This window comes from Aquimonas sp., assembly GCF_044377145.1.
Classification (GTDB): Bacteria; Pseudomonadota; Gammaproteobacteria; order Xanthomonadales; family Xanthomonadaceae; genus Aquimonas.
The window spans coordinates 1-56,280 of record NZ_JBILJQ010000008.1 but is presented as its reverse complement, the minus strand read 5'-3'; the positions used below and the strand labels follow the sequence as shown (position 1 = coordinate 56,280).

Below are 56,280 nucleotides of genomic sequence, written 5' to 3'. Positions count from 1 at the left end.
CAGTTCCGCCACCGAGTTTCACGCCTCGCGTCTGTTCGTCAGCTGGCTGGCCGAGCAGGGGGCGAGTCTGGCATTCACCACCTATCAGGCCGGCAAGCTGTTCTTTGTCGGGCTCAATTCCAGGGGCGAGCTGGCGATCTTCAATCGTTCGCTGGCCCGAGTGATGGGGCTTGCGGTGCATGAGCAACGCCTTTGGGTGGCGTCGCTGTGGCAGCTGTGGCGATTCGAGAACGCGCTCCAGCCGGGTCAGAGCCACGGCGAGAACGATCGCTGGTACGTGCCGCAGCTGGCCTATACGACCGGCGATATCGATGTGCATGACGTGGCGGTGGACGGCCGCGGCGAGCCGGTGTTCGTCAGTACGCTGTTCTCCTGCCTGGCCCGACCCGATCCGCAGTACAGCCTGCGGCCGATCTGGAAGCCGCCTTTCGTGTCGCGCATCGCGGCCGAGGACCGCTGTCACCTGAACGGTCTGGCGATGCGTGATGGCGAGCCGGCCTTTGTCACCTGTGTCGGCCGCAGCGATGCCAACGAGGGCTGGCGTGAGCATCGACGCGAAGGCGGGCTGGTGATCGATGTGGCCAGCAACGAGATCGTCGCGACGGCTTTGTCGATGCCGCATTCGCCGCGCTGGTATCGGGGGCGCCTGTGGTTGCTCAATGCCGGCAGCGGCGAGTTCGGTCATCTGGATCTGGCCAGCGGCCGCTTCGAGCCGGTCGCGTTCTGTCCGGGCTTTCTGCGCGGATTGAGCTTCAGCGGCGACTACGCGGTGGTCGGCATTTCGCAGCAGCGCGAGAACCGCAGCTTCACCGACCTGCTGCTTGACCAGCGGCTGGCCGAACGCGGCGTGAAGGCGCGCTGCGCGATCCAGATCATCGATTTGCGCCGTGGCGACGTTGTGCATGAGTTGCGCATCGAAGGCGCCATCGTCGAGCTGTTCGACACCGCGGTGCTGCCCGGCTGCCGCAATCCCGGCGCGGTCGGCTTCCTCTCGGACGAGATCCGCAAGACGCTGGTGTTGCCGCCGGATGTCGCATAGCGCTCACGCGGCCCACGCGCTGCTGCAGCGCGGCGATCTGGGCGGTGCAGCGGCCGCTCCAGGCACGGCCGATGGAGGCAGCAGACGATATCTCCGCAGTGGCTGGTTTTGAGTCCGCCGTCCGTCGAGCCGGCCGCTCTAAAGAGTTGCGGGCGCAATGCGGTGGACTGCGCGCGGGAGAAACCGGGTCTGTGTTTGAACCACGCCAATGCGCTGCGGACCATCGTGCAGTTGGATCAGGGCCGATCCGGCGCTGCCTGCAGGTCGAGCGTGCGATGCGATTTCAGCGGATGTCCTGCCGGCGCTTCTCGTCCATCCACTTGTCGGCCTTGGCCGGCGCGTAGTCGCGCATCCATGCGAACAGGGCGTCGATGTCGTCGCCGTGCCAGAGGTCGCGGCGCTGGTCGGGATGCAGGAAGCGGGTTTCGACCATGCGGTCGATCATCTGCATCAGCGGCGCGTAGAAATCGGCCACATCCAGGAAAGCGCAGGGGCGGTCGCCGAGGCCGAGCTGGCGCCAGGTCAGCATTTCGAACATCTCATCGAGCGTGCCAAAGCCGCCGGGCAGGGCGATGAAGCCCTGGGCGAGATCGAACATCCGCGCTTTGCGCTCGTGCATCGAGCTGACCACTTCCAAGCGGGTGAGGCCCTTGTGCGCGACTTCAAACTTGACGAGGTGCTCGGGGATCACGCCGATGACTTCGCCGCCGGCTTCGAGCACGGCATCGGCGACGATTCCCATCAGGCCGACATTACCGCCGCCGTAAACCAGGCCCATGCCCTCGGCCGCGATGCGCTTGCCGAGCGCGACGGCGGTTTCTCCGTAGCGGGGATCGTTGCCGGCGTTGGAGCCGCAGTAGACGCAGAGGTACTTCATTGGGACTCGCGAGTGGGGATTCGAAGCGGGGCTGGGCCAAGGTTTCCGGGCATCGCTTGGATGCGGGATTGGTGAGCGCTTGGGCGAGGATGGATGGCTGCGCTTCGGCCGGACCCTCTCCCCAACCCCTCTCCCACGGGGAGAGGGGCTCTACAGACTTGGGGCTTGCGGCTGCGACTTGGGTTCGCGCAGCATTGATCCCGAATCCCGAATCCCGAATCCCGAATCCCGAATCCCGAATCCCGAATCCCGAATCCCGAATCCCGAATCCCAAGCGAACCCTAGTTCGCTTTATGAATCGCCCGCTTGTCGACCGCCAGCGCGGCTTCGTGCACGGCTTCGGACAGTGTGGGGTGGGCGTGGCAGATGCGGGCGAGGTCTTCGGCCGAGCCCTTGAATTCCATCGCCACCACGCCTTCGTGCACCAGCTCGCTGACGTTGGCGCCGCACAGGTGCATGCCGAGGATGCGGTCGGTTTCGGCATGGGCGATCACCTTGACCATGCCGGCGGTTTCGTTCATCGCCACGGCGCGGCCGATGGCGGCAAAGGGGAAGGTGCCGACCTTGTAGGGAATACCTGCGTCCTTCAGCTCTTTCTCGTTCTGGCCGACCCAGGCGATTTCCGGCTCGGTGTAGATCACCCAGGGCACGGTGTTGAAATCGACGTGGCCGGGCAGGCCGGCGATCATCTCGGCGACGGCGATGCCTTCCTCGCTGGCCTTGTGCGCCAGCATCGGACCGCGCACGCAGTCACCGATCGCCCAGACGCCGTCGACGCCGGTGTGGCAGTGCCCATCGACTTCCACCATCCCGCGTTCGGTCAACTTGACCCCACAGCCTTCGGCCAGCAAGCCGGCCGTGGCGGCGCGGCGGCCGACCGCCACCAGCAGCTTGTCGACCACCAGCTGCTGGTCGGCCTTGCCGTCGTTGTAGGTCAGGTGAACTTCGTCGCCCTTGATCTCGGCCTTGGAGACCTTGCAGCCGGTCTTGATGTCGAGGCCCTGCTTCTTGAACTCGCGCAGGGCGATCTTGCTGATGTCGGCATCGACCGCGGCCAGGAAGTCGGGCAGGGCTTCGAGGATGGTGACCTCGGCGCCCAGACGCTTCCAGACGCTGCCCATTTCCAGGCCGATCACGCCTGCACCGATCACACCGAGGCGCTTGGGCGTGGCGTCGAAATCCAGGGCGCCGATGTTGTCGACGATGTGCTTGCCGTCGAACTTGGCGAAGGGCAGCTCGATCGAGATCGACCCGGCGGCCAGAATGATGTTTGTCGCCTTGAGTTCGATCTCGGTGCCGTCGTGCGCCTTGACCTTCACCACGTTGCCGGCATGCAGGGTGCCGAAGCCGTGGAAGGCGGTGACCTTGTTGGCCTTGAACAGGCTGGCGACGCCGCCGTTGAACTGTTTGACGATCTTGTCCTTGCGGGCAACCATCGTGCCGACATTGATCGCCGCGTTGTCCGCGGTGATGCCGTGGTCGGCGAACATGTGGGTCAGGTTGTGGAACTGGCGCGAGGAATCCAGCATCGCCTTCGACGGGATGCAGCCCACGTTCAAGCAGGTGCCGCCCAGGGCGAGCTTGCCGTCGGCCTTGCCCTTGAAGGCATCGATGCAGGCGACCTTCATGCCCAGCTGCGCGGCGCGGATCGCGGCCACATAGCCACCGGGGCCACCGCCGATGACGACGACGTCGAACGTTTCGCTCATGATTCTGTTGCTCCCTTTGGAAATTACGGACCCGTCGACTCAGTCCTGCGCCGGCATGCTGCCAGCAAGCCGATCCAACCACTCCGCGTTTGCAGCGATCAACTGTTCGGCTTTGCTCAGCGCTTGATTGCAGGCGTCCTCGCTGGGAGAGGAATCCCTGCCGTCTGGCGGGGACTCCGAGATCCCGTGCGATTCCGCGAGGCGGTGCATCGCAGCCACGCCAGGCGCGGCCTGCATCTGTTCGATCCTCGCCTCAAAGGCTGGGTACTCGTGCATGCAGTAGCCGATGTCGACGGTGTTCAATGCGTTGGACTTCTTCACCAACTCGCGCACGCGTTCCAAGTCGGCGTCGGTAATGCCGGACGCGGTGACGCTCGTGGTCAACGCCATTAGCAGCGCAGTCGACAGAACTCGCATGCTCAAAGCCCCAGCAGCATGCGATGCGGATTCTCCAGCTGGTTCTTGATGTCGACCAGGAACAGCACCGCGTCCTTGCCGTCGATGATGCGGTGGTCATACGAAAGCGCGATGTACATCATCGGTGCGATGACGACCTGGCCGTTCTCGGCGATCGGGCGCTCCTTGATGGCGTGCATGCCGAGGATGGCCGACTGCGGCGGGTTGACGATCGGCGTCGACATCAGCGAGCCGAAGGTGCCGCCATTGGTGATGGTGAAGGTACCGCCCTGCAGGTCTTCGAGGCCGAGTTTGCCGTCGCGCGCTTTCTTCGCGTAGTTGGCGATGCCGGATTCGATGTCGGCGAAGCTCATCGACTCGACGTTGCGCAGCACCGGCGTCACCAGTCCCTTGTCGGTCGAGACCGCCACCGAGATGTCGGCGAAGCCGTGATAGATGATGTCGCTGCCGTCGACCGAGGCATTGATGATCGGGTAGCGCTGCAGCGCGTTGGCGGCCGCCTTGGCGAAGAAGCTCATGAAGCCGAGCTTGATGCCGTGGGTCTTTTCGAAGCTCTCGCCCATGGCCTTGCGCATCTGCATCACGGCGCCGAGATTGACTTCGTTGAACGAGGTCAGCATCGCGATCGAGTTCTTCGACTGCATCAGCCTTTCGGCGATGCGGGTGCGGATGCGGGTCATCGCTACGCGCTGCTCGGGGCGGGCGCCGCTGGCGGCCTGTACGCCGGCCTTGTTCAGATGGTTGACCAGGTCTTCTTTGGTGACCCGTCCGCCGCGACCGGTGGCCTCGACCGTCTTCGGATCGATGCCTTCCTGGGTGGCAACGCGACGGCCGGCCGGCGACAGATCCGAGGTGTCGGCCTTGGCTGCGGCAGGCGCTGCAGCGGCAGCGGCAGCGGCCTTGGGCGCCTCGGCCTTGGCTTCAGCCTTCGGCGCTTCAGCGGCCGACTCGGCCACCGCGCCGGCTTCGATGATTGCGATCACCTGCTGGCTGGTGACGGTGTCACCGGCCTGGAACTTGATTTCCTTCAGCACGCCGTCAACCGTGGAAGGCACTTCCAGCACCACCTTGTCGGTTTCCAGATCGACCAGATTCTCGTCACGCTTGACCGCATCACCGGCCTTCTTGTGCCAGGTGGCGATGACGGCGTCGGACACGGATTCCGGCAGAACCGGGACTTTGACTTCGATGCTCATGGCGAATCCTTGAGTCTGTGCTGTATGGGGCGTCAGGCGGAAAAGTGTGCAGCAGCTGCAGCTTATTCGGGCAGGTGGTCGTCGCTGCTGAGCTTCGACACCAGCGCGTCCTCGACCAGCTTCGCCTGTTCCTTGGCGTGGGTGGCGTAGTGGCCGCAGGCCGGTGCCGCCGAGCGCGAACGGCCGGCGTAGCTCAGGCTCTGGTCGGCCTGCAGGCAGAAGCGCAGGTGGTGCTGGATCTGATACCAGGCGCCCTGGTTCTGCGGCTCCTCCTGACACCAGATCACTTCCTTGGCGTGCGCGAAGCGCTTGAGTTCGCTGATCAGCAGCTCGCGCGGGAACGGATACAGCTGCTCGATGCGGACGATGGCGACATCTTTCAGCCCGCGCTTTTCGTGTTCTTCCAGCAGGTCGTAATAGACCTTGCCCGAGCTCAGCACCACGCGGGTCGCCTTCTTGGCGTCTTTCACCAGCGCATCGGGGATCAGATTCTGGAAGCCGCCGGAGGCGAGCTCTTCCAGGGTCGATACCGACAGCTTGTGGCGCAGCATCGACTTCGGCGTCATCACCACCAGCGGCTTGCGCGCGCGGCGCTTCATCTGCCGGCGGATCATGTGGAACATCTGCGCCGGCGTGGTCGGCGTGCAAACCTGGATATTGTTCAGCGCGCACATTTGCAGGAAGCGTTCCAGCCGGGCCGAGCTGTGCTCCGGGCCCTGGCCTTCGTAGCCGTGCGGCAGGAACAGCGCCAGCCCGCACAGGCGGCCCCACTTAGCTTCGCCCGAGCTGATGAACTGGTCGATGACGACCTGGGCACCGTTGGCGAAATCGCCGAACTGGCCTTCCCAGATGGTCAGGGTGGTCGGGTCCGCGGTGGCGAAGCCGTATTCGAAGGCCATCACCGCCTCTTCGCTCAGCAGCGAGTCGATGATGGTGACGTGGGCCGGGTTCTTCACCAGCTGGCGCAGCGGTAGCACGGTCTCACCGGTGACCTGGTCGTGCAGGGCCGCATGGCGATGGAAGAAGGTGCCGCGGTTGGCATCCTGGCCGACCAGACGCAGCTTGTAGCCTTCGTCGAGCAGGGTGGCGTAGGCGAGGTTCTCGGCAAAGCCCCAGTCCATCGCCAGTTCGCCGGCGACCATCTTGATCCGGTCTTCGTAGATCTTGCCGACGCGCGGGTGCAGCTTCAGGCCGGGCTGCAGGGTGTTGATCTGCTTGGCGAGGGTGTCGAGCGTCTTGCGCAGCACGCCGGTTTCGGCCGGGTCGGACAGCTCGCCATTGATGTACGGGGTCCAGTCGGTGGCGTACTTGTCCTCCACGCCCGCCGCCAGCTCAACCGCATTGCCGTTCTTGTCGAGCAGGTCGCGGTAGGCGTCGATCAGGCCCTTGGCCTCGTCGGCGCTGACCACGCTGTCGCTGAGCAGGGCATCGGCGTACAGCTCGCGGGTCGACTTGCGGCTGCGGATGTTCTGGTACATCAGCGGCTGGGTTGCGGCCGGCTCGTCGGCTTCGTTATGGCCGTGGCGGCGGTAGCAGATGATGTCGATCACGACATCCTTGTTGAAGCGCTGGCGGAAATCGAAGGCCAGCTGGGCGCAGAACACCACGGCGTCGGGATCGTCGCCATTCACGTGCAGGATCGGCGCGCCCACCATCTTGGCGACGTCGGTGCAGTACAGGGTGGAACGGGCGTCATCGACGCGGCTGGTGGTGAAGCCGACCTGGTTATTGATCACCACATGCACGGTGCCGCCGACCGCGAAACCGCGCGCCTGCGACATCTGCAGCAGCTCCATCACCACGCCCTGGCCGGCAAAGGCGGCATCGCCGTGGATCAGCACCGGGATCACCTGCTTGCGCTCGGTGTCCTCGCGGCGGGTCTGGCGAGCGCGCACGCTGCCGGCGATCACCGGGTCGATGATCTCCAGATGCGAGGGGTTGAAGCCCAGGGTCAGATGGATCGAGCCCTTCAACGTGCGCACGTCTGAGCTGAAGCCCATGTGGTACTTGACGTCGCCGGAGCGGGTCGCATCGACCGGGCCATCGTGCTTGCCTTCGAACTCGGCGAACAGCTGGTGTGGCGGCTTGCCCATCGTGTTGATCAGCACGTTCAGACGGCCGCGGTGGGCCATGCCGATCACCATTTCCTTGACGTCACCATCGCCGCCGCGGTGGATCAGCTCGTCCATCAGCGGGATCAGGCTCTCACCGCCTTCCAGCGAGAAGCGCTTCTGGCCGACGTACTTGGTATGCAGGTAGCGCTCCAGGCCCTCGGCCTGGGTCAGCTTGGCCAGCACGCGCTTGCGGCGCTCGGGCGACAGCGGGTAGTTGTCGCCGGCGGCTTCGAGACGCTCGTACATCCAGCGCCGCTGGTCGGCCTCGGCGATGTGCATGAACTCGGCGCCGATCGAACTGCAGTAGGTCGCCTGCATGTGCTGCATCAGATCGGCCAGCTTCATCCGCTGCGGGCCGCTGGGCATGCTGGTGTTGAACTCGGTCTTGAGGTCGTCCGGGCTCAGGCCGTGGAAGGGCAGGTCGAGATCTGGGGCGGCCTGCTTGGCGGCCATGCCAAGTGGGTCGAGCTGCGCCTGGAGATGCCCGCGTGAGCGATAGGCGGTGACCATCTTCAGCACCGCGGCCTGCTTCTGCGAATCGCCGGCGTCGGCGGCGATGATCACGCCGCGGCCGGCTTCTCTGCCGGCGCGCACGATGTCGGCCATCACCAGCGAGTGCGGCACATCGCGGACGTCGCCGCCACTCAGGCCATCGAAGTATTTGCGCCACTCCGGCGAGACTGCAGCGGGATCCGCCAGCCAGGTCTCGTAGAGATCTTCGACAAAGGCGGCATTGCCGCCGGCGATGTGGGAGGACTGGCTGAACTGCTTGATCAGACTGCTCACGATGACCTTGCCGAATGTGCGCGATGGGGAGGCTGTGCGGTGCAGCGGCGCTACAGGCCTGCAGAACAGCCGGCGCGAGCGCTTTGGAGGGGGCGAAAGTATAAACCGGGTTAAACCGCGCTTAGATGGATACCTTCGTCGGATTTGGCCGCAAAAGGCGTGCCACGTTCAGTTTTTGCGCGCTGGTTGTCGGCTCTCAGTCGGTCATCCAGGCCGCGGGGCGCCGCTCGAAGAAGGCTCTCAGGCCTTCCTGACCCTCCTCGGAAACGCGCAGGGCGGCGATCAGGTCCGCATTGGCTTCATCCAGTGCGCGCCGCTCTTTGCTGTCCGGGTGCTGGATGCGCTGGACCAGACGCTTGGCCTCCAGCACCGCCACGGGACCGGCAGCACGCAGGCGCTCGACCTCGGCATCGATCGCGGTGTCCAGCTCGGCGGCCGGCACTGCTGCATGCACCAGGTTGATCCGCGCAGCCTCGGCGGCGCTGAAGGTTCGCGCAGTCAGAAACAGGCGTCGCGCGTGGCGTGCGCCGATGGCGTCGATCACATAGGGCGAAATGACCGCGGGCACCAGACCCAGCCGGGTTTCGGTCAGCCCGAAGAGCGCGTCTTCACTGGCGATCGCGATGTCGCAGCAGGCGACGAGGCCAACGCCACCGCCCAGTGCAGCGCCGTTGACGCGGGCGATGGTCGGCTTGTCCAGATGGTTCAGCACCCGCATCAGCTTGGCCAGCTGGCGTGCGTCTTTGCGGTTTTCCTTTTCGGAGGCTTTGGCCATCCGCTTCATCCAGTGCAGATCGGCGCCGGCCGAAAACGAACTGCCGGCGCCGGTCAGCACCACCACGCGCACGGCATGGTCTTCCTCCACCGCGCGCAGGGCATCGATCAGCTGTTCGATCAGCAGATCATCGAAGGCGTTGTGGATCTTCGGGCGATCAAGCGTGAGTGTGGCGACGCCCGCCACGGTGCGGACATTGAGCGGAGCTTCGTTACTGGACATTGCGACTCCTGGAAACGTGTGCGACAGCGACGCTGCCGCAGCGCCATTACATGCGGAAGACACCGTAGCGCGGCGGCTCGATCGGTGCGTTGAGGCTGGCGGCCAGGCCCAGGCCCAGCACGCGGCGGGTGTCGGCCGGGTCGATCACGCCGTCGTCCCACAGGCGCGCAGTGGCGTAGTAGGGATGGCCCTGGCGCTCGTACTGGTCGCGGATCGGGGCCTTGAAGGCCTCTTCGTCCTCGGCGCTCCACTGCTTGCCGGCCGCCTCGATGCCATCACGGCGTACCGTGGCCAGCACGCTGGCCGCCTGTTCGCCGCCCATCACGCTGATGCGGGCGTTTGGCCAGGTCCACAGGAAGCGGGCGCCGTAGGCGCGGCCGCACATCGCGTAGTTGCCGGCGCCAAAGCTGCCGCCGATCACCACGGTGAACTTGGGCACCGAGGAACAGGCGACCGCGGTGACCATCTTGGCGCCGTCTTTGGCGATGCCGGCGTTCTCGTACTTCTTGCCGACCATGAAGCCGGTGATGTTCTGCAGGAACAGCAGCGGGATGCCGCGCTGGTTGCACAGCTCGATGAAGTGCGCGCCCTTCAGCGCGGACTCGGCGAACAGGATGCCGTTGTTGGCGATGATGCCGATCGGCATGCCGTAGACATGGGCGAAACCGCAGACCAGGGTCTTGCCATAGCGCGCCTTGAACTCCTGGAACTCGGAACCATCGACCAGACGCGCGATGATTTCGCGGATGTCGAACGGGCGGCGGGTGTCCTTGGGCACGATGCCGTAGAGCTCATCGGCCGGAAAGTTGGGCTCGCGCGCCGGCTGCAGGGCCACCGGCAGCGGCTTGCTGCGGTTCAAGTGCTTGAGAATGTCGCGGGCGATCTGCAGCGCGTGGCGGTCGTTCTCGGCGAAGTGATCGGCCACACCGGAGACACTGGTGTGCACATCAGCGCCACCAAGCGACTCGGCATCCACCACCTCACCGGTGGCGGCTTTGACCAGCGGCGGGCCGCCCAGAAAGATCGTGCCCTGTTCCTTGACGATGATCGACTCATCGCACATCGCCGGCACATACGCACCACCCGCCGTGCAGCTGCCCATCACCACCGCGATCTGCGGGATGTTTTCGGCTGACAGCCGGGCCTGGTTGTAGAAGATCCGGCCGAAGTGCTCCTTGTCGGGGAACACTTCATCCTGCAGCGGCAGAAAGGCGCCGCCGGAGTCGACCAGATACACGCAGGGCAGGCGGTTCTCGCGGGCGATCTCCTGCGCGCGCAGGTGCTTTTTGACCGTCATCGGAAAGTAGGTGCCGCCCTTCACGGTGGCATCGTTGGCCAGCACCATCACTTCCTGGCCGTGCACGCGACCGATGCCGGCCACCAGGCCAGCTCCCGGCGCGGCATCGTCATACATGCCGTGGGCGGCCTGCGGGGCGATCTCGAGAAACGGTGCGCCGGGGTCGAGCAGGGCGTCGATGCGCTCGCGTGGCAGCAGCTTGCCGCGGGCGACGTGCTTTTCCCGCGCTTTGTCGCCGCCGCCGAGTGCCACGCGATTGAGCTCGGCGCGCAGGTCCTCGACCAAGGCCTTCAAATGGGCGGCGTTGTCCGCGAACTCGGGCGAGCGCGGGTCGATCAAGGAGGTCAGGGCAGGCATCGGGGGCGCACGCGTCCATCGGGGCGCTGGCGCGCGTGGCGCGACAGCGATTTGAAAGGGAGTGCCCGCGGCCGTGTTGGCGGCGCCGCGAGCAGGCGCCCGGCCGAAGCCGGACGCCGTAGCGAGGATCAGATCAGTTCGATCGCGAGTGCGGTGGCTTCGCCGCCGCCGATGCACAGGCTGGCGATACCGCGCTTGCCGCCGCGCGCTTTCAGCGCATGGATCAGGGTGACCACGACGCGGGCGCCGGACGCGCCGATCGGGTGGCCCAGTGCACAGGCGCCGCCGTTGACGTTGACCTTCTCATGCGGGATCGAAAGATCAGCCATCGCCGCCATGGTGACCACGGCGAAGGCTTCGTTGATCTCGAACAGATCCACATCGCCGACGCTCCAGCCGAGCTTCTTCAGCAGGCTGTCGATCGCGCCGACCGGTGCGGTGGTGAACCACTCCGGTGCCTGCGCATGCGTGCTGTGGCCGACGATGCGCGCGATCGCGGTCGCGCCGGCGGCCTTGGCAGCGTCCTCGCCCATCAGCACAAGCGCGGCCGCGCCGTCGCTGATTTTTGATGCGCTGGCCGCGGTAATCGTGCCGTTGTCCTTGCGGAAGGCGGCGCGCAGGCTGGGGATCTTGGCGACGTCGCAGCGTGCGGGTTCTTCGTCGGCGTTGATCTGCACATCGCCCTTGCGGCCGGCGACGGTGACGGCGGCGATCTCGTCAGCGAAGGCGCCCGAGGCCTGCGCGGCCATCGCGCGGTTGACCGATTCGATCGCGAAGGCGTCCTGCGCCTCGCGGCTGAAACTGTACTTGTCGGCGCAGGCCTCGCCGAACACGCCCATCGCCTGGCCCTTGTACGGATCGGTCAGGCCGTCCCAGGCCATATGGTCGACCAGCTTGCCGTCGCCGTAGCGGATGCCGGCGCGGGCAGCGACCATGTGCGGGGCGTTGGTCATCGATTCCATGCCGCCCGACACCACGACCTCGGCCGAACCGGCCTTGATCAGGTCGTGGCCCAGCATGATCGCCTTCATGCCCGAGCCGCAGACCTTGTTGATGGTGGTCGCGCCGGCAGCCAGCGGCAGGCCGGCGGCGATTGCGGCCTGGCGGGCCGGGGCCTGACCGAGATTGGCCGGCAGCACGCAGCCCATGATCACTTCGGAGACTGCATCTCCGGCGAGGCCCGACTGTGCCAGCGCGGCCGAAATGGCGGCGGCGCCAAGGGTCGGCGTAGGTACGCCAGTGAACTGGCCCTGGAACGAACCGATGGCCGTGCGCTTGGCGCCGACGATGACGACGGAATTCGACATGGGGATCTCCTGGGGTTGTTGATCCTGCGGGGCGCGGACCAAAGCCCCCGGATTATCAACCGTGCAGACGGCCGAGGCCAACTGCACTTTGGACACGCAGCTGACTCGCGGTCAGGGTGTCACTGCCCAGGCGCACAACCAGGCCGCCGCGGCATCGGCATCGCTGTCGTCAACATTGTGGCCACCGCTGACTTCGCGATACTGCAGATCGTGTTCGGCGATCCAGCCGGCATTGACGAAGCGCGTGGCATCGGCCTGAGCAAAGCTCAGCAGGCTGTCGCTCAGTCCGACACGCGACTGCAGCGGAATTCGCCGGCTGGCCGCAGCAGGCGCACCGGTGCTGGAATAGGCCTGCAGTGCGCCGGCCTTGATCGCATAGGCGGCGAAGAAGTCGGCATTGTCCAGCGCAAGACCGTGCGCGAAATGCGCGCCCGCCGAGAAGCCCCACAACCCGCGTCGCTGGCGATCGATCGCGTACTGGGCCTCGATGTCGGTGATCGCTGCGGCGATGAAGGCGGTGTCCTGATTGCCCAGCCAACCGCCCTGGCTGCCACTGGCCGGGGCCGCCAGCACGATGAACCCGTGTCGATCGGCGGCATTCGCGAACAGGCTGCGCAGCGACTGGGCAGCGGCTTCTGTGGTCGCCTGTGAACCGGTGGCACCGTGCAGCAAGACCAGCAGCGGCGCCGGACGCGCGGCCGAGTGCAGTGGCGGAACGCGCAGGAAATAGGTGCGTGTCTGCCCGGTTGAGGTCACCAGCACCGCGCGCTGGGCATCGCCCGGAACGCCACCGCCGCCGGTGGAGGGGTTAGCTGAGTACGGCGTGTTCGTCTCGAAGCCGTCCACGAACAGATCGCCGGTGCGACAGGCTGCGGCGGGGAGCGGCACGGTGGCGGCTTGGGTGATTGCGCTCGCGAGAATCGGCAGCATCAGCAGCCAGCGAAGAGTTGATCCGTGGCGACCGCTGCGGCCGGATTGCGCGCGATTCAGGAGTAGGCCAAGGCGCATCGCGGAAGTCCTCTTCAAAGAGCGGCGCGCGCGAACGGCGATGGTCCGAACGCATCGGTCCGAGTATGCAACGGCGGCCCAGCGCGGATGTCGTCGCGCGAGATCAAGCCTCACGTGCAACCTGGCGCGGCATGAGTCGAACCATCTGGAGGATCAGCTGTTCATGTCTTTGCACGCGCGAACGCACATGGATCAGGCGGTGAGCGCTGTCGCCTCAGTCAACAGACCACGCTGAACCAGCCAGTCGCGGGCGTTGTCGGCATCCTGCTCAAACCAGGCGCGAGTCGAGCCCAGCCTGAAGCTGTAGCCCCAGGTGTCCATGTCGCGCATCAGACGATCGCTGCCGACGCCGGCCAGCCGCTCAGCAAGCACGATCTGCAGATAGCAGGCGGCGTCCTCTTCCTCGATCGAATCGGTGGCGTCGGTGTGCACGGCCGCGCGTCGCTCCGGCGGCAATACGATCAGGTGGCAGGCTTCGTGCAGCAGCGAATGCACGGGCGTGTCGTCACGCGCATACACACAGGCGCCGATTACGCCGGCCTCGCAGTCGCCCCAGTAGCTGCCGGGGATTGCTTCGCCGGCAGCCACCCGCACCAAGTTGAGCCCGAACCCGCCGAGCAGGCGGGCAGGGGCCTCAAGACCGAGATCGTTCAGGCGCAGCACATCGGATGCAGTCACAGCGAATGGGCCAGAGCGCTACTCGGGCTTGCTGCGCGCATCGCCTTCGGGCAGCGCGACCGAGATATCCAGCACGTCGTGCTCGCCATCCTTCTGCAGGTCGACCTTGACCGCGTCGGCGTCGACGTTGACGTACTTGCGGATCACTTCCAGCAATTCGCGGCGCAACAGCGGCAGGTAATCCGGGCCGCCGCGGTTGCTGCGTTCCTGCGCGACGATGATGCGCAGGCGCTCCTTGGCGATGCTGGCCGTGGCCTTGGGTTTTGACTTGAGAAAATCGAAGATGCCCATGCCATCAGCCTCCGAAGAGTTTCTGCAGCAGGCCCTTCTTCTCGACCTGGGTGAAGCGCATCGGCCGGCTTTCGCCGAGGATGCGCGCGACCGCGTCCGTGTAGGCCTGGCCGGCGGGCGAACTCTCGTCAAGGATCACCGGCTCGCCCTTGTTGGATGAGGACAGCACATCCGGAGATTCCGGCACCACCCCGATTGCCTTGATGCCCAGCACTTCCTCGACGTCGGCGATGCTCATCATCTCGCCGGCTTCCACGCGCTTGGGGTTGTAGCGGGTCAGCAGCAGGTGCTCCTGCACGCGTTCGCCGCGCTCGGCACGGCGGGTTTTGCTGGCGAGCAGGCCGAGGATGCGGTCGGAGTCACGCACCGAGCTGACTTCCGGGTTGACCACGACGATCGCCTGGTCGGCGAAATACATCGCCAGAAAGGCGCCCTTCTCGATGCCGGCCGGGCTGTCGCACAGGATGATGTCGAAGCCTTCGGCGGCCAGCTCGTTCAGGACTTTCTCGACGCCTTCCTTGTTGAGAGCATCCTTGTCGCGAGTCTGCGAAGCGGCCAGCACGTGCAGGTTGTCGAAGCGCTTGTCCTTGATCAGGGCCTGCTTCAGCGTCGCCTCACCATGGATCACGTTGACGAAGTCGTACACCACCCGGCGCTCGCAGCCCATGATCAGATCGAGATTGCGCAGGCCGACGTCAAAGTCGATGACCGCCACCTTCTTGCCCTGGCGCGCAAGGCCGACGGCGATGCTGGCGCTGCTGGTGGTCTTGCCCACTCCACCCTTGCCCGAGGTGACGACGATGATTTCTGCCAAGGCACGTACTCCGTAAAATTCAGTGTTCTGGCCGTCGGCGCGGTGCGCCGTGCGGCCCGCAGCGCCGGATCAGACCAGCGCTGCCATTTGCAGTTTGTCGTTTTCCAACCAGATCTGCACCGGCTTGCCGCGCAGCTCGGCCGGGATGGACTCCATCACCTTGTATTGCCCGGCGATGGCGACCAGTTCGGCGTTGAACTCGCGGCAGAAGATCCGCGCTTGGATGTCGCCGCGGGCGCCGGCCAAGGCGCGGCCGCGCAGGCTGCCATAAACATGGATCGAACCGTCGGCGATGACCTCGGCGCCGTTGCCCACCGTCGCGCAGACGGTCAGGTCGCGCGCTTGCGCATACACCTGCTGTCCCGAACGCACCGGCTGGGTCTGGATCATGCTTGCACTGGAAGTAGCGGCGACGCTGGCCGTCGCCGGCTCGGGTGTGGGTGCTGACGCAGACGCAGACGTAGACGTAGACGTAGACGCATCGCTGCGGCGTCGATGTGGCGCCGGTTCGGACTCGGGCGCCGCTGCCGCAGGCTCGGCCCTCTCCTGCGAAACCGACTCGTACTGGGCGCGGAACTTGGCCAGCAGCGGCAGCTGCAGTTGCTCGGACAGGGTTTCGATCTCACGGGTGCCAAACGCCAGCGCCACCGGCAGTACGCCGGCTTCGCGCAGCCCATGGATCAGGGCGCGCGCGTCCTGTTCCGACGGGCAGCGAATCAGCGAGCCGAAATCAACCACCACGGCGGCGCGTCCGAACAGCTTCGGCGCGCGCTCGACGCGCTCGCGCATCTCGGCAATGAGTTTCGCGATGTCGAGATCGCGAACGCGCAGATTGGCGATGCCGACCTGGCCGATCTTGAGTTCGCCGGCCTGTTCAAAACTGGGTTCCGAGGACATCGGTATCAGGTACCCGTGGCGCGGTTGGCAGGCGTATCGGTCAAACGTGCACGCGTACTCAGCCAGGTTTCGTCGGGGAGCCCACCGTTTTCGAGATAGTTCTCGCGCACGAACGCGAAGCTGGGCAGATCCTTGACCAGCAGCGAGACCTCGCGACCGGCCTCCTCCATCTGATGTTGGCCCACTTCGCGAAAGCCATAGGTGCCGTGGAAGAGCAGGGCTGCATCGTTGCGCGGTTCAAGAAACACCTCGCAAGCCAGGATCGGCACGCGCACTTCCGCATAGCTGGTGACATCGGCGTAGAACACGGTGCCGAGTCCGGCGCCGCGGCGCGAGCCTGCGACCACAATGCGGTCGATGTAGAGGAAATCCCCGTAGCGCTCGCAGAACCAGCGGTAGTTGGAACTGCCATAGGGCGTGCCGGGCCGCAGCGCGATCAGGAAGCCTGCGATCTGGCCACTGACCTCGGCGACGCGGAAGTAGTCGGCGTGGCGCATGAAGAAGCGGACGCGCTCGACATCGAGGGGCAAGATGCTCTGGCCGGCGCTGTTGTTGAGCGCGAGGACGGAATCAAGATCATGCTCGCCGACGTCGCGGATGGCGATCGACATGCCGGGCTCCAGGGGAGAGGTCGGGCGCCCGGACGGGCGCCAAGGGCGCGCGAATTATGCCACGGGCGCAGGGGGCACAGCCGCGGGGCGAGCTGTATCGGAGAACTGCCGGACGTGGTCGCAGCCTGCCGCCAGCGCGAACGGGTCGGGAGTCGGCGCTGCAGTCGCGCCTGTACAGCGGCGTTTGCACCGCAGCGCCCGAAAACACAGAGGGCGCGACTCGCGTCGCGCCCTCCGTAAGCTTCCAAGTCAGCACATCCGAGCAGGCACGTGGCGCAGGCTTGGCGGCTCCCTGACCTCAGGCGAGGCCAGCGGCCTTCATCACTTCAGCGGCGTAGTCTTCCACCACCTTCTCGATGCCTTCGCCCACGGCCAGACGCTCGAAGCGAACCACGTCGGCGCCCGCGGCCTTCAGTGCAGCCTCGACGCTCTGGTCGGTGTTCATCACGAAGGGCTGACCGTAGAGGGTCACTTCGTTGACGATGCGTGCGACCTTGCCGCTGATGATCTTCTCGAGGATCTCGGCCGGCTTGGCGCGATCCTTTTCGGACATCTTGGCAAGCTCGATTTCCTTCTCCTTGGCCAGGAAGTCGGCCGGCACATCCGCTGCCTTGTTGTACGGCGGATTCATTGCCGCGACATGCATCGCGACGCCGCGCGCGAGGTCGGCATCGCCGCCCTTCAGCTCGACCAGCACGCCAATGCGGCCGCCATGGATGTAGGCGGCAACGTGGTGCTCGCTGCCGAAGCGAACCATGCGGCGCACCTGCACGTTCTCGCCGACCTTGGCGATCACGGCGGCGCGGGTTTCCTCGACGGTTTCGCCGGAGGCCAGCTTGGCGGCTTTCAGTGCTTCAACGTCGGCAGCACCCGAGCTAAGGGCGACCTGGGCGACGGTGTCGACAAACTTCAGGAAGTTCTCGTCCTTGGCGACGAAGTCGGTCTCGGAGTTGACTTCGACCAGCACGGCATGGCTGCCGTCCTGGGCCACACCGATGCGGCCTTCGGCGGCCACGCGGCCGGCCTTCTTGTCGGCCTTGGCCAGGCCGGTCTTGCGCAGGTGCTCCATGGCCGCGTCGATGTTGCCATCGTTCTCGGCCAGAGCCTTCTTGCACTCCATCATGCCGGCGCCGGAGCGCTCGCGCAGTTCCTTCACCATGCTGGCAGTGATTTCCATGGGCTTCCTTGAGGTTGTGCTGGGCGGCGGGGAATTCCAGCGCGCCGGGAATGTGTGCAGCGCAGGCGGGCGAGGTTCTCGCGGCTACGTTGCAGATGCGTGACCGCCCGCGAAGGCGGTCACGCATGGGGTTCTACTTAGGCGTCGCGATCACGACGCGGGCCCGAGGGGGCGCCGCGCCTGTTGTTCGGTGCGGGACGACGCGGAGCGGGCTTGCGCTCATCGGCTTCCTTGGTGACCGGGTTGCCTTCGGCATCAAGCTCGACAAACTCGTCGTCCATGCGCGCCGACTGCGGGGCAGCTGCACGGCCTTCCAGCACGGCGTCAGCTGCGGCGCGCGTGTACAGCTGCACGGCGCGGATGGCGTCGTCGTTGCCGGGGATCGGGTAGTCGACCAGGCTCGGATCGTAATTGGTATCGACCACCGCGATAACCGGAATGCCCAGCTTCTTGGCTTCCTGCACGGCGATATTCTCGTGGCCGATGTCGATCACAAACAGTGCGTCCGGCAGACCGCCCATGTTCTTGATGCCACCGAGCGAGGCTTCGAGCTTGGCGCACTCACGCTGACGCTGCAGCACTTCATGCTTGACCAGCTTCTCGAAGGTGCCATCGGTGGCTGCAGCTTCCAGCTCCTTCAGGCGGTTGATCGAGCCCTTGACGGTGCGGAAGTTGGTCAGCATGCCGCCCAGCCAGCGCTGGGCAACGAAGGGCTGGCCGCAGCGGGCAGCTTCTTCGCGGATCGATTCGCGCGCCGAACGCTTGGTGCCAACGAACAGCACCGTGCCGCGCTTCTGCGCCAGGCCCGACAGGAAGTTCATCGCGTCGGTGAACAGCGGGACGGTCTTTTCGAGGTTGATAATGTGGATCTTGCCGCGGGCGCCGAAGATGTACGGGCCCATCTTGGGATTCCAGTATCGGGTCTGGTGGCCGAAATGGACGCCGGCTTCCAGCATCTGACGCATGGTGACCTGGGGCATGAGAATGCTCCTTTGGGAAATGAACCGATCGCGCGGGTCAAGGCGCGGGTTCCGGGGTTGGTCCTCCACAGGGCTCGTATCCAGCGCCCTAGCGGCCGGTTGACCGTTCAGGACCCCGCTGGACGGGGTGCGACCTGTGTGTGAATTCGCCGGTGACGCCCGGCGTGGGCGGTTTCGCAGACGGCGTGAGCCGGCCACAAAGCCGCGGAAGCATAGCCCGCCGGCGTCGACCAGGCAAGTTGGCACATCCGCTGCTGCGGTTTGGCGGCGCAGCGGTTGAACCGCACACGCGCTTTGCGCACATGCGCGCAGTCCAAATCGAGGTTTCCTCGCAGGCACGCGCTGGACGATAATCCTGCGCATGGCAATCTCATTGAAAACCCCAGAACAGATCGAGGCGATGCGCGAGGCGGGCCGGCTGGCGGCCGAGGTGCTCGACATCATCACCCCGCACGTCAAGCCCGGCGCGACCACCGAAGACCTGGACCGCATTTGCAACGAGCACATCGTGAATGTGCAAAAGACCATTCCCGCCAACGTGGGCTATCGCGGCTTTCCGAAGACGATCTGCGCTTCGGTCAACAACGTGATCTGCCACGGCATCCCCAATCCGACCAAAGTTCTGAAGTCGGGCGACATCGTCAATATCGACGTCACCGTGATCAAAGACGGTTGGCACGGCGATACCAGCCGGATGTATTTCGTTGGTGAGCCCTCGGTGCTGGCGAAGCGCTTGGTCGATGTGACCTTCGAGGCGATGTGGCGCGGAATCCGCACGGTGCGTCCGGGCTCGACCTTGGGCGATATCGGTCACGCGATCCAGAGCTTCGTCGAAGCCGAGCGCTTCTCGGTGGTGCGCGAGTACTGCGGCCACGGCATCGGCACGATCTACCACGAGGACCCGCAGGTGCTGCATTACGGCATTCCGGGCACGGGCCTGGTGCTGAAGCAAGGCATGACTTTCACTATCGAGCCGATGGTGAATGCCGGCGCCCGCCACACCCGGCTGATGCCCGATGGCTGGACCGTGGTCACCAAGGACCGCTCACTGTCGGCGCAGTGGGAGCACATGATTGCGGTCACCGAGACCGGCTTCGATGTGCTCACCCTCGGCGACAACGGACGCGTTCCAAAGTGACGGTCGGCGCGCTCGCTGGGCTCGACCGCAGACTGGCGGACGCGGGCGACAACGCCGCATGGCAGGTCTTGGCCAAGGCCGAGCTCGCAGCCGGTGACGCCCGTCGCGCGCAGTCCTTCGATGCCGGTGTCGATATCGACGCACTGCTGGCGGATCGCAGCGCACAGGTCGATGCAGTGCTGGCCGATGCCTACCGCCGCGACTTCGGCGCGCTGGGTGGATTGGCCCTGCTCGCAACCGGTGGCTACGGGCGCGGTGAGCTGTTCCCGCATTCGGATGTCGACATCCTGTTGCTCTGCGAAACCGACATCTGCACCGAGCGACAGGCGCAGATCGAGCAGTTCCTGACTCGGCTCTGGGATGCCGGCCTTGCACCGGGCCATGCGGTGCGCTCGGTCGAGCAATGCACCACCGAAGGCCGCAATGATGCGACCGTTGCCACAGCGCTGCTGGAGCTTCGGCCGATCTGCGGTGATCCGCAGCCGGCAGCGCAGCTGGCGCGCAGCGTGCGCAGCGAGAATTTCTGGACGCCGCAGGCTTTCTTCGAGGCCAAGCGCAGCGAACAGCGCAGCCGTCAGGCGCGTTACAACGACACCGCCTACAACCTCGAACCCAATTTGAAGGAGGGCCCGGGCGGCCTGCGTGACCTGCACACCTTGGCGTGGATGGCCCAGCGCATCTATGGCGTGCAGAAGGTAGTAGATCTGCGTCCGCTGGGCGCAATCGGCGGCGATGAGCTGATCGCCTACGAGCGCGAGCGACGCGCGCTGTCGCATCTGCGCTATGGCCTGCATCTCGTCGCCGGCCGTCGAGAGGAGCGGCTGCTGTTCGATTTCCAGCGCCCGCTGGCTGCGCGTCTGGGCTTCAAGGACGAACACTCCGACAACCTGGCAGTCGAGCAGTTGATGCAGGGCTTCTTTCGCAGCGCGGCGGTGGTGCTGCGTTTGAACGCACGCCTGCTGCAGCGGTTTGAGGAATCGCTAATCGGCGAGCCCGAGATCGAGGCGCTGGACGACGATTTCGCCACCGGCGGCGGCTACTTGCGTCTGCTCGATGACAACGCCTTTCGCACCGATCCGCTGAAGATTCTCAGCCTGCTGCAGGTCTGGGCTGGCAATCCGTCCCTGCGTGGCCTGCACTCGAGTACGGCACGTGCGCTGGGCGAGGCGTTGCCGGCGATTGATGACGCCTTCCGTGCCCGCGAGGACGTGCGCGCCGCCTTCGTGCGCCTGCTGCGCGGCCCGCAGCCGGTCGCCTCGCTGGAGCGCATGTGGCAGCTGGGCGCGTTGGCGCGTTACCTGCCGGCCTTCGGCAATGTGTCCGGGCGGATGCAGTACGACCTGTTCCATGTGTATACCGTCGACCAGCACACGCTGACGGTACTGCGCAACATCGCCAGCTTCGCTTCGGAAGATTCCAAGCAGCGTTTCGCCCTGGCCCACGAGCTGTGGCCGCGCCTGCGCAAGCCCGAGCTGCTGCTGCTCGGCGCACTGTTCCATGACATCGCCAAAGGCCGCGGCGGCGATCACTCCAAGCTGGGCTCGGATGACGCGCTGCAGTTCTGCCTCGCCCACGGCTTCAGCACTGCCGATGCCGATCTTGTGGCCTGGCTGGTGCGTGAGCATCTGACCATGTCGGTCACCGCGCAGCGCCAGGACATCTCCGACCCAGAGGTGATCGCGCGTTTCGCGCGTGTGGTCGGTGAGCGCGAACGTCTCGACTATCTCTACCTGCTGACCGTCGCCGACATCGCCGGCACCAGTCCCAAGCTTTGGAACGCGTGGAAGGACCGGCTGCTCGCCGACCTGCACGGCGCGACTCGATTCGCGCTGCGGCGTGGGCTGGAGAATCGCGTATACGCCGAAGACCGGATCGAGGAAACCCGCGCCGCGGCGCGCATGCGTCTGGTCGAGGCGGGCATTGATCTTGAGACCGTCGAGCGCGTCTGGGCCGGTTTCCCGCTTGAGAGTTTTCTGCGCTACAGCCCCGAGCAGATCGCCTGGCAGACCCGCGGTATCGCCCGCGCCGGCGCCGAGCATCTGCCCTTGGTGCTGGCGCGCCCGCACTCGCGCGCCGGGGCGCTGGAGATCTTCGTCTACTCGCCCGATCGCGATGGCCTGTTCGCAGTCGCCGCGGCCACCCTCGACCGCTTGGGGCTGTCGATCGCCGAAGCTCGCATCGTCACCTCCAATGCCGGCTTCAGCCTGGATACCTTCCAAGTGCTCGATGCCGGAATGGACTTCGTGTCGCCGGAGCGCCGTGCCGCCACCGTGGCGGAATCGCTGCGCGAGGCGCTGGCGAATCTGCCGGCCGAAATCAGCCCGCCCAACCGGATGATTCCGCGTCAGCTGCGGCATTTCCGGATCCCGGTGCAGATCGAGTTCGGTCTGGATCTGGCCCGCGACCGCACCCGACTGACACTGGTGTGTACCGACCGCCCAGGCCTGCTGGCGCGCGCTGCGGCGGTGCTGCGTGCTCACCGCATCCGTCTGCACGACGCCCGCATCGCCACTTTCGGCGAGCGGGTCGAAGACTTTTTCATGATCAGCGACGAGGGTAACCATGCGATCTCCGATGCCGGGCGCCTGAAGGCGCTGCAGTCTGCTCTGATCGAAGCCCTCAGCGACTCCACCGACAAGGATTCCCCGAATGCCCAGCAACGAGCTAGCGCTTGAGCTGCAAGCCGTCATTGAAGACGCCTTCGAACGACGCACCGACCTCACCGCAGATGAAATCGACGGCTCCACCCGCCCCGCAGTCGAGCGCGTCATCGCCGCGTTGGAAGCCGGCCAGGCGCGCGTCGCCGAGCCTGACGGGCAGGGCGGTTGGCAGGTCAATCAATGGCTGAAGAAGGCGGTGCTGCTGTACTTCCGCTGCAATGGCAACCGTCTGATGCCCGAGCCCGCCCACGACCCCGCCGGTAGCCTGCTGCAGGCCTGGGACAAGGTGCCGTTGCGGGCGATCGAAACCGGCGACAACTGGGCCGCAGAGCAGTCCGTCCGAGTGGTGCCCGGTGCGGTGGTGCGCCGCGGCGCCTTCGTCGGACGCGATGTGGTGCTGATGCCGAGCTTCGTCAACATCGGCGCCTACATCGGCGAGAGCTGCATGATCGACACCTGGGCCACCGTTGGCAGCTGCGCCCAGATCGGCCGCGGCGTGCATATCAGCGGTGGTGCTGGCATCGGCGGCGTGCTGGAGCCGCTGCAGGCGGCGCCTACGATCATCGAGGACGGCTGCTTTATCGGCGCGCGCTCGGAAGTCGTCGAAGGGGTGATTGTCGAGCGTGGTTCGGTGATCGGCATGGGCGTGTTCATCGGCCAGAGCACCCGCATCTACAACCGCGCCAGCGGCGAGATCAGCTACGGCCGCGTGCCCGCCGGCAGCGTGGTGGTGTCCGGCTCGTTGCCAGCCAAGGACGGCAGCCATTCGCTGTACGCCGCGGTGATCGTCAAGCAGGTGGATGATCGCACGCGGGCGAAAACCAGCATCAATGAGCTGTTGCGGTCGGGCGAGTAGCTGGGCGCCGGTGGCGGGGGAATCGGGATTCGGGATGGCCGAAGGTCGCCACGCCTCCGAATGTTCCAGGCCTTAACGCAATCAGCCGCCATCGAAGGCACAAGATCGCAATCCGGCGACACACTTGATGCTGAAATCCACATCCCCATCCCTTGAACACGGCCCTCATCCATGGCAATCACCCTCTACGGCCTCGCCAAGTGCAGCACCTGCGACAAGGCCCGCGCCTGGCTGGATGCTCATGGCGTCGAGCATGCCTTCATCGACTACCGCGAGCATCCGATCGATCCCAAGCTGCTGAAGTCCGCGGCCAAGACGCTGACCTGGGAAAAGCTGGTGAATCGGGCCAGCTACACCTGGCGTGACCTGCCGGCCGAGCGCAAGCAGCCGTCCGGCGATGCCGAGTGGCTGGCCTTGATCAAGGAGTTCCCGGCGCTGGTGAAACGCCCGCTGGTGCTGCGCGCCGGTGTCGCCTCGGTCGGATTCAGCGAGAAGCAGTTCGGCCAGATGTTCGGCGCCTGAGCGATGTCTGAATCCGACGTTGTCGAGCTCACCTGTGACCTCATCCGGCGCGCCTCGGTAACGCCGGAAGATCTCGGCTGTCAGGACGTGATCACCGCTCGTCTGCTGACGGCGGGCTTCAGCGTCGAGCGTTTGCGATTCGGCGCGGTGGACAATCTTTGGGCGACCTTGGGTGAGCCGGGCCCGACCTTCGCTTTTCTCGGCCATACCGATGTGGTTCCGAGCGGGCCGGCCGATTCGTGGACCAGCCCGCCGTTTGAACCGACGGTCGACGGCGATGTGTTGCGCGGACGCGGTGCCGCCGACATGAAGGGCAGCGTGGCGGCGATGGTGGTCGCCTTGGAGCAGCTGGCTGCGAACCGCACTGCGTGGCACGGGCGTGTCGGCCTGCTGCTGACCTCGGATGAAGAGGGCGACGCGATTGATGGCGTGCGCAAGGTCGCCGAGCTGTTCCGCACGCGCGGCGAACGCATCGACTGGTGCCTGGTCGGTGAGCCCTCGTCGGCGCAAGTGCTCGGTGACGTGGTCCGTATCGGCCGTCGCGGTTCATTGACGGCGACCGTCGATGTGTACGGCGTCCAAGGCCATGTGGCCTACCCGGATAAGGCTCTGAACCCGATCCACCGCGTGCTGCCCGTGTTGATGGAGCTGTGCGCGCGCGACTGGGATGGCGAACCCTGGCCGGACTTCCCCGCCACCAGTTTCCAGACCGCGAACTTCAACGCCGGCACCGGCGCCAGCAATGTGATTCCGGGCCAGGCGCGGGTGCAGTTCAATCTGCGCTACTCGCCGCGGTGGAGCGCTGATGCGCTGATCGCCGATATCGAAGCCACGTTCGCTCGGCAGGGTGTGCAGGCGGGGTTCCATTGGCATCGGTCGGGCGAGCCCTTCCACTCCGCCGAGGGGACGCTGCGGCGTGCCGTACGTGCTGAGCTTGCCGAGACCCTGGGCATCGCACCGGACGAAAACACCGGCGGTGGCACTTCCGATGGACGTTTCATCGCGCCCTTGGGCGCGCAGGTGGTGGAGCTGGGGCCCTTGAACGCCAGCATCCACAAGATCGATGAAGTGGTGAGTCTGCGCGACCTTGTCAGATTGCCCGGTCTGTACGCGGGCATCGCGCGTCGGTGTCTGTCTGAGGCGGCCGCGAGCCGAACTCTCTGACTGGCGGCAAGCACTGGCAAATTCAGCGCGCTTGGCGAAATCCAAGCGCGATTTCAAGGGAACGCTCGTCCGCTCAGAATTCTGAAGCACCGCAGGCTGTTGCGATCAGGCAGTCCGTTCCCAATCCGGGGCGCCGGGGCGTCCGGTCGCACCATAGGTGCCCTTGAGCATGCCCAGCAGGCCGAGGATCTCTCGATGCACGCCGCTCAGGCCTTCGTGCGGGATATCGCGCGTCTCGTGATAGACGATCGCCAGCCACAGCGCGATGCCGCGCAACTTCAGCTGGGCGACATTCGAGCGCGATTTCTGGAACGCCTGCGAGGCCGCCTCGCTCCAAGGCTGGTACCGGTGCACATCGCTGCTGCCGTATAGATGCGGGACCGGCGCACGCGCCGCGTTCTGGATCTCACCCATGGTCAGGGTGGCGACGGCCGATCGGGTGCTCGGCGACAGTCCATCGACGATCTTCCGCATTTCTCGCAGCTGCCTGCGCAGGGTGAGGTAGCGCAGGCTTGAAAGAACTCGGATGAGGGTTCGCATTTTCACTGGACTCCGTAAAGCGGTTCGGCTGGGGCGGGGGCATTATCAGCGATCTGTGGGGGCAATTCCGACAAACCGCGTCACATTTTGACCGACAACCGGCCGATGATGTCAGAAACCGTCCTGAGTTGACCATCTTTCAGTCGTGGGTAGCGCGGCTGAGCGCTGCCGGCACCGCAGTATCTGGCGCTCGGAGTTCAAGCCGAAACCGCATCGGGCCGGGAAGAAACGGGGTGTTTTCGCCTTCTGCCCACGCTTCGTGCCCAGCACCCCAGAAGGGCGACAGCGGGTGACCACTTTGTCCGCCCGGCATATGGAACATCCCCTCGGCCTCGTGGCCGGGTGCCACCACCATCCGCTGGCTGGCGCCCATGCCGGGTCCTTGCACCCGCGGCAGATGACTGTCGCCAGGCAGGGGCTGGGCCGGCATGCACAGCCACTGCCGCAGCGGCCAAGGCAGGCCAGCGCCCAATGGATGGCAGATCGTGCTGGTATTGCGCTCGCCCCAACTCCGTTGCGAAAGATCACTTCCGAGCGCGATCAGTTCGCGGGCCAGCACCTGTGCCGCTGCTCGCTGCAGCTCGGCCGAATCCAGCGGGCTGCCGTCGGCGAGCATCACCTCTGGTGTGTCCAGCATCGCGACAGCCAGTGCCTCCATTTGCAGCGGCCGCGGTGGTGCCCAGTCTTTGCCCCGGGCGGCGATGACAGGTGCCAGCAGCCGAGCCTGCAGGCTGTCGATCAGCTGCACGCGAAAGCCGCGTGCGGCGCGGTAGCTGACCGAGTCGATGGAGGCGCGCTCCGGCCGCACTCGGGTGGCCTGTTCGAGGGCGCTCAAAGCGGGGTCAGACGGATGCGCTTCCAGCACCGTGCGCAGACGCGACCACCAGCGGTCCATCAGCAGTGCACGATCATCGAGCTGAAGCGACAACAGGGTCGCTTCATCGAAGCGCTCGCGGCCGAGCAGGGCATCGCGAATCTGTCGCTGGCGTGCTCCGAGGTCGTAGCCGCCATCGCCGACGATGGCCAGCCCGGCGGCATCCACGATGCGCGAGTTGGCTGTCCACAGTCGGCCGCTGGCCGGGTCGAGCAGCTGCGGTACGGCCCCTGCGGTTAGCCAAGCGTGGTCCCAATCGCAGCCTTGCAACGGCCGCACATAGGTCATTGGATCGCAGTCTCCGATGCGCTTCGGGATCCGGCCCATCAGGGTCCAGCCGATTCGCCCGTGGCGGTCACCCACAACGAGATTCTGGGTCGGCATGCCGCTGCTGTGGGCGATCTCGATGGCTTGATCGAGATCGCCGGCGCGCAGCAGGCGACTGATGCCAAGATCGATCGCGCCCGGGCGATGCGCCGTCCACATCAGCGCCAGTTCTTGCCCGGCCGACGTCTTTTCCAGCAGCGGCCCCCAGCGGGTTTCTCGCACCGTCAGGGTTTCGCTGGCGCCGCCATGCACCTTGAGAGTTTCTTCGATCACCTGCACCGGCTCGCTGCCCTCAGGCGTGCGATAGCGCGTGCGCGCGGCGTCTTCGAAATCGACCGCCACCCAGTCCAGCCAGTCGCCGTAGCTGTTGGTGAAGCCCCAAGCGACATGGCCGGTGCTGCCAATGATCAGCACCGGAGCTCCCGGCAGGCTGGCGCCGCTGGCATCGACCACGCCCGCCGGCGCCTGCGGGTCCGGATAGCGCAGGCGCAGGCGAAACCAGATGCCCGGAGCGCGCAGCCCGAGGTGCATGTCGTCCGCCACCAGGGCGCGGCCGTCGGCCGTCAATGCGCCGGAAACGGCAAAGTTGTTGCTGCCCACTGCAGGCGGATCAACAGTTGAGTTGGCGCTGGGATCGCCCGAGGCGTTTACCGGCTCGATGGGCTCAGCGGCGGGCGCTGCTTGCACATCTGAGAGCGCCGCGCGCAGTGCGGTCGGAGTCAGCGCCGGCCACGGCTCGCCGAACAACGGCGCATCGAGTTCGGTGCCGGGCGCGGCCAGTAGATCGACCAGCGCGTTGGGCAAGTGCTCGCGAAGCTGCATCAGGCCGAGTTCGCGCTGGTTGAACTCGTCCTGCAGATCGAAAAACATCGCCAGGCCGACCAGCAGGCTGTCCTCCTCCCGCCAAGGTGCGGGCTCCGCGCCGAGCAGCAGATAACTCCAGGGCCGAACCTTGAGTGCGGCCAGACCGGCATTGACGCCATCGGTGTACGCCACCAGTTCGGCGCGCTGTTCGTCCGGCAGCGCCGCGAGGTGCTCGGGCATGCGTGCGCGCAGGCGATGACGGCGGTTGTCGCGATCGCGCGGCAAGGCGCGCGCGCCGAACAGCTCGGCCAATTCACCGGCGGCGAGCTTGCGCATCAGGTCCATTTCGAAATAGCGCTCCTGCGCGTGCACGAAGCCCAAGGCGCGAACCGCGTCGAGCCGGCTGCCGGCGTTCAGGGTCACCGTACCCAGCGCATCGCGTTCGATCTCCACCGATGCGGCAAGCGAGGGCAGGGCGGCACTGCCCTCCAGCTGCGGCAGGCTGCCACGCATCAGCATCCAGACGGCGATTGACGCCAGCACCAGCAGCAGCACAAGTCCAAGCAGACCGCGAACCAACCAACGACGCATCAGGGCACCCGTCTGTAGAAAGCGCCGCGAACGGCCGGAGCGCGGATGCTAAAGGATGCCGGTTACACCGCGGCAGTCGGCATTCGCCACTGCACTGCGTCGCGCATCTCGGGCAGTTGTGATGGCCAGCCTCACAAATGCAGGCTTGCCGAAGCCCGCTTATCCAGCTAACGTATCAACACGCTATTACAAGAGACGGCCGTGAAGCGACGAATCGGAACCCGCGCGCCTGCAGTCACCAGCCCGGAGTCAACCGCGTACAGCCCCGCGCAGGGGCTCGCCGAGGCGTTGGCAAAGCTGCGTGATCCTGCCGATGTCGCCGCCTTTCTTGAAGACCTGTGCACGCCCGCCGAGCTGGAGGCCCTGTCCGATCGCTGGCGGGTGATCCCGCTGCTGCTTGCGGGCCGCACCTATCGCGATATCCACGACCTCACCGGGGTCAGCGTCACCACCGTTGGCCGGGTCGCGCGGTGCCTGCTGCAGGGCGCTGGCGGCTACCGCACGGCGGCACGACAGCTGAAGCTGCATGATCCCGCCGGCATCGCCTCCGGCAAACGCTGAGTTCATTGCTGCACCGTTGCACCTCTCCTTCCCCCGCCGAGATACACCGTGAAGAACCGAGATCGTCTGCGCATTGCCGCGCAGAAAAATGGCCGCCTGTCCGACCCCGCGCGCGAGTTGATGGCGCGCTCGGGCCTGTCCTTTCGCGAGAGCCGCGACCGTCTGTTCTGCTTCGGCGAATCGCAGCCGGTCGACCTGCTGCTGGTGCGCGATGACGACATCCCCGGCCTGATCGCCGAAGGCACATGCGACTACGGCATCGTCGGTCGCAATGTGCTGGATGAGCAGGCGCTCGATCGCGCTGCACGCGGCCTGCTGCCCGCCTTCAAGGAAGTCCGTGCGCTGGGCTTTGGCCGCTGCCGACTGTCGATCGCGCTGCCGCTGGACATGGCTTGGGACGGTCCGGCCAGCCTGTCCGGGCTGCGCATCGCGACCTCGTATCCGGCCCTGCTCGACGACTGGCTGCGTCGCCACAACGTGCGCGCGGAGGTGGTGATGCTTTCGGGCTCGGTCGAGATCGCGCCGCGATTGGGCAAGGCCGAGGCCATCTGTGATCTGGTGTCGACCGGCGGCACCTTGGCCGCCAACCAGCTGCGCGAAGTGGTGGTGATCCACGAGAGCGAGGCGGTGCTCGCCGGCCCGGCCGAACCGCTGATGGATGAGCGCGGCGACATCGCCACCCAGCTGCTGCGTCGTCTGGATGGCGTGCTGCAGGTGCGAGATGCCCGCCTGCTGATGCTGGAAACCGAGCGACACCATCTCGAAGACGTGCTGCGCCTGCTGCCCACCAGCGAGCGGCCCTCGCTGATGAGTCTGGATGGGCAGCCCAGCGGTGTGGCGGTGCAGGCGATCTGTCAGGGCAGCCTGTCCTGGCAGCAGCTCGAAGACCTCAAGAAAGCCGGAGCGCGGCGCCTGCTGGTGCTACCGGTGGAGCAGATGCTGACATGAGTGCGCAGATCGATACCTTGAATAGTCCGGCCTTCAGCGCGAGTGACCTGCGCGTGCTGGACTGGAGTGCATTGGATGTGGCCGAGCGCCAGGCAAGCCTGCAGCGTCCCGCACAGGGCGCGCGCGCATCGCTGACGGAAACCGTGCAGCGGATCATTCGCCAGGTCCGCGCCGACGGCGACAGCACCTTGCGCGCGCTGACCCGCCGCTTCGACGGCTGCGAGCTCGACAGCCTGGCGGTGAGTGAAGCAGAGTTCGACGCGGCCGAAGCAATGGTTGCACCGGCGCTCAAGTCCGCGATCGAGCGCGCGATCGCACGGCTGATCGCGTTCCACCAGGCGGGTGCCCCCACCGGCTATTCGCTCGACACCGCGCCCGGCCTGCGCTGCGAGCGGGTGGTGCGGCCGATCGAGCGCGTTGGCCTGTATGTGCCCGCCGGCAGCGCGCCGCTGCCGTCCACCGCGATCATGTTGGGCGTGCCGGCGCGAATCGCAGGGTGCCCCGAGGTCGTACTGTGCACGCCGCCGAAGCCGGACGGTTCGGTCGATGCGACCGTACTGGTGGCCGCGCGTCTGTGCGGCATCTCGCGCGTACTCAAGCTCGGCGGCGCGCAGGCGGTGGCGGCGATGGCCTACGGCAGCGAGTCGGTGCCGAAGTGCGACAAGATCTTCGGTCCGGGCAATGCCTTCGTGACCGAGGCCAAGCTGCAGGTCGCCACCGACCCCGAAGGCGCGGCCATCGACATGCCGGCCGGCCCATCGGAAGTGCTGGTGATCGCCGATGCGGCCGCGTCGCCCGAGTTTGTCGCCGCCGACCTGCTGAGCCAGGCCGAGCACGGCCCGGACTCGCAGGTGCTGCTGTTGTCGGACTCACGTGCGCTGCTGGACGCGGTTGCGATTGAGCTGGAACGGCAGACTGCTGAATTGCCGCGCCAAGAGATTCTGGCCAAGGCGCTGGTGCATGCGCGCCTGATCCTGACCCGCGATATCGCCGAGGCGATCGACATCAGCAATCGCTATGCGCCTGAACACCTGATTCTGCAGGTCGACACGCCGCGGCAGTGGCTGCCGCGCGTGAGCAGCGCGGGCTCGGTGTTCCTGGGTGCGTTGGCGCCGGAAGCGCTCGGCGACTATTGCAGCGGCACCAACCACGTGCTGCCGACCTATGGCGCCGCGCGCGCCTACAGCGGCGTCTCGGTGGCGAGCTTCGTCAAGCTGATCACGGTGCAGGAAGTCAGCGCCGAAGGGCTCTCGACCGCCGGCCCCGATGCCGCCGAAATGGCCCGCGCCGAAGGCCTGATCGCCCACGAGCGCGCGGTCACGCGGCGCCTCGCGACGATCGCAGGAGGTCGGCCATGAGCGCGAACGATCTGCTCGCCCTGGTGCGCCCGGATCTGCGCGGATTCGGCGGCTATTCGTCGGCACGCAAGGAAGCCAGCGGCGGCCGGGTGTTTTTGAACGCCAACGAGTCACCTTGGGCGCCAGCGATTGAAGGCGGCGAGGGTCTGAACCGTTATCCCGAGCCGCAGCCCGAGGCCCTGGTCGAACGGCTGGCTGTGCTGTACGGCGCGCAGCCCGATGAGCTGCTGGTCGGGCGCGGCAGCGATGAGCCCATTGATCTGCTGGTGCGCGCCTTGTGCCGCGCCGGCGAGGACGCAGTGCTGATCTGCCCGCCGACCTTCGGCATGTACTCGGTGGCAGCGCGAGTCCAGAACGCGGCCTTGGTCGAGGTGCCGCTACGGGCGACCCAGGATCCGGCGCGACCGTTCGCACTGGATGCCGATGCGGTGATCGCTGCCGCGCTCGGCAATCCGGTCAAGCTGGTGTTTCTGTGTTCGCCCAACAACCCGACCGGCCAGGCGTTGCCGGTGGCGACCATCGAGCGGATTGCCGACGCTTTGGCCGGTCGCGCGATCGTGGTGGTGGATGAGGCCTATGGGGAATTCATGCGGCAGCCCTCTGCAGTCGGTTTGCGTGCGCGGTTTCCGCATCTGGCCGTGCTGCGCACGCTGTCGAAGGCGCATGCGCTGGCCGGCGCGCGCATTGGCAGCCTGATCGCCGCACCGGAGCTGATCCGGGTGCTGCGCGCGATCATGGCGCCGTATCCGATCTCCGCCCCGTGCGCCCGCGCCGCACTCGCAGCGCTGGAACCCACAGCGCTGGCACAGACTCAGGTCCACATCGCGCAGCTGATCGCTGAGCGCGAGGCGCTGCGCAGCGCGCTTGAACACGTGCCCGGCGTGCTTGGCGTGTACCCGTCGGATGCCAACTTTCTGGTCGTGCGCTGCATCGAACCAGCAGTGATCTACCGCCGCGCCTTGGCGGCCGGCGTGGTGCTGCGCGACGTCAGCCGCTACCCGCTGCTGGGCGACAGCCTGCGCATCTCGATCGGTACGCCGGCTGACAATGCTGCGGCGCTTGCCATATTCACCAACGCAGCAGAGGCGGCGGCATGAAGCGCATCCTGTTCGTCGACCGCGACGGCACCCTGATCGAAGAGCCTGCCGATTTCCAGATCGACGCCTACGCGAAGCTGCGCTTTGTCGAAGGCGTGATTCCGGCGATGCTGAAGCTCAAAGATGCCGGCTTCGAGTTCGTGATGGTGTCGAACCAGGACGGCCTCGGCACCGCCGCCTATCCGCAGGAGACTTTCGACGCTCCTCATGCGCTGATGATGCAGGTGTTCGAATCGCAGGGCATCGCGTTTCGCGAAGTGCTGATCGATACCAGCTTTCCGCAGGACAACGCGCCAACGCGCAAGCCGCGGCTGGGCCTGGTGATGCACTACCTGCGCGATCGCAGCATCGACCTCGCCGGCAGCGCGATGGTCGGCGACCGCGACACCGATATCGAGTTCGCCGACAACCTCGGCGTGCGTGGCTTCCGGCTGAAGGTCAGCGCCGGTGCGCAGGCCACGGCGAGCAAGGGGCCGGAGTACAGCTGGGCCGAGATCGCCCATCTGCTGGCCGACGCTCCGCGTATGGCCTCGGTGGAGCGCATCACCAAGGAAACCCGGATCGAGGTCCATGTGGACCTGGACCGTGCCGCAGAGCCGGTGGCGCTGACCGGCCTCGGCTACTTCGATCACATGCTGGAGCAGCTCGGCAAGCACGGCGGTTTCGCGCTCAAGCTGAAGTGCGCGGGCGATCTGCACATCGATGAGCATCACACCGTCGAAGACAGCGCGCTGGCGCTGGGCCAGGCATTGAAGCAGGCGCTCGGCGACAAACGTGGCATCGGCCGCTATGCCTGGGCGGCGGAGGGCGAGGGTGGCGATGTCGAAGCCTCGCCGGCCGCGCTGAACCTGGTGATCCCGATGGACGAGACCCTCGTGCGCGCCTCGCTCGACTTCGGTGGGCGGCCCTACTTCGTGTTCGACGGCGTGTTTCCGCGCGAGCGCGTCGGCGAGCTGCCGACCGAACTGGTGCCGCACTTCTTCCGCTCGTTGTGCGAGACGGCCGGCCTGAATCTGCATCTATCGGTGCGCGGCGACAATGCGCATCACATGGTCGAGGCCAGCTTCAAGGCGGTAGCGCGGGCGTTACGGGCGGCAATTCGCCGCGAGGGCCGCGATCTGCCCAGCACCAAGGGCACGCTGTGATGCGGCTGGCGGTGATCGACTCCGGCGTCGCCAACATCGGCTCGGTCTGCTACGCGCTGGAGCGTCTCGGCGTGCAGCCGCAGCTGGTGCGCAGCGCGTCCGAGCTTGGCCAGGCCGAGCGCGCGCTGCTGCCGGGTGTGGGTGCGGCGGGCGCGGCGATGGCGCGCCTGCGTGAGCTGGATCTGATCGAGGCCATCCGCAGCTTCCCGCGGCCGCTGTTCGGGATCTGCCTCGGCATGCAGCTGCTATTCGAGCGCAGCGCCGAAGGCGGTATCGAGACCTTGGGATTGATTCCGGGACCGATCGAAAAGCTGCCCGAATTCCCCGGCGTGCGGGTGCCTCACATGGGCTGGAACCGGCTGCAGCGGCGCGTCGAGTCGCCGCTGCTTGAGGGTATTCCCGAAGGCGCGCAGGCCTATTTCGTGCACAGCTACGCAGCGCCGGTCGGTGAATGGACGCTGGCGTCGAGCACGCACGGCGAGCCCTTCAGCGCCATCGTCCGCCGCGGCAACGTGGCCGGCGCGCAGTTCCATCCGGAGCGTTCGGCCGTCGTCGGTGCGCAGCTGCTGAAGAATTTCATCGAGTGGGACGGCCAATGAGCGGCTTCACTGCAATACCTGCGATCGATGTCCGCGGCGGGCGCGTGGTGCGTCTCAAGCAGGGCGACTACGCACAGGAAACTCGCTACCCGTCCGAGCCCCTGGCCTTGGCCCTGCGCTATGCCGAGGCCGGTGCCGACTGGCTGCATCTGGTAGACCTCGATGCGGCCCAGGCCGGCGGCTATACGCTTGCGCCGCTGGTCCGTTCGCTGCGCGAACAGTCGAAGCAGCGTATTCAGAGCGGCGGCGGCGTGCGCTCAGAGGCCGATGTCGAGGCGTTGCTGGCAGCCGGCGTCGAGCGCGTGGTGGTCGGATCGCTGGCGGTGAAGTCGGCCGATGAGGTGATCGGCTGGTTGCAGCGCTTCGGCGCCGAGCACCTGTGCATCGCACTCGACACCCGTCAGGACGCCGCCGGTGTGTGGCGTCTGCCGACCCACGGCTGGACCGAAAGTGCGGGCGAGGAACTGTTCGCCCTGGTGGATCGCTACCGTGCCGCGGGCCTGCGCCATCTGCTGTGCACCGACATCGCTCGCGATGGCATGTTGAACGGGCCAAATTTCGACCTTTACCGCACCCTGATCGAACGCGCGCCGGAGGTCCAGCTGATCGCCTCTGGCGGTGTCGCCGGGTTGGATGACATCCGCGCCGCGCGCGCTGTGGGCGCCGCCGGCGTGGTTCTGGGCAAGGCTTTGCTGGATGGCTGCTTCAGCGTCGAGGAGGCATTGGCATGCTGAGCAAGCGACTGATTCCGTGCCTGGATGTGCGCGATGGCCAGGTGGTCAAGGGCGTGCGCTTCCGCGATCACGTGGTGATGGGCGCGATCGAACAGCTGGCCGCGCGCTATCGCGATGCTGGTGCCGACGAGCTGGTGTTCTACGACATCACCGCCAGCCCCGAAGGCCGCAGCGTCGACCGCGGCTGGGTCGAGCGTGTGGCGCGGCTGATCGACATTCCGTTCTGCGTTGCCGGCGGCATCCGTTCGGTCGAGGATGCGCGCGCGATCCTGTTCGCGGGTGCCGACAAGATCTCGGTGAATTCGCCGGCGCTGGAGCGGCCCGAGCTGATCAACGAGTTGGCGGATGCCTTCGGCGTGCAGTGCGTGGTGGTCGGCATCGACAGCCTGCGCGACGAGGACTGCGAGTGGCGGGTGCGCCAGTACACCGGCGATCCCAGCAAGACCCGCGCCCTCAGCCGCCGTACGCTGGACTGGGTAGTCGAGGCGCAGCAGCGCGGCGCCGGCGAGATCGTGCTGAACTGCATGGGCACCGACGGCGTGCGTGCCGGTTTCGATATCGAGCAACTTCAGGCGGTGCGGGCGCTGTGTCGGGTGCCATTGGTGGCATCGGGTGGTGCCGGCACGCCCGAGCACTTTGCCGAGGTGTTCGAGCAGGCCGATGTCGATGCTGCACTCGCCGCCAGCGTGTTCCACTCGGGCGCGATCGCGATCCCCGATCTGAAGGTCTTTCTTGCCGCGCGCGGCATCGAGGTGCGTGATGTCTGAGCAGGTCGAAGTCACTCCGCACAGCCTGGAAATGCTCGACTGGAGCAAGCAGGACGGCCTGCTGCCGGCGGTGGTGCAGGACGCCAGCACCCTGCGCGTGCTGATGCTGGGCTACATGAATCGCGAAGCGGTCGAGATGACCCTGGCCTGTCGCCACGTGACCTTCTTCAGCCGCAGCAAGGGCCGGCTGTGGACCAAGGGCGAGCGTAGCGGGCATGTGCTGAAACTGGTCAGTATCGAGACCGACTGCGATGCCGACACCCTGCTGATCCAGGCGCATCCGCAGGGTCCAACCTGCCATCTCGAGCGCACCAGCTGTTTCCCGGACGCACCGGGCAGCTTTTTCGGCGACCTCGATGCCTTGGTCGCCCAACGCGAGCGCGAGCGGCCGGTCGGCAGCTACACCACCCGGCTGTTCGAGTCCGGCATTCGTCGCATCGCGCAGAAAGTGGGCGAAGAGGGCGTCGAAACCGCGCTGGCCGCGGTGGCGCAGGACGAAAGCGCCCTGCTGGGCGAAAGCGCCGATCTGATCTTTCACCTGCTGGTGCTGCTGCGCTCGCGCGGGCTGTCACTGGCAGATGTCGAAGCCGTGCTGAGACAGCGGCATGCGCAGGCGCCGAAGGTGCTGGCGGGATAGGACCGTCCGCAGCCTTGATGCGATCGCTGCCGCACCCTTGCGGCGCGGAGCGCTTGCCGAACGCCAGCCGCTAGTGCGGCTATCCGAGTTCGACCGCCATGATCTGTTCGGCGCGCCGAAAGGTCAGGACCAGCACGTCGCGCCACGCCGGCCGGGTGGGATCCACCGGTTCCACGGCGGTGACGCCATGACAGACCCGCTGGTCATCCACCAGGGCCAGATCCAGGGCCTCGGTCAGGGTGAATTCGCCCAGTTGTTCGGCGGCGCCTGCATGGATCGTGGTGGTGCCGCTGCGGATGTTGTGGCGCTGAACCAGGGCGACCAACACGTAGTCGACTCCATCGCGGTGCACGCCTTCTGGCGTGGGCAGGCCGGGCTGTCCGGGCTGCGCTTCAATCCGGAACTGATGCGCCTCGACCTGCCAGCGCTGCACCTCGGGAGCCAGCGCGCTGAACAGCCGCTGGGCATACGCGAACAGGCCGAGAAAGCTGCTGGTGGATGCGGTCGACTCCAGCACGGGCAGGAACCAGCGCTCGATCCCGCCGTTCAAGCGGTTGTAGTGCAGCGCCTGGTAGTGCGGTGCATCCGGCAGCCGTTCGATGCCGCGCTCGCTGGACGCTGAGAACACCGCGTGGCGGCGACGCCTATAGTGACCGCCGTCGGCCATGTGGGTATCGAGGCCGAGATCGTTCCAGCTGGCAGCAAATTCCGGCCAGTCGGCGAAGCTCGCCAAGCCGCCCAAGGCCTGCAGACTGCGCTCGCGCGGCAGGAAACAGAAGCCGCGTGCGGCGAGTTCGGCGTGGGTAGGGTCGGCGGTGGCGGCTGCGAGCGGCTGGATGTTCATCGCACAAGGATACGGCCGAGCGCAGCTGTTGGCGTCGGCATCGGGTCAAGAATCCGAGCGTTTATGGCGCGGCGCGCCGCCGCGGCACTGGACCCCGCGCCTGGGCCGGGACTTTTCTGCCAAGCTCGCGCATCGGGTCGGCGTGCCAGATCTGCACCGACATTCATGGTGAAACTGAGGAGACATTCGATGCGGTCGACTTTGATCGTTGTGGGGTTGGCGCTGGCCATTGGCGGCGGCGTGTTGTTCTCCGGGCTGATCCAGCTGGGCAGCAAGGATGAGGTGCTGCGCGTGGGCGACAAGGCGCTGGAGATCGGTGACGGCGGGATCCGCATCGCCGACCGCGGAGACAATAACCGCACGCTCGGCATCGTGCTGATGGTAGTGGGCGGCGTGGCCTTTCTGGTCGGCGCGCTGCGCAAGCGTTGAGGATCGGACTCCGGCCGCTGTGCTGCAGCCGGAGTCACGCTGACAAGTGGTTAGAGATCACCCTCCAGCACTCCGGCAACACGCAAGGCGGCAATCACCTCGGCCGCCGCCGCTTCCGGCGCGAGCACGCCGGTGTGCAAATGCAGTTCAGGCGCCTCGGGTTGTTCATAGGCTGAATCGATGCCGGTGAAGTTGCGCAGTTCACCGCGCCGGGCTTTGGCGTAGAGGCCCTTGACGTCCCGCGCCTCGGCGACTTCGAGCGGGGTGTCGACGAACACCTCGAAGAACTCACCCTCGGCCAGCAGGCCGCGGGCGAATGCTCGCTCGCTGCGGAAGGGCGAGATGAACGACACCAGACAGATCAGGCCGGCATCGGCCATCAGCTTCGCCACCTCGGCGACGCGGCGTATGTTCTCCACCCGGTCAGCATCGGTGAAGCCGAGATCCTTGTTCAGGCCGTGGCGCACGTTGTCGCCGTCCAGCAGATAGGTATGTTTGCCCAAGGCGTGCAGCTGCTGCTCGACGCGGTTGGCGATGGTCGATTTGCCCGCGCCCGAGAGCCCCGTGAACCACAGCACCGCCGGCTTCTGGCCCTTCTGCCCGGCGCGCTTGTAGCGATCGATATCCAGCGCCTGCCAGTGCAGGTTGGAGGCGCGACGCAGCGCGTGGCGGACCATCACCGCGCCGACGGTCTGGTGGCTCAGCGTGTCGATCAGGATGCCGCCGCCCAGGCCCGGGTTGTCCGCATAAGCCTCGAAGGGCAGGGCGCGGTCAAGAGCCAGATTGACGCGACCGATCTCGTTGACCGCCAGCGTGCGCGCAGCCAGCTGCTCCAGGGTTTCGACGTTGAGCCGGTACTTCGGCGACGCCGGCGTTGCCAGCGCGCTGGCCGCACCCAGCTGCAGCCGATACGGTCGCCCCGGCAGCATCGGCTGCTCGCCCAGCCAGACGATGTCGACCTCGAACTGGTCGCTGGCCTCGACCGGATCCGTGGCTGCGCACAGCACATCGCCACGGCTGGAGTCGATCTCATCCTCCAGCGCCACCACGATCGATTGGCCCGGATGCGCGACCTCCAGTGCGCGCTCACCCAGCCACAGCCCGCGCACCTTCGAGGTCTGCCCTGAAGGCACGCTGCGCAGGCTGTCGCCCACCCGCAGCGCGCCGCCCTGCAGCTGGCCGGCGAAGCCGCGGAAGTCGGCATCCGGACGCACCACCCAGCTCACCGGCAGACGCGGCACGTGGCGCGGGCGCGGTGGTGCGGACGCGAGCTCGGCGGCGATGGACTCCAGATGCTCCAGCAGCGACGGGCCGGCATACCAGGGCATGCGCGCACTGCGCTGCACCAGGTTGTCGCCGGCGATGGCGCACAGGGGAATCGGCTGCACGTGGTCCAGCCCAACCCGCGTGGCGAAATCGGCGAAGCGCTCATTGATCCGCTCAAAGGCCTCGGGATCGAAGTCGATGCGATCCATCTTGTTCACAGCCAGCACCACCCGCTGGATGCCCAGCAGGGCGGCGATGCAGGCGTGCCGCAGGGTCTGCGGCAGCAGGCCCTGGCGCGCATCGACCAACAGCACGGCGAGATCGCAGTGGCTGGCGGCGGTCACCATATTGCGGGTGTATTCGGCGTGGCCAGGGGAATCGGCGACGATGAAGGCCGTGCGCTGGGTTCCGAAATAGCGCCAGGCCACGTCGATGGTGATGCCCTGTTCGCGCTCGGCCGAGAGACCGTCCAGCAGCAGGGCGTAGTCGACCTGTTCGCCGCGGGTGCCGTGGCGGCGCGAGAGCACTTCGAGATTGGCAAGCTGGTCATCCGGCACGCTGTCGGTCTCGAACAGCAGGCGGCCGATCAGGGTGCTCTTGCCGTCGTCGACGCTGCCGCAGGTGAGCAGGCGCAGATGCGGGCGATGCTCGGGCGCGGGCAGGGCTATGGCGGCGGTCTCGGCAGGGGCGGCGTGCGGAACGGAATGGGGCAGGGCGCTCATCAGAAATATCCCTCCTGCTTCTTCTGCTCCATCGAGGCCGCGCCGTCGCCGTCGATCAGTCGACCCTGGCGCTCGGACGCTCGCGAAGCTGCCATCTCGGCCAGCACGGCGGGCAGATCCTTGGCCTCGCTTTCGACTGCGCCGGTGAGCGGATAGCAGCCCAGGGTGCGGAAACGCACGCTGATCAGCTGAGCCTGCTCGCCGGGTTCGAGCGGCAGGCGCTCGTCATCAACCATGATCCAGGCGCCCGAACGCCGCACCACTGGACGCAGCTTGGCGAAGTACAGCGGCACCACCTCGATGTTCTCGCGCTCGATGTAGCGCCAGATGTCGGCTTCGGTCCAGTTCGACAGCGGGAACACACGGAAGGTCTCACCGGGCGCATGGCGCAGGTTGAACTGCTGCCACAGCTCGGGCCGCTGGCGCTTGGGCTCCCAGCGGTGGCCGGGGCTGCGGTGGCTGACGATGCGTTCCTTCGCGCGTGAAGCCTCTTCGTCACGACGGGCGCCACCGAAGGCTGCGTCAAAGCCATGCGTATCCAGCGCCTGGCGCAGGGCCTGGGTCTTCATGACATCGGTGTGCACCGCGCTGCCGTGAGTGATGGGGTTCACGCCCGCGGCCTGGCCTTCGAGGTTCGTGTGCACGATCAGATCCAGCCCGAGCCGACGCGCAAGCCCGTCGCGGAACTCGATCATCTCGCGGAACTTCCAGCCGGTGTCGATGTGCAGCAGTGGAAAGGGCAGGCGTCCGGGGGCGAAGGCCTTGCGCGCCAGATGAAGCAGCACGCCGCTGTCCTTGCCGATGGAGTACAGCAGCACCGGCGTGCGCGCCGCCGCAGCGGCCTCGCGGAAGATGTGCAGACTTTCGGCTTCAAGCCGGTCGAGATGAGTGAGGGACATGGGCCGCAGGCTGTGATCGGATGAGCGGCAGCTTAGCCGACCGGCCCGCCGTGGCCGGGGCGGTTCTCTCCAACCCATAGAACCAAAAGGTCCCAAGCCCAACCAAGCAAGGGTTACACTGCGCGCCGCCGCCCGGATGGCGAAACCGGTAGACGCAGCAGACTTAAAATCTGCTATCCGCAAGGGTGTACGGGTTCGAGTCCCGTTCTGGGCACACGGTTGCGAAGGTGGATGGATGCGACGATCCAACGAAGCCCACCACACCGTTTCAGCGAACCGACGTCATGGGGTGGGTCTTGACCCACCGGAGCTCAAGGCTCGCCCCGATTTGTTCCGCGCGGCACGGGCCCGCGGCCGCCGTCGACCCCCGCGTTGGTTTGCGTTGATACACCGCGGGTCGAAGCGGACTGCGGTATCAGTGGGTCAAGACCCACCCTATGCGTTTTTCGCCATGCGTTTCTCGCATCGGTGGGTCAACACCCAGTCTCTGATCAGTGGAGGTGATCCCATGTCCCCCGTCCGTCTCGAATTCGAACCCGCAGCCTCGCTCGGCGATGTGCCCGACGGCAGTTTCGCGCTGAGCGCGGGCGATGGTTTCGAGGGCGATGTGTATGCGCACTTTCACGGCGTGGAGTCGCTGGAGTTCGAGGAGGAGAGTCTGGCCGAGCTGGAGCAGGCGGCCGCGAATCTCCGGCCCGGCCAAGTGCTGGCGATCCGCCACCGCTGAAGCCATAGCAGGCATCATGGCGGCGCCCTGCACGACGGAGCCGATGATCCATGCACTTGCGCTATCTGGCCTGGCTGGCCTGCCTCGTTCTCATCCCGGTGTCTGCAGTACTGGCGTTCAAGTTTGGCAACGGCTGGTGGTGGCTGTTCGCTGCGGCGGTGCTGCTCAGCCTGCAGGGCCTGCGTGATGTGCTGCAGACGCCGCGCGCGCTGCTCCGCAACTACCCGCTGCTGGCCCACTTCCGCTATCTGATCGAGTCGATCCGGCCAGAGATCCGCCAGTACCTGCTGGAGGGCGATGAGGAGCAGACGCCGTTCTCGCGTGCGCAGCGCTCGATTGTCTACCAGCGCGCCAAGAACACGCTCGACAAGCGCCCCTTCGGCACCCAGCTTGATGTCTACAAGCCGCAGTACGAGTGGATCAACCACAGCCTGCAGCCGGTGGATCTGACTGATCACGATTTCCGTATCCAGATCGGCGGGCCGGACTGCAGCCAGCCGTACTCGGCCAGCGTGTTCAACATCTCGGCGATGAGCTTCGGCTCGCTGTCGGCCGCCGCCATCCAGGCGTTGAATGCGGGCGCCAAACGCGGCGGTTTCTACCACGACACGGGCGAGGGTTCGATCTCGCGCTACCACCGGCAGCACGGTGGCGATCTGGTGTGGGAGATCGGCTCCGGCTACTTCGGCTGCCGCAATCCTGATGGATCGTTCAGCGAAGAGCGTTTCGTCGAGAACGCGCTGGATCCGCAGGTGAAGATGATCGAGCTCAAGCTCAGCCAGGGCGCGAAGCCGGGGCAGGGCGGGATTCTGCCCGGGGCCAAGGTCACGCCGGAGATCGCCGAGGCGCGCGGTGTGCCGGTGGGCACGGACTGTCTGTCGCCGGCGCGTCATCGCGCGTTTGATACGCCGATCGGCCTGCTGCAGTTCATCGCGCGTCTGCGCACGCTGTCCGGCGGCAAGCCGACCGGGTTCAAGCTGGCAATCGGGCACCCTTGGGAGTGGTTCGCGATCGCGCGGGCGATGATCGAAACCGGCATCACGCCGGATTTCATCGTCGTGGATGGCGGCGAAGGCGGCACCGGCGCAGCGCCGCTGGAGTTTACAAACCACGTCGGCGCGCCTTTGACCGAGGCGCTGATCCTGGTCCACAACACCCTGGTCGGACTCAACCTGCGCAGCAAGATCAAGATCGGTGCCGCCGGCAAGATCGTCACCGGCTTCGACATGGCGCGGACGCTCGCAATCGGCGCCGACTGGTGCAACTCGGCGCGCGGCTTCATGTTCGCGCTGGGCTGCATCCAGTCGCAGAGCTGCCACACCGACAAATGCCCGACCGGCGTTGCGACCCAGGACCCGCTGCGCCAGCGCGCGCTCGTGGTGCCGGACAAAGCCGAGCGCGTGTTTCATTTCCAGCAGAACTCGCTGAAGGCGCTGCGCGACCTGTTGGCGGCGTCCGGGCTCTCGCACCCCGACCAGCTCGGACCCGAGCACATCATTCGCCGGGTGTCCGGGCAGGAGATCCGCTCGCTGGCCAACCTGCACTTCTTCGTCAAACCCGGCGAGCTGCTGGTCGGGGTGCCCAAGCATGCGGTGTTCGAGCTGTTCTGGCCGCTGGCGCGTGCCGACAGCTTCGCCGCACCGGCGCCGGTCAAGGCCTTCGAGAAGGCCACGGCGCCCACATCGGCTGCAGCGGTGCCGTGACGCCCGTGCCGGCATTGCCTATCATGGCTGCCCATGAGTGCTACCCAGCCGATCACAATCCTGTTCGCCGATATCAGCGGCAGCACCCGGCTGTTCGAAACCCTGGGTGATGTCGATGCGCGCCGGATCATTTCCAGCGCGCTGACCGCACTGGTGCGGATCAGCAATGGCCACGGCGGTCGGCTGATCAAGACCATCGGCGACGAGATCATGTGTACCTTCCCGGCCGCGGTGCAGGCGGCGATGGCGGCCTGCGACATGCAGCGCTGCATTTCCACTGACCCGGCGTTCGTGGCTGACGCGCTCGGGATCCGGGTCGGGTTTCATCACGGCGAAGCGCTGCTCGAGAACGGCGATGTCTACGGCGATGCGGTCAATGTGGCCGCGCGGATGGCAGCCTTGTCCAAGCGCGAACAGATCGTCACCACCGCCAGCACGCTCAAAGACTTCACCAGTATCGGCGGCATCCGTTCGCGCGCGCTGGGGCGGGCGAGGGTGGCGGGCAAGCTGCTGCCGATCGAAATCGTTGATCTGATCTGGCAGGAAGACACCTCCAACCTGACCTCCATCCAGCGCGCCATCCGCGTCGAAGACACCCAGCAGGGCAGCCGTTTGACCCTGCGTCATCGCGGTCGCGCGATCGAGCTGCGCGAGGATGGCCCGCCCTTCACCATGGGGCGTGATCCGGCCAGCGGGCTGTCGATCGAAACCGAGTGGGTCAGCCGTCACCACGCCACCCTGGAGTGCCGGCGCGGGCTGTGGCTGCTGATCGATCGCAGCACCAATGGCAGCTTCGTGCGGATTGGTGATGAAGACGAACTGCGCGTGCACCGCAACGAGCTGCCGCTGCGGCGCGGCGGCTGCATCAGCCTCGGCCAGACGGTCGCAGCCGGCGCGGCCGATCTGCTGATGTTCGAGATCGGCTGACCGATCGCGGCCCCGCGCGGCTGATCGCGCCGGCGCTGACATCAGACTGCAAGTTCACGGTCGCGCGGCTGTCATGCGAACGCGGCAGCTTGGGCTGATCCCAAGCCGGAGTGTTCGCTCGTGACCCAGTCCGCGCAGATCCTGCTGTGCCCGCCGCGCTATTTCGATCTCAGCTACGTCATCAACCCGTGGATGCAGGCGAACTTCGGCGCCCTTGACCCGAGCCGGGCGGCGCGGCAGTGGCGCGCGCTGCGCAGAAGCCTGGCGGACTTAGCTGAGCTGCACGAGCTGCCGGCAGTCGCGGGGCTGCCGGACTATGTCTTCACCGCCAATGCGGGCCTGGTGTTCGGCAAGGTGTTCGTACCCTCGCGGTTCCGCCACGCCGAGCGTCAGGCCGAGCCCGAGTTCAGTCGCGCCTGGTTTCGCGAGCAGGGCTTCGAGATCCGGACGTTGCCGCCGAAGCTGATCTTCGAGGGTGCCGGCGACGCCTTGTTCGAATCGGAAACAACCCGACTGTGGATGGGCTATGGGCCGCGCAGCGAAGCCGCGGCGGCGCCTGCACTGGCACGCCTGCTCGGGGTTGAGGTTGAACCGCTGCAGCTTGTCGACCCGCGCTTCTATCATCTCGACACCTGCTTCTGTCCGTTGCCGCGCGGTGGCCTGCTGTACTTCCCCGCGGCCTTCGACGCCGAGTCGCGGCTGCGCATCCAGGCGGCGTTTCCGGCCGATCGGCGGATCGCGGTGGTCGAGGCGGAAGCACTGCGCTTCGCCTGCAATGCGATCTGCGTCGACAACACGGTGATCGCCGACGGTATCGCTGACGCCACTGAAGCGCGCCTGGGCCATCTAGGGCTCGACGTGCTGCGGGTCGAGCTCGATGAGTTCCAGAAATCCGGCGGCTCAGCCAAGTGCTTGACTCTGCGCCTGGATGTTCCGAGCAGGAATGTTCTGAACGGGCAGGCTCGGCCGCGTGCCGCTCAGTCCCGCGCGGCGAGCCAGGCCAGCACGCCCTCGGCCGCACAGCGCCCGCTGGCGAAGCAGGCGGTCAGCAGGTAGCCTCCGGTCGGTGCTTCCCAGTCCAGCATCTCGCCGGCGCAGAACACACCGGGTAGCTTGCGGATCATCAACTGCGCGTCCAGGGCTTCGGCACGGACGCCGCCGGCGCTGCTGATGGCCTCGTCAATGGGCCGCGTTCGCAGCAGCCGCAGTGGCACCGCTTTCAGCGCCGGCAGTAGCTGGGCGGGATCGCTCATCGATGATTTCGGCAGGCATTGGTAGACCAAGGCCAGTCGCGCACCGTCGAGGCCCAGCCGCTTGCGCAGACGCGTGCCGCCGCTCTCGCCCGGGCGCGCTTGCTGCCAGCGCGTGACCAGCGATTCCAAGCTCTGACCCGGAAACAGGTCGAGCAGAATATCGGTGTGGCCGAGCGCGTCGATCTGCTCGCGCAGTTCGGCCGAGAGTGCGTAGATCAGACTGCCTTCGACGCCATGCTCGGTCAGCACGAATTCGCCCTGTCGCGTCTGCAGCTGTCCGTGGCCGTCCCGCCACTGCAAGGCCACCGGCTTGACTGGCAGCCCGGCCTGGCGCACTCGGAAGTCCGCCGACCAGTCGCACTCGAAACCGCAGTTGCTGGGTGCCAGCGTGCGCACATCCGCGCCGGCACTACGCAGCGCATCGACCCAGCCGCCGTCGGTGCCGAGCTTGGCCCAGGAGCCACCGCCCAGGGCCAGCACAACGGCATCGAACTCGAACTCCAGCGGCCCGTGTTCGCTGTCGAGACGCAGGCGGCGCCCGCTGAGCGCGGTCAGTCGATGGCCCATGTGGAAGGCCACGCCGGATGCACGCAGCCGCCGCACCCAGCCGCGCAGCAGCGGCGCGGCCTTCAGATCCGTCGGGAACACGCGCCCGGAGCTGCCGACAAAGGTCTCAACCCCGAGGTCCCGTGCCCAATCGCGCAGCGCGTCAGCATCGAAGCGCTGCAGCCAGCCGCGCACCCAGTCGGCGCGCTCGCGATAGCGGGCGACAAAGGGCTCGAAGCCTTCGCTGTGGGTGAGGTTCAGTCCGCCCTTGCCGGCGATCAGGATCTTGCGGCCGACCGAGCCCATGCGATCGAACAGGTCGACTTCAAGCCCGGCAGCACGCAGCCGTTCGGCCGCCATCAGGCCCGCCGGGCCGCCGCCGACGACGGCAATGCGGGCCGCGGGATTCATCGAGGCGGTGGGCTAGCATCCAGGCGCTCGGCCAGCGCCTTGATCTGCGCGCGCAGGGCGCGCACTTCGGCCACCAGCGGTTCTTCGCCCTTGGTCACTGCCTGTTCGACCACGCGCTCGCGCTCGGAATCGATTTCGCTCTGCATCGCCGAGACGACCACACCAATGAACAGGTTCAGCGCGGTGAAACTGGTGGCGAGGATGAAGGGGATGAAGAACAGCCAGGAGTACGGGTGCACTTCCATCACCGGTCGCACGATGCCCATCGACCACGATTCCAGCGTCATCACCTGGAACAGGGTGTAGGCCGAGGCGGCTACGCTGCCGAACCACTCCGGGAAGTCGGCGCCGAACAGCTTGGTCGCCATCACCGAGCTGACGTAGAAGATCAGCGACAGCAGCATCACGATCGAGGCCATGCCCGGCATCGCACCTAGCAGTGCGCCGACCACGCGCTTCAGCGAGGGCACGATGGTGATCAGGCGCAGCACGCGCAGGATGCGCAGCGCTCGCAGCACCGTCAGCGGCCCGGAGGCCGGTACGAGGGCCACGGCGACCACGGCGAAGTCGAACACGTTCCACGGATCGCGGAAGAATCGCAGCCCGCGCACATAGAGCTTTGCAGCGATCTCGACGCAGAACACGCTGAGTGCGGCCTTGTCGAGCAGGTGCAGCCAGTCGCCGAATCGCGCCATGACGCTGGCATCGGTCTCCAGCCCAAGGGTGACCGCATTGATCAGAATGACGATGAGCACGAACCGCTCGGTACGAGGGTCGGCCAGCACGCGCTCAAGCAGGGCCTTCATGGAGCGATCTCTGTACGTGGGGAGGGCGACGATTCTAGCGTTGTGGCGCCCGCACCCGGGTGGCGCCGGCGCGCAAAGTTCTTCCTCGCGCTTCCCCGATACAGGTGTCGAAGCGCACAGCACCGAGCTCAAACGTCGAACATCTCACCCGCCGCCGGCACCCGCACGTCGCAGCCGTACTGCGCCATCAGGCGCTGCTGCAGTCCGCTGCGGGCGTCGTCTTCGCCGTGGACCAATGCGACCCGCGGATGCTTGGGGATTGCTCCGTACCACTCGGCTAGGCCGTTCTGGTCAGCGTGGGCGGACAAGCCACCGACGGTGTGACGACGTGCCTTGACCCGAATCCGCTCGCCGAAGATGTCGACGAACTCGGCGCCGTCGACCAGCCTGCGGCCCAGCGTGCCGCGCGCCTGATAGCCGACGAACACCACGTGGGCGTTCTCGCGCCACAGGTTGTGGCGCAGATGGTGGCGAATGCGGCCGCCGTTGCACATGCCGCTGCCGGCAATGATGATGCAGCCGCCGCCGCGGGCGTTCAGCGCCTGCGAGTCCTGCACGCTGCTGACGAGGCGCAGATTGCTCAGGCCGAAGGGATGACCGTTGCCGGCCCAGGCGGCGCGCCCTGGCGCATCGAACAGTTGGGCGTGTCGCCCGTACACCTCGGTGACCCGCATCGCCATTGGCGAATCGAGATAGATCTGCCAGCGATCGAGGTGCCAGCGCTCGAAATGCTCGGCCATCCAGTACAGCAGTTCCTGGCTGCGGCCGACCGCGAAGGCGGGGATCAGCACATTGCCGCGTTCGTGTGCGGCGACGTCGAACACTTCGCCGAGTTCGTCAATCGTCGATTGCCGCGAGCGGTGCAGCCGATCGCCGTAGGTGCTCTCCAGCAAGACCAGATCGGCGTGCGGAGCCGGTTCGGGGTCATGCATGATCGGCGTGCCCTTCGGGCCGAGATCACCGGAGAACACCAGGGTGCGGGGGCCGCTTGGGGTCTGTCCGGTCAGGCTCAGGCTTGCCGAGCCCAGAATGTGCCCGGCATCGCGCAGGGTCAGCTCAAGCCCGGGCAGGATTTCAGTCGGCTGACGGTAGTCCAGCGGTCGCAGCAGGCCCAGTGCATTGGCGACATCGCCGAGCGAATACAGCGGCTCAGCATCGGGCTCTTCACCGGCGCGCAGCTTGCGGCGGTTGTCGCGCTCTGCATCCACCGCCGCCAGCGATGCGGAATCTTCGAGCATGATCCGGGCCAGATCGGCGGTCGCCCTATGAGTGAATACCGGGCCGCTGAAGCCGCGCTTGACCAGCAGCGGCAGGCGCCCCAGATGATCGATGTGCGCATGGCTGATGATCACCGCGTCGAGCTGCGCCGGATCAAATGGGAACTCGTCGCGGTTGCGGCGGGATTCCTCATGGCCGCCTTGGATCATGCCGACATCGATCAGTACTCGCTGGGCGCCGAATTCCAGCAGATGGCAGGAGCCGGTGACTTCGCCGGCGGCGCCGTGGACGGTGATGCGCATGGTGGAATCTCGCGAGCGGGGGAGTCTCGATGATAGGCCAGCCTGTGATTGCCGCGCGGACAGTCCTTGCCCGCTAGACTGTGCGGCTGCCGCCCCTTCCAGGATTCTGTCGCTCATGTCGCTATCGATCCCTCTGAACTCGCTGCGCCTGCTGTGCGTCGCTGCGGGGCTTGCCGTGCTGGTTGCGCCGGCCTACGGATCCGCCGCGCTGGATGCGAGCCAGCGCGATGCCAGCATCGCGGCCTGCATGGATTTCTACCAGCACGCCAATGGCAGCTGGCTGTCGGCAAGCCCGGTGCCCGCAGGCTACGGCAGCTTCGGTTACACCGACGAACTACGCGCCGCGGTTGGCGAGCAGCAGCGGGCGTTGCTGAAGGGCTTCGCTGATGCGCCCGCCGATGCGCTGGATACCGCGATCGCCCGCGTGTACGCACTGGGCCTGGATGAGGCCGGCATCGAAAGCGCGGGTCTGAAGGATGCGCAGCCGTTTCTGACCCGAATTGACGCGATCTCCAAGCCGAAAGACCTCGCGCCCACTCTGGCTGAACTGCACCGCTGGGGCGCGCCGATCCTGTTCGGTTTCAGTGCCGCCGCCGATCTGGAGCCGCCGCAGCAGGTGATTGCCTACGCCAACCAGGGCGGGCTAGGACTTCCTGATCGCGATTACTACCTGCGCGAAGACGCCCCGGTACTTGAACTGCGTAGGGCCTATCGCGCCTACGTGGAGCGCCTGCTGGCGCTGGCCGGACGCGCTGAGCCCGGCGCCGAGGCGGATCGCGTGCTCGCATTCGAAACCGAGCTGGCGCGGGTGTCGCTGTCGCTGGAGCAATTGCGCGAGCCGCGCAACAGCTACCGGCCAACTGCACTGCGAGAGCTGGAGCGTCGCCATCCCAACCTGCGCTGGAAGGACTATCTGCGTGCGCAGGGCCTGCGTGGCATCAAGAGTTTCTCGTTGGCGCATCTCACCTTCTTCGACGCGGTCAACGCGCGCATGGAGTCGACGCCGCTGCCGGATTGGCAGGCCTACCTGCGCTTCCATGTGCTGCATGCGGCGGCGCCGTTCATCGGCCAAGCCTTCGTCAGTGCACACGATGACCTGTTTCTGAGCACCCTCGCCGGCCAGCAGCCGCCCGCGCGCGACCGTCGTGTACTCGGTCACCTGCAGAGCTTTCTCGGCGACGCCCTCGGCCAGCGCTACGCGCGGCAGTTCTTGCCGCCGGTGCGGCGCGAGAGTGCGCTCGGCTTCATCGAATCGATCCGCGCGCAGTTTCGCGCTGCCGTGGAGGGCGCCAGCTGGCTCGAAGCCGAGGGCCGCACTGCGCTGTTGACCGACATCGACGCCTTGACCTTGGCGGTTGGCGGTCCGGCGGACACGGCGTGGGGTGATTTCGAACTGGAGGCGGACAGCTATGCATCTGCGGTGCTGGCGCTTGCGCGTTTTCGCCATGCCAGCGATATGGCGACTGTCGGAAAGGCACCAACTCCGCGTTGGCCGATCGCTCCATCAAGCCTGCAGCCCAGCTACGACGCCAGCAGCCACACCCTCTACGTGCCGGCCGGGCTGTTGCAGTCGCCGCTGTTCGAGCCGGGCGGCGACATCGCCTTGAACCATGGCGGCGCCGGCGCCGTAATCGCACGCAGCCTGATGGCCGCGTTTGATCCCGCCTCAGGCGCGCGTCGAGGCCAGTTGAGCGAGGCCAGCCGCGAGGCCTTCGCCGCGCGCTCGCGAGGCCTGGTTGCGCAGTACGGTGGTTTCGCCGCGCTGGGTCCGCTGACCGTGAATGGCGCCGCGACCTGGAGCGAGAACGTGGCCGATCTCGCCGGTCTGCAAACCGCCTACACCGCGTTCATGGCAGCCGGCGGCGAGCAGGCCGAAAGTGTCGATGGGGTGACGTCGGCTCAGCGCTTTTTCTACGCCTGGGCACGCCTGCTGCGTCGCAACTATCTGGACGAAGCGCTGCGCCTGCAGCTCGCCAGCGATACGCGTGCGCCGGCCAAATACCGGGTCAATGGGCCGTTGCCGCACCTGTCGGCGTTCACCTCGGCCTTTGCCTGCGCCGCCAACTCACCGATGAGCCTGCCGGAGCCCGCGCGCGCGCTGATCTGGTGAGCAATGCTTGCGCTGTGACTAGATGCAGGGTGAAGCAGGGCCCGCCACGCCTATGATGGCGCCCATGCTGGCCCGCCTGAATCCAATGCAGCTGCTGCGGTTTGCGGGCCTGTTCACCTGGGGCTGCATGGGCGTGCCCCTGTTGATCGACCTGTTCCAGCAGGACATCAGCGGCAGCGACCTGTACTGGTGGCGGGTCTGCTACATCACTTTCGGCGTGTGCTACTGGCTGCTGACGCGCTCACCCGGCCCCAATCCGCGTGGGCGCTGGCTGCATCTGCTGCTGCTCGGGCTGTTGACCTTGTCGGCGATTGGCATCGGCCATTTCACCGGCACCGGCCTGTCCGGCGCATTCCTGATGGTGATCGCCGGGCTGTTGCCGTGGTTTCTTGCGACCGGCTGGGGCCTGGTCTGGCTGGTCGCCCAGCACAGCGCGCTGATCCCGGTGTTCCTGCAGCTTGAAGGCTTCGATCTGCTGAGCGCGCCGCTGCAGGCGATGCTGCTGTTCGGTTACTCGAGCTTCGTGTTCCTGACCAGCGTGGTCGCGCGGCGGCAGATGGAGGCGCAGGAGGAACAGCGCCGGCTGAACTCCGAGCTGCGCGCCACGCGCGCGCTGCTGGCGGAAAGTTCACGTTTGAACGAACGCACCCGCATCTCGCGTGAGCTGCATGATCTGCTGGGTCATCACCTGACTGCGCTCAGTCTCAATCTTGAAGTGGCCACCCATCTCAGCCAGGGCCGTGCGCAGGATCATGTCAAGCAGGCGCAGTCGCTGGCCAAACTGCTGCTGTCCGATGTGCGCGAGGCGGTCAGCCAGCTGCGCGGCGACGACGCGATCGATCTGCGTGAGGCCTTGTTCAGCCTGGTCGATGGGGTGCCCTCGTTGGAAGTGCGGCTGGATGTGCCCGCCGATTTCCGCGTCAGCGACCCCGGCCGCGCCCAGCTGATGCTGCGCGCCACCCAGGAAATCATCACCAATGCGGCGCGCCACTCAGGCGCCAGCCGGCTCGACCTGAGGATCGCCCGCGAAGGTGATCATGTTGTTCTGGAAGCTCGCGACAATGGCCGTGGCGCCAACGCAGTCGAGGCCGGCAACGGCCTGCGCGGCATGCGTGAGCGTCTGGCCGAATACTCTGGCGAACTGGTCATCCAGACCACCCCCGGCCAAGGCTTCGCCTTGCGCCTGCACCTACCTGTGGAGATCGCCGCATGATCCGTGTCTGCCTGGTCGACGACCAGACCCTGGTGCGCCAGGGTATTCGTTCACTGCTTGAACTCTCCGACAACATCCGCATCGTGGCCGAGGCCGGCGATGGCAAGCAGGCGCTGGACAAGATCGCCGAGGTGCGGCCGGATGTGGTGCTGCTGGACATGCGCATGCCGGTGATGGGCGGGATCGAAACCTTGCAACATCTCAGCCAGCGCGGCGACCTGCCGCCGACCATCATCCTCACCACCTTCGATGATGACCAGATGGTGCTGCAGGGCATCAAGCTCGGCGCGCGCGGCTTCCTGCTGAAGGATGTCTCGCTGGAGCAACTCGTCGACGCAGTGCAGACGGTCGCCGCCGGCGGCTCGCTGGTGCAGCCGGTGGTGACCCAGCGCCTGCTGTCGGGCCTGGAGCGCATGCAGAACGACTTCACCAGCCTGGATCGACCCGACCCGCTGACCGAGCGCGAAACCGAGATCCTGCGGCTGATGGCCGGTGGCTACAGCAACAAGGAAATCGCCAACTCGCTCGGTGTGGCGGAAGGTACGGTCAAGAACCATGTCTCCAACATCCTGAGCAAACTGGGCGTGCGTGACCGCACGCGCGCCGTGCTGAAGGCGTTCGAGCTGAAGTTGGTGTAGGTCGGAGTACCGGCGCGCTCAGTTGATTTCCTTGGACTCGCCCATAGCGGCGTTCTCCGGGTGCAGGGTCTTGCCCGGGCGTCGCAGCAGCGGCTGGGCGAACACCGCCAGAAGCAGGATCGCGACACCGGCATAGAAGCTCGAATCCAGCTCGCGTTGCTCGCTGAACAAAACCATCGCCAGCAGGATGGCGTAGACCGGCTCCAGGTTGATCGCCATCTGCGCCGAGAAGGCACTCATGTGGCGCAGCGCCACTAGGCTCAGCGTGAACGGCAGCAGGGTGCAGCCCAGCGAAAGCGCCAGCAGGAACAGGAAATCCTGGCCGTCGGGAATCAGGCCGCCGCCTTCGGCTGGAAGCGGAAACACCAGCAGCAGCGCTGGCGCGAGCAGGGTCAGGGTCAGGGTGCCGGCACCCAGTTCAATCGCGGTGACCGTCAGCGGCTCGCCGGCTTCGACGTAGCGCTTATTGAGCGCGCTGAACAAGGCGACGATGAAGGCTGACACCGCGCCCATCGCGATACCGGCGCGCATTTCCACCGGCACCCCGCCGACCACCAGAGCCACTCCCGGCAACACCGCGATACCCAGCGCCAGCTCGCCGCGCGAGAATGGACGCTTGGCGACCCAGGGTTCGATGAAGGCCAGAAACACCGGCCCCAGCGCCATGCAGGTGGCTCCAACTGAGGCGTTGGACAGCTTGATTGCGCCGTAGAAGGTCAGCCAATGCAGGGCCACCAGCGCGCCGATGCCGGCATAGATCAGCAGCAGCCGCGCAGGCATTTGACGCAGGCTGCGCCACACCGCAGGCACCAGCGCCAGCGCAGCGGTGACCAGCAGCATTCGCCACCACACCAGCGGCAGCGCGGTCAGGGTGATCAGCTTGCCGAGGATGGCGGTGAAGCCCCACAGCAGCACACAGAAGTGGATTTGCAGCTGGGCGCGGGTTGCGGGCGTCATGGCCACGAAGTGCTCGTTCTTGATGGCCGCGGTCGCGGCGCAGCGACATAGCCTGGGCAAACGCCGCCATAGCCGCAATACGAAGAACGGCCCCGCGACCGATTGTCAGCGGAGCCGTGTGGGATCGAGCCCAACAACGCGGAACAGCGTGGGCAGCAGTGGCTGGACGCAGCGGAACGGATGGAAGGCCCGCGCCGGATCCGCGGCACAGCCTGGGCGCATCAGCCCATATGGAACACGCACAGCTTGTTGCCATCGAGATCGCGGAAGTAGGCGGCGTAGAAGCCCGGGAAGCGCTCGCCGACCGCGCCCTCATCGGTGCCACCGAGTTCGAGCGCCTTGGCATGCAGGGCATCGACTTTGGCCCGGCTGTCGACCGCCAGCGAGGTCATCATGCCGTTGCCCGGATGGGCGGGCTGACCGTCATACGGCTTGATGACACCCACTGAGGGCCCCTTGCCTGTGGTCCACGAAATGAAGCGCGGACCCTGCATGCCGCGTTCGGCGCCGAGCGTGCCCAGCAGCGCATCGTAGTAGGCCGCTGCGCGGTCGAGATCATTGGTGCCGAGGGTGACGTAGCCGATCATGTGCAGCGCTCCAGTCGTGGGGATTGAGGGTGTGCGGGTTTGCAGTGTCGCCGTGCTGAGAGGCGCGGGACAGTGTGGCTTCCGTCACTCATCGTGCGGAATCCGCCCTGTTGCACGACTCCAGCGTGTTCTGTCTGAGCCCGAGCAAGCTCAGGCTCAGATCTCGATCGTCGCCAGATCACCCTTGGTTTCGAGCCAGGTCTTGCGATCGCCAGCGCGCTTCTTCGACAGCAGCATGTCCATCAGCGCGCGGGTTTCCTCCGGCGTATCGATGGTCAACTGGACCAAGCGTCGCGTGTCCGGGTGGATGGTCGATTCGCGCAGCTGCGAGGGGTTCATCTCGCCAAGGCCCTTGAAGCGGGTGACATTGACCGCGCCGCGGATTTTCTCGCGCTCGATCTTGTCGAGCAGCAGGCGCTTTTCTTCCTCGTCGAGCGCGTAGTACACCTGCTTGCCCACGTCGACGCGGAACAGCGGAGGCATCGCCACGAACACGTGGCCGGCGGCGACCAGGGCAGGGAAGTGCTGCAGGAACAGCGCCGACAGCAGGGTGGCGATGTGCAGACCGTCGGAGTCGGCATCGGCCAGCACCACGATCTTGCCGTAGCGCAGGCCGCTGATATCAGCGCTGCCGGGGTCGCAGCCGATCGCCACGGCCAAGTCGTGCACTTCCTGCGAGCCCAGCACCGCGCCGCTTTCGACCTCCCAGGTGTTCAGGATCTTGCCGCGCAGCGGCAGGATCGCCTGGAAGTCTTTGTCGCGCGCCTGCTTGGCGCTGCCGCCGGCGGAATCGCCCTCGACCAGGAACAGTTCAGTGCGCGACAGATCCTGGCTGGCGCAGTCGGCCAGCTTGCCGGGCAGGGCAGGGCCCTGGGTGATCTTCTTGCGGACGATCTGCTTTTCGGTCTTCAGGCGCGCGGCGGCGCGATCGATCGCCAGCTGAGCGATGCGCTCACCCATCTCGGTGTGCTGGTTGAGGAACAGCGAGAACGCATCGTGCACCGCGTTCTCGACGAACGCCGCCGCCTGACGCGAGGACAGGCGTTCCTTGGTCTGGCCGGAGAACTGCGGGTCAGTCAGCTTGAGGCTGATCACGCAGCAGACCCGGTCCCACACATCTTCCGGCGCAAGCTTGACGCCGCGCGGCAGCAGATTGCGGAAGTCGCAGAACTCGCGCAGGGCCTCGGTCAAACCCGAGCGCAGGCCATTGACGTGGGTGCCGCCCTGGGCGGTGGGGATCAGATTGACGTAGCTCTCCTGCACCAGCTCGCCGTCCGGCGCCCAGCACAGTGCCCAGTCGACGGCTTCGCTCTCGCGCTTCAAGGCGCCGACGAAGATCTCAGGCGGCAGGTAGTCGCGGTCGGCCAGCTGGGTCTTGAGGTAGTCGCGCAGGCCGTCTTCGTAGTACCAGCTGTCTTTCTCGCCGCTGGCCTCATCGAACAGCGTCACCTTCAGGCCCGGGCACAGCACCGCCTTGGCGCGCAGCAGATGGCGCAGATGGCGCAGCGAGTACTTCGGCGTGTCGAAGTACTTCGGGTCAGCCCAGAAACGCACGCGGGTGCCGGTGTTGCGCTTGCCCACCGTGCCGGTGATCTCCAGCGGTGTGGTGCGGTCGCCGTTGGCGAAGCACATCCGGTACTCGTTGCCATCGCGTCGGATCGACACCTCAACCCGCGTCGAAAGCGCGTTCACCACGCTGACGCCGACACCGTGCAGGCCGCCGGAGAAGGTGTAGTTCTTGCCGCTGAATTTGCCGCCGGCGTGCAGGCGCGTGAGGATCAGCTCGACGCCGGGGATGCCTTCTTCCGGATGGATGTCCACCGGCATGCCGCGGCCGTCGTCACCGACCTCGCAGCTGCCGTCGGCATACATGGTGACTTCGATGCTTTTGGCGTGTCCCGCCAGCGCTTCATCGACCGCGTTGTCGATGACCTCCTGGGCGAGATGATTCGGGCGCGTGGTGTCGGTGTACATGCCTGGACGGCGCTTGACGGGGTCAAGCCCGGACAGGACTTCGATATCGGCGGCGTTGTAGCGACTGCTCATGGTGTCTGCGGATGTCCTGAAGCGAAGCCAGCGCAGGGGCGCGGCTTGGGGGCGCCAAAGTTACCCGGTTTTGAGCCGGGGATGACTGTGGCAGTGCACGGTTCGGGCCGGCGGGCAGCTCCGTGAAGGCAGAATCCAACCCGCTGCACGTTCGGCCCCGCGGTGCTCGGCGCAAGCGTAGGCACAACACCAACGGGCTCAGCCTCTTAAGGTGCGCAAGCCGCCGAAGCTCTGCCGAATCATCAGGTTGTACGAAGCCGAAGGCGCGCCCAGGCCTGCTGGCCCTTGTGCCTCACGGGTGTCACCCGACCCGCCGATCTGCCCCGCCCATCGTGGTTGGGGGATCAACCTCAGGATTCGTGCGCGGCGCATGCGCCAGACCGTGAGTCTGGCCTAGGCGGGTGGGGGCGCGTTCTCGTCCACATTCAGTGCGCCGCGCGGCGCCGCTGCGCGGCCCTGGCTGGGTCTTGTCAGCCTCGACTCGCTGCTGGTCGGCACGGGCGAAGTTGCGACGATCGTCGGCCAGGAAATTGAAAAGCGTTGGTACCTCAAGTACAGCCTCCTCGCCGCTGAAGTCGCAGCAGGCCCTGTGCTCTACGCCGGCCGCACCGCAGTGGGTGCTGCCTTCCAGCAACAGATTGAGGGAGCGCAGGAAGCCGCCATCGGTTGGGCGGGCGGCCATCTGCGGGCTGCCGGTCGCACGGAGTCGGAAAGCGTCAGCGGTGGTGTTGGGGTACTGGCCCTGGGCGCACTCGCAGCGGGCGGCGTGGCTGGGGCGCTACTCAAGCTCAAAGCTGTTTCA

At 66.4% G+C, this 56,280-nt stretch carries 51 protein-coding genes and 1 tRNA gene (1 of these 52 only partly in view); 25 read left to right on the top strand and 27 right to left on the bottom strand.

Translation table 11 applies throughout. The features are described from left to right. Window positions 1-1,039, top strand: partial view of a TIGR03032 family protein gene (locus ACIQ7H_RS04395; RefSeq protein ID WP_395788773.1) — the 3' portion only. It extends 11 nt beyond the left edge of the window; only the last 1,039 of its 1,050 coding nucleotides appear in the window; its start codon lies beyond the left edge, outside the window; it ends in the stop codon at window positions 1,037-1,039. A 283-nt stretch (window positions 1,040-1,322) separates the two neighbouring features. On the opposite strand, the gene ACIQ7H_RS04390 is transcribed toward ACIQ7H_RS04395, so the two are convergent. From ACIQ7H_RS04390 to rpsB, 16 genes are all read right to left on the bottom strand, one after another. Continuing rightward, on the bottom strand, window positions 1,323-1,916 hold the full coding sequence (locus ACIQ7H_RS04390) for a TIGR00730 family Rossman fold protein (RefSeq protein ID WP_395788771.1): 594 nt from the start codon (window positions 1,914-1,916) through the stop codon (window positions 1,323-1,325). A gap of 281 nt (window positions 1,917-2,197) precedes the next feature. Beyond that, window positions 2,198-3,625: a dihydrolipoyl dehydrogenase gene (gene lpdA / locus ACIQ7H_RS04385; protein ID WP_395788769.1), complete on the bottom strand. Its 1,428-nt coding sequence runs from the start codon at window positions 3,623-3,625 to the stop codon at window positions 2,198-2,200. Window positions 3,626-3,664: 39 nt separating this feature from the next. Continuing rightward, window positions 3,665-4,042, bottom strand: a complete 378-nt coding sequence (locus ACIQ7H_RS04380) for a hypothetical protein (protein ID WP_395788767.1) — start codon at window positions 4,040-4,042, stop codon at window positions 3,665-3,667. A 2-nt stretch (window positions 4,043-4,044) separates the two neighbouring features. Then, window positions 4,045-5,238, bottom strand: coding sequence for a dihydrolipoyllysine-residue succinyltransferase (gene sucB / locus ACIQ7H_RS04375; protein ID WP_395788765.1), 1,194 nt, complete (start codon window positions 5,236-5,238; stop codon window positions 4,045-4,047). 62 nt (window positions 5,239-5,300) lie between these two features. Then, a complete protein-coding gene (locus ACIQ7H_RS04370; RefSeq protein ID WP_395788763.1) occupies window positions 5,301-8,138 on the bottom strand; it encodes a 2-oxoglutarate dehydrogenase E1 component in 2,838 nt (945 codons plus the stop codon). A 196-nt stretch (window positions 8,139-8,334) separates the two neighbouring features. Further along, entirely contained in the window at window positions 8,335-9,135 is an 801-nt protein-coding gene (locus ACIQ7H_RS04365; RefSeq protein ID WP_395788761.1) for an enoyl-CoA hydratase-related protein, read from the bottom strand. 46 nt (window positions 9,136-9,181) lie between these two features. After that, window positions 9,182-10,789, bottom strand: coding sequence for a carboxyl transferase domain-containing protein (locus tag ACIQ7H_RS04360; protein WP_395788759.1), 1,608 nt, complete (start codon window positions 10,787-10,789; stop codon window positions 9,182-9,184). A gap of 128 nt (window positions 10,790-10,917) precedes the next feature. Next, on the bottom strand, window positions 10,918-12,096 hold the full coding sequence (locus ACIQ7H_RS04355; RefSeq protein ID WP_395788757.1) for an acetyl-CoA C-acyltransferase: 1,179 nt from the start codon (window positions 12,094-12,096) through the stop codon (window positions 10,918-10,920). A 111-nt stretch (window positions 12,097-12,207) separates the two neighbouring features. After that, window positions 12,208-13,104 carry an alpha/beta hydrolase family esterase gene (locus tag ACIQ7H_RS04350; protein ID WP_395788755.1) on the bottom strand — a complete coding sequence of 299 codons (897 nt, stop codon included), beginning with the start codon at window positions 13,102-13,104 and terminating at the stop codon, window positions 12,208-12,210. A 192-nt stretch (window positions 13,105-13,296) separates the two neighbouring features. After that, complete coding sequence (locus ACIQ7H_RS04345; protein WP_395788753.1) at window positions 13,297-13,782, bottom strand: hypothetical protein; 486 nt, start codon at window positions 13,780-13,782, stop codon at window positions 13,297-13,299. Window positions 13,783-13,800: 18 nt separating this feature from the next. Continuing rightward, window positions 13,801-14,073 (bottom strand): cell division topological specificity factor MinE, encoded by a 273-nt coding sequence (gene minE, locus ACIQ7H_RS04340; RefSeq protein ID WP_395788751.1) that lies wholly within the window; start codon window positions 14,071-14,073, stop codon window positions 13,801-13,803. Window positions 14,074-14,077: 4 nt separating this feature from the next. Further along, window positions 14,078-14,887: a septum site-determining protein MinD gene (gene minD / locus ACIQ7H_RS04335; protein WP_395788749.1), complete on the bottom strand. Its 810-nt coding sequence runs from the start codon at window positions 14,885-14,887 to the stop codon at window positions 14,078-14,080. Between the two features lie 69 nt (window positions 14,888-14,956). Next, on the bottom strand, window positions 14,957-15,784 hold the full coding sequence (gene minC / locus ACIQ7H_RS04330) for a septum site-determining protein MinC (RefSeq protein WP_395788747.1): 828 nt from the start codon (window positions 15,782-15,784) through the stop codon (window positions 14,957-14,959). A gap of 5 nt (window positions 15,785-15,789) precedes the next feature. Beyond that, window positions 15,790-16,395, bottom strand: a complete 606-nt coding sequence (locus ACIQ7H_RS04325) for a GNAT family N-acetyltransferase (protein ID WP_395788745.1) — start codon at window positions 16,393-16,395, stop codon at window positions 15,790-15,792. Between the two features lie 298 nt (window positions 16,396-16,693). Continuing rightward, window positions 16,694-17,572 (bottom strand): translation elongation factor Ts, encoded by an 879-nt coding sequence (gene tsf, locus ACIQ7H_RS04320; protein WP_395788743.1) that lies wholly within the window; start codon window positions 17,570-17,572, stop codon window positions 16,694-16,696. A gap of 137 nt (window positions 17,573-17,709) precedes the next feature. Continuing rightward, entirely contained in the window at window positions 17,710-18,552 is an 843-nt protein-coding gene (rpsB, locus tag ACIQ7H_RS04315) for a 30S ribosomal protein S2 (protein ID WP_395788741.1), read from the bottom strand. Window positions 18,553-18,913: 361 nt separating this feature from the next. Here rpsB and map point away from each other — a divergent pair, with 361 nt between their 5' ends. The 5 genes from map to dapE all read left to right on the top strand — a co-directional run bounded on the left by map (window position 18,914) and on the right by dapE (window position 24,892). Then, a complete protein-coding gene (map, locus tag ACIQ7H_RS04310) occupies window positions 18,914-19,690 on the top strand; it encodes a type I methionyl aminopeptidase (RefSeq protein WP_395788739.1) in 777 nt (258 codons plus the stop codon). Between the two features lie 32 nt (window positions 19,691-19,722). Then, entirely contained in the window at window positions 19,723-22,365 is a 2,643-nt protein-coding gene (glnD, locus tag ACIQ7H_RS04305; RefSeq protein WP_395788848.1) for a [protein-PII] uridylyltransferase, read from the top strand. Then, window positions 22,340-23,206: a 2,3,4,5-tetrahydropyridine-2,6-dicarboxylate N-succinyltransferase gene (gene dapD, locus ACIQ7H_RS04300; protein WP_395788737.1), complete on the top strand. Its 867-nt coding sequence runs from the start codon at window positions 22,340-22,342 to the stop codon at window positions 23,204-23,206. Before glnD ends, dapD begins: the two co-directional genes overlap by 26 nt. Before the next feature lie 171 nt (window positions 23,207-23,377). Then, window positions 23,378-23,728, top strand: a complete 351-nt coding sequence (locus ACIQ7H_RS04295; protein ID WP_395788735.1) for a Spx/MgsR family RNA polymerase-binding regulatory protein — start codon at window positions 23,378-23,380, stop codon at window positions 23,726-23,728. Between the two features lie 3 nt (window positions 23,729-23,731). Beyond that, complete coding sequence (gene dapE, locus ACIQ7H_RS04290; RefSeq protein WP_395788733.1) at window positions 23,732-24,892, top strand: succinyl-diaminopimelate desuccinylase; 1,161 nt, start codon at window positions 23,732-23,734, stop codon at window positions 24,890-24,892. A gap of 105 nt (window positions 24,893-24,997) precedes the next feature. On the opposite strand, the gene ACIQ7H_RS04285 is transcribed toward dapE, so the two are convergent. Together ACIQ7H_RS04285 and ACIQ7H_RS04280 are read right to left on the bottom strand one after the other, a co-directional pair. Beyond that, a complete protein-coding gene (locus tag ACIQ7H_RS04285; protein WP_395788731.1) occupies window positions 24,998-25,432 on the bottom strand; it encodes a hypothetical protein in 435 nt (144 codons plus the stop codon). Window positions 25,433-25,571: 139 nt separating this feature from the next. Beyond that, complete coding sequence (locus ACIQ7H_RS04280; protein ID WP_395788729.1) at window positions 25,572-28,028, bottom strand: penicillin acylase family protein; 2,457 nt, start codon at window positions 28,026-28,028, stop codon at window positions 25,572-25,574. Window positions 28,029-28,241: 213 nt separating this feature from the next. Here ACIQ7H_RS04280 and ACIQ7H_RS04275 point away from each other — a divergent pair, with 213 nt between their 5' ends. Genes ACIQ7H_RS04275 through hisIE form a run of 9 tightly spaced genes read left to right on the top strand, consistent with a single transcriptional unit; the run spans window position 28,242 to window position 35,874 of the window. After that, complete coding sequence (locus ACIQ7H_RS04275; protein WP_395788846.1) at window positions 28,242-28,589, top strand: YerC/YecD family TrpR-related protein; 348 nt, start codon at window positions 28,242-28,244, stop codon at window positions 28,587-28,589. Window positions 28,590-28,637: 48 nt separating this feature from the next. Further along, window positions 28,638-29,537, top strand: a complete 900-nt coding sequence (hisG, locus tag ACIQ7H_RS04270; RefSeq protein ID WP_395788727.1) for an ATP phosphoribosyltransferase — start codon at window positions 28,638-28,640, stop codon at window positions 29,535-29,537. A 47-nt stretch (window positions 29,538-29,584) separates the two neighbouring features. Continuing rightward, a complete protein-coding gene (hisD, locus tag ACIQ7H_RS04265; protein ID WP_395788844.1) occupies window positions 29,585-30,895 on the top strand; it encodes a histidinol dehydrogenase in 1,311 nt (436 codons plus the stop codon). Then, the gene (gene hisC / locus ACIQ7H_RS04260) at window positions 30,892-31,992 is read left to right on the top strand and encodes a histidinol-phosphate transaminase (protein WP_395788725.1); all 1,101 of its coding nucleotides are present in this window, start codon (window positions 30,892-30,894) and stop codon (window positions 31,990-31,992) included. The genes hisD and hisC overlap by 4 nt, the downstream gene beginning before the upstream one ends. Beyond that, the gene (gene hisB, locus ACIQ7H_RS04255; RefSeq protein ID WP_395788723.1) at window positions 31,989-33,137 is read left to right on the top strand and encodes a bifunctional histidinol-phosphatase/imidazoleglycerol-phosphate dehydratase HisB; all 1,149 of its coding nucleotides are present in this window, start codon (window positions 31,989-31,991) and stop codon (window positions 33,135-33,137) included. The genes hisC and hisB overlap by 4 nt, the downstream gene beginning before the upstream one ends. Continuing rightward, on the top strand, window positions 33,137-33,736 hold the full coding sequence (gene hisH / locus ACIQ7H_RS04250; RefSeq protein WP_395788721.1) for an imidazole glycerol phosphate synthase subunit HisH: 600 nt from the start codon (window positions 33,137-33,139) through the stop codon (window positions 33,734-33,736). The genes hisB and hisH overlap by 1 nt, the downstream gene beginning before the upstream one ends. Then, the gene (gene hisA, locus ACIQ7H_RS04245) at window positions 33,733-34,470 is read left to right on the top strand and encodes a 1-(5-phosphoribosyl)-5-[(5-phosphoribosylamino)methylideneamino]imidazole-4-carboxamide isomerase (protein ID WP_395788719.1); all 738 of its coding nucleotides are present in this window, start codon (window positions 33,733-33,735) and stop codon (window positions 34,468-34,470) included. The genes hisH and hisA overlap by 4 nt, the downstream gene beginning before the upstream one ends. After that, window positions 34,464-35,237 (top strand): imidazole glycerol phosphate synthase subunit HisF, encoded by a 774-nt coding sequence (gene hisF / locus ACIQ7H_RS04240; protein ID WP_395788717.1) that lies wholly within the window; start codon window positions 34,464-34,466, stop codon window positions 35,235-35,237. The genes hisA and hisF overlap by 7 nt, the downstream gene beginning before the upstream one ends. Continuing rightward, window positions 35,230-35,874: a bifunctional phosphoribosyl-AMP cyclohydrolase/phosphoribosyl-ATP diphosphatase HisIE gene (gene hisIE, locus ACIQ7H_RS04235; protein WP_395788715.1), complete on the top strand. Its 645-nt coding sequence runs from the start codon at window positions 35,230-35,232 to the stop codon at window positions 35,872-35,874. Before hisF ends, hisIE begins: the two co-directional genes overlap by 8 nt. A 79-nt stretch (window positions 35,875-35,953) precedes the next feature. On the opposite strand, the gene ACIQ7H_RS04230 is transcribed toward hisIE, so the two are convergent. Continuing rightward, complete coding sequence (locus tag ACIQ7H_RS04230; RefSeq protein WP_395788713.1) at window positions 35,954-36,718, bottom strand: 2OG-Fe dioxygenase family protein; 765 nt, start codon at window positions 36,716-36,718, stop codon at window positions 35,954-35,956. A 189-nt stretch (window positions 36,719-36,907) separates the two neighbouring features. Between ACIQ7H_RS04230 and ACIQ7H_RS04225 the strand changes: the two genes are divergently transcribed. Further along, window positions 36,908-37,147, top strand: a complete 240-nt coding sequence (locus tag ACIQ7H_RS04225) for a hypothetical protein (protein ID WP_395788712.1) — start codon at window positions 36,908-36,910, stop codon at window positions 37,145-37,147. A 50-nt stretch (window positions 37,148-37,197) separates the two neighbouring features. On the opposite strand, the gene cysC is transcribed toward ACIQ7H_RS04225, so the two are convergent. Both cysC and cysD read right to left on the bottom strand, forming a co-directional pair. Then, complete coding sequence (cysC, locus tag ACIQ7H_RS04220; protein WP_395788710.1) at window positions 37,198-39,135, bottom strand: adenylyl-sulfate kinase; 1,938 nt, start codon at window positions 39,133-39,135, stop codon at window positions 37,198-37,200. Beyond that, the gene (cysD, locus tag ACIQ7H_RS04215) at window positions 39,135-40,034 is read right to left on the bottom strand and encodes a sulfate adenylyltransferase subunit CysD (protein WP_395788708.1); all 900 of its coding nucleotides are present in this window, start codon (window positions 40,032-40,034) and stop codon (window positions 39,135-39,137) included. Before cysD ends, cysC begins: the two co-directional genes overlap by 1 nt. A 130-nt stretch (window positions 40,035-40,164) precedes the next feature. Here cysD and ACIQ7H_RS04210 point away from each other — a divergent pair. The 5 genes from ACIQ7H_RS04210 (at window position 40,165) to ACIQ7H_RS04190 (ending at window position 44,447) form a co-directional block, all read left to right on the top strand. Continuing rightward, window positions 40,165-40,248: transfer RNA gene (locus tag ACIQ7H_RS04210), tRNA-Leu, on the top strand. 294 nt (window positions 40,249-40,542) lie between these two features. Then, entirely contained in the window at window positions 40,543-40,761 is a 219-nt protein-coding gene (locus tag ACIQ7H_RS04205; protein WP_395788706.1) for a hypothetical protein, read from the top strand. Between the two features lie 50 nt (window positions 40,762-40,811). Continuing rightward, window positions 40,812-42,464: an FMN-binding glutamate synthase family protein gene (locus ACIQ7H_RS04200; protein ID WP_395788704.1), complete on the top strand. Its 1,653-nt coding sequence runs from the start codon at window positions 40,812-40,814 to the stop codon at window positions 42,462-42,464. 33 nt (window positions 42,465-42,497) lie between these two features. Next, complete coding sequence (locus ACIQ7H_RS04195; protein WP_395788702.1) at window positions 42,498-43,391, top strand: adenylate/guanylate cyclase domain-containing protein; 894 nt, start codon at window positions 42,498-42,500, stop codon at window positions 43,389-43,391. 120 nt (window positions 43,392-43,511) lie between these two features. Continuing rightward, the gene (locus ACIQ7H_RS04190) at window positions 43,512-44,447 is read left to right on the top strand and encodes a dimethylarginine dimethylaminohydrolase family protein (protein WP_395788701.1); all 936 of its coding nucleotides are present in this window, start codon (window positions 43,512-43,514) and stop codon (window positions 44,445-44,447) included. Here ACIQ7H_RS04190 and ACIQ7H_RS04185 read toward each other — a convergent pair. From ACIQ7H_RS04185 to ACIQ7H_RS04175, 3 genes are all read right to left on the bottom strand, one after another. Then, complete coding sequence (locus tag ACIQ7H_RS04185) at window positions 44,369-45,601, bottom strand: TIGR03862 family flavoprotein (protein ID WP_395788700.1); 1,233 nt, start codon at window positions 45,599-45,601, stop codon at window positions 44,369-44,371. The two genes, ACIQ7H_RS04190 and ACIQ7H_RS04185, sit on opposite strands and share 79 nt — an antisense overlap. After that, window positions 45,598-46,407: an ion transporter gene (locus ACIQ7H_RS04180; protein ID WP_395788699.1), complete on the bottom strand. Its 810-nt coding sequence runs from the start codon at window positions 46,405-46,407 to the stop codon at window positions 45,598-45,600. Before ACIQ7H_RS04180 ends, ACIQ7H_RS04185 begins: the two co-directional genes overlap by 4 nt. Window positions 46,408-46,535: 128 nt before the next feature. Beyond that, on the bottom strand, window positions 46,536-47,927 hold the full coding sequence (locus ACIQ7H_RS04175; RefSeq protein WP_395788697.1) for an MBL fold metallo-hydrolase RNA specificity domain-containing protein: 1,392 nt from the start codon (window positions 47,925-47,927) through the stop codon (window positions 46,536-46,538). Between the two features lie 115 nt (window positions 47,928-48,042). On the opposite strand from ACIQ7H_RS04175, the gene ACIQ7H_RS04170 reads away from it, so the two are divergent. The 3 genes from ACIQ7H_RS04170 (at window position 48,043) to ACIQ7H_RS04160 (ending at window position 51,888) form a co-directional block, all read left to right on the top strand. Then, window positions 48,043-50,037 (top strand): M13-type metalloendopeptidase, encoded by a 1,995-nt coding sequence (locus ACIQ7H_RS04170; protein WP_395788695.1) that lies wholly within the window; start codon window positions 48,043-48,045, stop codon window positions 50,035-50,037. 64 nt (window positions 50,038-50,101) lie between these two features. Further along, the gene (locus ACIQ7H_RS04165; protein ID WP_395788693.1) at window positions 50,102-51,250 is read left to right on the top strand and encodes a sensor histidine kinase; all 1,149 of its coding nucleotides are present in this window, start codon (window positions 50,102-50,104) and stop codon (window positions 51,248-51,250) included. Continuing rightward, the gene (locus ACIQ7H_RS04160) at window positions 51,247-51,888 is read left to right on the top strand and encodes a response regulator (RefSeq protein ID WP_395788691.1); all 642 of its coding nucleotides are present in this window, start codon (window positions 51,247-51,249) and stop codon (window positions 51,886-51,888) included. The genes ACIQ7H_RS04165 and ACIQ7H_RS04160 overlap by 4 nt, the downstream gene beginning before the upstream one ends. Window positions 51,889-51,906: 18 nt before the next feature. On the opposite strand, the gene ACIQ7H_RS04155 is transcribed toward ACIQ7H_RS04160, so the two are convergent. From ACIQ7H_RS04155 to parE, 3 genes are all read right to left on the bottom strand, one after another. Beyond that, window positions 51,907-52,845, bottom strand: a complete 939-nt coding sequence (locus tag ACIQ7H_RS04155) for a DMT family transporter (RefSeq protein WP_395788842.1) — start codon at window positions 52,843-52,845, stop codon at window positions 51,907-51,909. Window positions 52,846-53,066: 221 nt separating this feature from the next. Continuing rightward, window positions 53,067-53,432 (bottom strand): VOC family protein, encoded by a 366-nt coding sequence (locus ACIQ7H_RS04150; RefSeq protein WP_395788689.1) that lies wholly within the window; start codon window positions 53,430-53,432, stop codon window positions 53,067-53,069. A gap of 156 nt (window positions 53,433-53,588) precedes the next feature. Further along, window positions 53,589-55,478 carry a DNA topoisomerase IV subunit B gene (parE, locus tag ACIQ7H_RS04145; protein WP_395788687.1) on the bottom strand — a complete coding sequence of 630 codons (1,890 nt, stop codon included), beginning with the start codon at window positions 55,476-55,478 and terminating at the stop codon, window positions 53,589-53,591. Between the two features lie 589 nt (window positions 55,479-56,067). On the opposite strand from parE, the gene ACIQ7H_RS04140 reads away from it, so the two are divergent. Continuing rightward, a partial coding sequence (locus tag ACIQ7H_RS04140; RefSeq protein WP_395788685.1) for a hypothetical protein occupies window positions 56,068-56,280 on the top strand: 213 nt, incomplete at its 3' end.

What these genes read in the sequence shown, in the direction of transcription:
- ACIQ7H_RS04380 (WP_395788767.1), bottom strand. Translation starts at nt 4,042, where the DNA reads ATGCGAGTTCTGTCGACTGCGCTGCTAATGGCGTTGACCACGAGCGTC.
- ACIQ7H_RS04185 (WP_395788700.1), bottom strand. Translation starts at nt 45,601, where the DNA reads ATGAATCCCGCGGCCCGCATTGCCGTCGTCGGCGGCGGCCCGGCGGGC.
- ACIQ7H_RS04150 (WP_395788689.1), bottom strand. Translation starts at nt 53,432, where the DNA reads ATGATCGGCTACGTCACCCTCGGCACCAATGATCTCGACCGCGCAGCG.
- ACIQ7H_RS04365 (WP_395788761.1), bottom strand. Translation starts at nt 9,135, where the DNA reads ATGTCCAGTAACGAAGCTCCGCTCAATGTCCGCACCGTGGCGGGCGTC.
- ACIQ7H_RS04155 (WP_395788842.1), bottom strand. Translation starts at nt 52,845, where the DNA reads ATGACGCCCGCAACCCGCGCCCAGCTGCAAATCCACTTCTGTGTGCTG.
- ACIQ7H_RS04230 (WP_395788713.1), bottom strand. Translation starts at nt 36,718, where the DNA reads ATGAACATCCAGCCGCTCGCAGCCGCCACCGCCGACCCTACCCACGCC.
- tsf (WP_395788743.1), bottom strand. Translation starts at nt 17,572, where the DNA reads ATGGAAATCACTGCCAGCATGGTGAAGGAACTGCGCGAGCGCTCCGGC.
- rpsB (WP_395788741.1), bottom strand. Translation starts at nt 18,552, where the DNA reads ATGCCCCAGGTCACCATGCGTCAGATGCTGGAAGCCGGCGTCCATTTC.
- hisIE (WP_395788715.1), top strand. Translation starts at nt 35,230, where the DNA reads ATGTCTGAGCAGGTCGAAGTCACTCCGCACAGCCTGGAAATGCTCGAC.
- ACIQ7H_RS04205 (WP_395788706.1), top strand. Translation starts at nt 40,543, where the DNA reads ATGTCCCCCGTCCGTCTCGAATTCGAACCCGCAGCCTCGCTCGGCGAT.
- ACIQ7H_RS04360 (WP_395788759.1), bottom strand. Translation starts at nt 10,789, where the DNA reads ATGCCTGCCCTGACCTCCTTGATCGACCCGCGCTCGCCCGAGTTCGCG.
- ACIQ7H_RS04295 (WP_395788735.1), top strand. Translation starts at nt 23,378, where the DNA reads ATGGCAATCACCCTCTACGGCCTCGCCAAGTGCAGCACCTGCGACAAG.
- ACIQ7H_RS04225 (WP_395788712.1), top strand. Translation starts at nt 36,908, where the DNA reads ATGCGGTCGACTTTGATCGTTGTGGGGTTGGCGCTGGCCATTGGCGGC.
- map (WP_395788739.1), top strand. Translation starts at nt 18,914, where the DNA reads ATGGCAATCTCATTGAAAACCCCAGAACAGATCGAGGCGATGCGCGAG.
- dapD (WP_395788737.1), top strand. Translation starts at nt 22,340, where the DNA reads ATGCCCAGCAACGAGCTAGCGCTTGAGCTGCAAGCCGTCATTGAAGAC.
- ACIQ7H_RS04195 (WP_395788702.1), top strand. Translation starts at nt 42,498, where the DNA reads ATGAGTGCTACCCAGCCGATCACAATCCTGTTCGCCGATATCAGCGGC.
- ACIQ7H_RS04170 (WP_395788695.1), top strand. Translation starts at nt 48,043, where the DNA reads ATGTCGCTATCGATCCCTCTGAACTCGCTGCGCCTGCTGTGCGTCGCT.
- ACIQ7H_RS04325 (WP_395788745.1), bottom strand. Translation starts at nt 16,395, where the DNA reads ATGTCGATCGCCATCCGCGACGTCGGCGAGCATGATCTTGATTCCGTC.
- ACIQ7H_RS04390 (WP_395788771.1), bottom strand. Translation starts at nt 1,916, where the DNA reads ATGAAGTACCTCTGCGTCTACTGCGGCTCCAACGCCGGCAACGATCCC.
- sucB (WP_395788765.1), bottom strand. Translation starts at nt 5,238, where the DNA reads ATGAGCATCGAAGTCAAAGTCCCGGTTCTGCCGGAATCCGTGTCCGAC.
- ACIQ7H_RS04165 (WP_395788693.1), top strand. Translation starts at nt 50,102, where the DNA reads ATGCTGGCCCGCCTGAATCCAATGCAGCTGCTGCGGTTTGCGGGCCTG.
- minE (WP_395788751.1), bottom strand. Translation starts at nt 14,073, where the DNA reads ATGGGCATCTTCGATTTTCTCAAGTCAAAACCCAAGGCCACGGCCAGC.
- ACIQ7H_RS04160 (WP_395788691.1), top strand. Translation starts at nt 51,247, where the DNA reads ATGATCCGTGTCTGCCTGGTCGACGACCAGACCCTGGTGCGCCAGGGT.
- parE (WP_395788687.1), bottom strand. Translation starts at nt 55,478, where the DNA reads ATGAGCAGTCGCTACAACGCCGCCGATATCGAAGTCCTGTCCGGGCTT.
- hisF (WP_395788717.1), top strand. Translation starts at nt 34,464, where the DNA reads ATGCTGAGCAAGCGACTGATTCCGTGCCTGGATGTGCGCGATGGCCAG.
- hisB (WP_395788723.1), top strand. Translation starts at nt 31,989, where the DNA reads ATGAAGCGCATCCTGTTCGTCGACCGCGACGGCACCCTGATCGAAGAG.
- cysC (WP_395788710.1), bottom strand. Translation starts at nt 39,135, where the DNA reads ATGAGCGCCCTGCCCCATTCCGTTCCGCACGCCGCCCCTGCCGAGACC.
- ACIQ7H_RS04200 (WP_395788704.1), top strand. Translation starts at nt 40,812, where the DNA reads ATGCACTTGCGCTATCTGGCCTGGCTGGCCTGCCTCGTTCTCATCCCG.
- ACIQ7H_RS04180 (WP_395788699.1), bottom strand. Translation starts at nt 46,407, where the DNA reads ATGAAGGCCCTGCTTGAGCGCGTGCTGGCCGACCCTCGTACCGAGCGG.
- cysD (WP_395788708.1), bottom strand. Translation starts at nt 40,034, where the DNA reads ATGTCCCTCACTCATCTCGACCGGCTTGAAGCCGAAAGTCTGCACATC.
- ACIQ7H_RS04350 (WP_395788755.1), bottom strand. Translation starts at nt 13,104, where the DNA reads ATGCGCCTTGGCCTACTCCTGAATCGCGCGCAATCCGGCCGCAGCGGT.
- hisH (WP_395788721.1), top strand. Translation starts at nt 33,137, where the DNA reads ATGCGGCTGGCGGTGATCGACTCCGGCGTCGCCAACATCGGCTCGGTC.
- dapE (WP_395788733.1), top strand. Translation starts at nt 23,732, where the DNA reads ATGTCTGAATCCGACGTTGTCGAGCTCACCTGTGACCTCATCCGGCGC.
- ACIQ7H_RS04175 (WP_395788697.1), bottom strand. Translation starts at nt 47,927, where the DNA reads ATGCGCATCACCGTCCACGGCGCCGCCGGCGAAGTCACCGGCTCCTGC.
- hisC (WP_395788725.1), top strand. Translation starts at nt 30,892, where the DNA reads ATGAGCGCGAACGATCTGCTCGCCCTGGTGCGCCCGGATCTGCGCGGA.
- ACIQ7H_RS04285 (WP_395788731.1), bottom strand. Translation starts at nt 25,432, where the DNA reads ATGCGAACCCTCATCCGAGTTCTTTCAAGCCTGCGCTACCTCACCCTG.
- lpdA (WP_395788769.1), bottom strand. Translation starts at nt 3,625, where the DNA reads ATGAGCGAAACGTTCGACGTCGTCGTCATCGGCGGTGGCCCCGGTGGC.
- ACIQ7H_RS04355 (WP_395788757.1), bottom strand. Translation starts at nt 12,096, where the DNA reads ATGTCGAATTCCGTCGTCATCGTCGGCGCCAAGCGCACGGCCATCGGT.
- minC (WP_395788747.1), bottom strand. Translation starts at nt 15,784, where the DNA reads ATGTCCTCGGAACCCAGTTTTGAACAGGCCGGCGAACTCAAGATCGGC.
- ACIQ7H_RS04280 (WP_395788729.1), bottom strand. Translation starts at nt 28,028, where the DNA reads ATGCGTCGTTGGTTGGTTCGCGGTCTGCTTGGACTTGTGCTGCTGCTG.
- hisA (WP_395788719.1), top strand. Translation starts at nt 33,733, where the DNA reads ATGAGCGGCTTCACTGCAATACCTGCGATCGATGTCCGCGGCGGGCGC.